At 42.3% G+C, this 51,524-nt stretch carries 46 protein-coding genes; 19 read left to right on the top strand and 27 right to left on the bottom strand.

The window, feature by feature from the left end; translation table 11 throughout:
• Positions 1-102: 102 nt before the first annotated feature.
• From DTW91_RS07280 to DTW91_RS07260, 5 genes are read right to left on the bottom strand one after another with little or no spacing between them, the layout of a single operon-like run.
• On the bottom strand, positions 103-504 hold the full coding sequence (locus tag DTW91_RS07280; RefSeq protein WP_125202726.1) for an FAD binding domain-containing protein: 402 nt from the start codon (positions 502-504) through the stop codon (positions 103-105).
• Positions 501-1,094: a (2Fe-2S)-binding protein gene (locus DTW91_RS07275; RefSeq protein ID WP_125202725.1), complete on the bottom strand. Its 594-nt coding sequence runs from the start codon at positions 1,092-1,094 to the stop codon at positions 501-503. Before DTW91_RS07275 ends, DTW91_RS07280 begins: the two co-directional genes overlap by 4 nt.
• A 46-nt stretch (positions 1,095-1,140) precedes the next feature.
• On the bottom strand, positions 1,141-3,393 hold the full coding sequence (locus tag DTW91_RS07270; RefSeq protein ID WP_317126009.1) for a xanthine dehydrogenase family protein molybdopterin-binding subunit: 2,253 nt from the start codon (positions 3,391-3,393) through the stop codon (positions 1,141-1,143).
• Positions 3,394-3,413: 20 nt separating this feature from the next.
• The gene (locus DTW91_RS07265; protein WP_125202724.1) at positions 3,414-4,079 is read right to left on the bottom strand and encodes a hypothetical protein; all 666 of its coding nucleotides are present in this window, start codon (positions 4,077-4,079) and stop codon (positions 3,414-3,416) included.
• 27 nt (positions 4,080-4,106) lie between these two features.
• Positions 4,107-4,574, bottom strand: a complete 468-nt coding sequence (locus tag DTW91_RS07260) for a (2Fe-2S)-binding protein (protein ID WP_125202723.1) — start codon at positions 4,572-4,574, stop codon at positions 4,107-4,109.
• A gap of 232 nt (positions 4,575-4,806) precedes the next feature.
• On the opposite strand from DTW91_RS07260, the gene DTW91_RS07255 reads away from it, so the two are divergent.
• From DTW91_RS07255 to moaCB, 10 genes are read left to right on the top strand one after another with little or no spacing between them, the layout of a single operon-like run.
• Positions 4,807-5,922: an XdhC family protein gene (locus tag DTW91_RS07255; protein ID WP_125202722.1), complete on the top strand. Its 1,116-nt coding sequence runs from the start codon at positions 4,807-4,809 to the stop codon at positions 5,920-5,922.
• 9 nt (positions 5,923-5,931) lie between these two features.
• On the top strand, positions 5,932-6,912 hold the full coding sequence (gene moaA, locus DTW91_RS07250; protein WP_125202721.1) for a GTP 3',8-cyclase MoaA: 981 nt from the start codon (positions 5,932-5,934) through the stop codon (positions 6,910-6,912).
• Positions 6,912-7,508: an NTP transferase domain-containing protein gene (locus DTW91_RS07245; protein WP_125202720.1), complete on the top strand. Its 597-nt coding sequence runs from the start codon at positions 6,912-6,914 to the stop codon at positions 7,506-7,508. The genes moaA and DTW91_RS07245 overlap by 1 nt, the downstream gene beginning before the upstream one ends.
• On the top strand, positions 7,505-8,683 hold the full coding sequence (gene glp, locus DTW91_RS07240) for a gephyrin-like molybdotransferase Glp (protein ID WP_125202719.1): 1,179 nt from the start codon (positions 7,505-7,507) through the stop codon (positions 8,681-8,683). Before DTW91_RS07245 ends, glp begins: the two co-directional genes overlap by 4 nt.
• Positions 8,684-8,693: 10 nt before the next feature.
• Positions 8,694-9,428 carry a sulfite exporter TauE/SafE family protein gene (locus tag DTW91_RS07235; RefSeq protein ID WP_125202718.1) on the top strand — a complete coding sequence of 245 codons (735 nt, stop codon included), beginning with the start codon at positions 8,694-8,696 and terminating at the stop codon, positions 9,426-9,428.
• A 10-nt stretch (positions 9,429-9,438) separates the two neighbouring features.
• Complete coding sequence (locus tag DTW91_RS07230) at positions 9,439-9,924, top strand: molybdopterin-binding protein (protein ID WP_125202717.1); 486 nt, start codon at positions 9,439-9,441, stop codon at positions 9,922-9,924.
• Between the two features lie 5 nt (positions 9,925-9,929).
• Complete coding sequence (locus tag DTW91_RS07225) at positions 9,930-10,154, top strand: MoaD/ThiS family protein (RefSeq protein WP_185144752.1); 225 nt, start codon at positions 9,930-9,932, stop codon at positions 10,152-10,154.
• 3 nt (positions 10,155-10,157) lie between these two features.
• Positions 10,158-11,267, top strand: a complete 1,110-nt coding sequence (locus DTW91_RS07220; protein ID WP_125202715.1) for a HesA/MoeB/ThiF family protein — start codon at positions 10,158-10,160, stop codon at positions 11,265-11,267.
• Positions 11,260-11,697, top strand: coding sequence for a molybdenum cofactor biosynthesis protein MoaE (locus DTW91_RS07215; protein WP_125202714.1), 438 nt, complete (start codon positions 11,260-11,262; stop codon positions 11,695-11,697). Before DTW91_RS07220 ends, DTW91_RS07215 begins: the two co-directional genes overlap by 8 nt.
• Before the next feature lie 3 nt (positions 11,698-11,700).
• The gene (gene moaCB / locus DTW91_RS07210; protein ID WP_125202713.1) at positions 11,701-12,609 is read left to right on the top strand and encodes a bifunctional molybdenum cofactor biosynthesis protein MoaC/MoaB; all 909 of its coding nucleotides are present in this window, start codon (positions 11,701-11,703) and stop codon (positions 12,607-12,609) included.
• 4 nt (positions 12,610-12,613) lie between these two features.
• On the opposite strand, the gene DTW91_RS07205 is transcribed toward moaCB, so the two are convergent.
• From DTW91_RS07205 to DTW91_RS07175, 7 genes are all read right to left on the bottom strand, one after another.
• Complete coding sequence (locus DTW91_RS07205; RefSeq protein WP_125202712.1) at positions 12,614-13,744, bottom strand: cysteine desulfurase family protein; 1,131 nt, start codon at positions 13,742-13,744, stop codon at positions 12,614-12,616.
• Between the two features lie 283 nt (positions 13,745-14,027).
• On the bottom strand, positions 14,028-14,582 hold the full coding sequence (locus tag DTW91_RS07200; RefSeq protein WP_125202711.1) for a ferritin-like domain-containing protein: 555 nt from the start codon (positions 14,580-14,582) through the stop codon (positions 14,028-14,030).
• Between the two features lie 103 nt (positions 14,583-14,685).
• On the bottom strand, positions 14,686-15,438 hold the full coding sequence (locus tag DTW91_RS07195; RefSeq protein WP_125202710.1) for an SDR family oxidoreductase: 753 nt from the start codon (positions 15,436-15,438) through the stop codon (positions 14,686-14,688).
• Between the two features lie 170 nt (positions 15,439-15,608).
• On the bottom strand, positions 15,609-16,121 hold the full coding sequence (locus tag DTW91_RS07190; RefSeq protein ID WP_125202709.1) for a CinA family protein: 513 nt from the start codon (positions 16,119-16,121) through the stop codon (positions 15,609-15,611).
• Positions 16,122-16,653: 532 nt separating this feature from the next.
• Positions 16,654-18,039: a tRNA uridine-5-carboxymethylaminomethyl(34) synthesis GTPase MnmE gene (gene mnmE, locus DTW91_RS07185; protein ID WP_125202708.1), complete on the bottom strand. Its 1,386-nt coding sequence runs from the start codon at positions 18,037-18,039 to the stop codon at positions 16,654-16,656.
• Between the two features lie 114 nt (positions 18,040-18,153).
• Positions 18,154-18,690 carry a hypothetical protein gene (locus DTW91_RS07180; RefSeq protein WP_125202707.1) on the bottom strand — a complete coding sequence of 179 codons (537 nt, stop codon included), beginning with the start codon at positions 18,688-18,690 and terminating at the stop codon, positions 18,154-18,156.
• A complete protein-coding gene (locus DTW91_RS07175; RefSeq protein ID WP_125202706.1) occupies positions 18,690-19,856 on the bottom strand; it encodes a hypothetical protein in 1,167 nt (388 codons plus the stop codon). Before DTW91_RS07175 ends, DTW91_RS07180 begins: the two co-directional genes overlap by 1 nt.
• Positions 19,857-20,068: 212 nt before the next feature.
• On the opposite strand from DTW91_RS07175, the gene tyrS reads away from it, so the two are divergent.
• Together tyrS and DTW91_RS07165 are read left to right on the top strand one after the other, a co-directional pair.
• The gene (gene tyrS, locus DTW91_RS07170) at positions 20,069-21,364 is read left to right on the top strand and encodes a tyrosine--tRNA ligase (protein WP_125202705.1); all 1,296 of its coding nucleotides are present in this window, start codon (positions 20,069-20,071) and stop codon (positions 21,362-21,364) included.
• 118 nt (positions 21,365-21,482) lie between these two features.
• Positions 21,483-22,121 carry an alpha/beta hydrolase gene (locus DTW91_RS07165; protein ID WP_125202704.1) on the top strand — a complete coding sequence of 213 codons (639 nt, stop codon included), beginning with the start codon at positions 21,483-21,485 and terminating at the stop codon, positions 22,119-22,121.
• A 108-nt stretch (positions 22,122-22,229) separates the two neighbouring features.
• On the opposite strand, the gene DTW91_RS07160 is transcribed toward DTW91_RS07165, so the two are convergent.
• A complete protein-coding gene (locus DTW91_RS07160) occupies positions 22,230-23,528 on the bottom strand; it encodes an aminopeptidase P family protein (protein WP_125202703.1) in 1,299 nt (432 codons plus the stop codon).
• 204 nt (positions 23,529-23,732) lie between these two features.
• Here DTW91_RS07160 and rbfA point away from each other — a divergent pair, with 204 nt between their 5' ends.
• The 4 genes from rbfA to DTW91_RS07140 all read left to right on the top strand — a co-directional run bounded on the left by rbfA (position 23,733) and on the right by DTW91_RS07140 (position 27,268).
• Positions 23,733-24,092 (top strand): 30S ribosome-binding factor RbfA, encoded by a 360-nt coding sequence (gene rbfA, locus DTW91_RS07155; protein ID WP_125202702.1) that lies wholly within the window; start codon positions 23,733-23,735, stop codon positions 24,090-24,092.
• Between the two features lie 13 nt (positions 24,093-24,105).
• A complete protein-coding gene (locus DTW91_RS07150; RefSeq protein WP_125202701.1) occupies positions 24,106-25,308 on the top strand; it encodes an ABC transporter permease in 1,203 nt (400 codons plus the stop codon).
• A gap of 130 nt (positions 25,309-25,438) precedes the next feature.
• Entirely contained in the window at positions 25,439-26,515 is a 1,077-nt protein-coding gene (locus DTW91_RS07145) for an endonuclease (RefSeq protein ID WP_125202700.1), read from the top strand.
• Between the two features lie 90 nt (positions 26,516-26,605).
• The gene (locus DTW91_RS07140; RefSeq protein ID WP_125202699.1) at positions 26,606-27,268 is read left to right on the top strand and encodes a GDSL-type esterase/lipase family protein; all 663 of its coding nucleotides are present in this window, start codon (positions 26,606-26,608) and stop codon (positions 27,266-27,268) included.
• 33 nt (positions 27,269-27,301) lie between these two features.
• On the opposite strand, the gene DTW91_RS07135 is transcribed toward DTW91_RS07140, so the two are convergent.
• The 6 genes from DTW91_RS07135 to glgB all read right to left on the bottom strand — a co-directional run bounded on the left by DTW91_RS07135 (position 27,302) and on the right by glgB (position 34,480).
• Positions 27,302-27,949 (bottom strand): J domain-containing protein, encoded by a 648-nt coding sequence (locus tag DTW91_RS07135; protein WP_125202698.1) that lies wholly within the window; start codon positions 27,947-27,949, stop codon positions 27,302-27,304.
• Positions 27,950-28,115: 166 nt separating this feature from the next.
• The gene (locus DTW91_RS07130) at positions 28,116-28,757 is read right to left on the bottom strand and encodes an HdeD family acid-resistance protein (protein ID WP_125202697.1); all 642 of its coding nucleotides are present in this window, start codon (positions 28,755-28,757) and stop codon (positions 28,116-28,118) included.
• 68 nt (positions 28,758-28,825) lie between these two features.
• Positions 28,826-29,593 carry a DUF3108 domain-containing protein gene (locus DTW91_RS07125; protein ID WP_125202696.1) on the bottom strand — a complete coding sequence of 256 codons (768 nt, stop codon included), beginning with the start codon at positions 29,591-29,593 and terminating at the stop codon, positions 28,826-28,828.
• A 93-nt stretch (positions 29,594-29,686) separates the two neighbouring features.
• Positions 29,687-30,955, bottom strand: a complete 1,269-nt coding sequence (locus DTW91_RS07120) for a glucose-1-phosphate adenylyltransferase (protein WP_125202695.1) — start codon at positions 30,953-30,955, stop codon at positions 29,687-29,689.
• Between the two features lie 78 nt (positions 30,956-31,033).
• Positions 31,034-32,440 carry a glycogen synthase gene (locus DTW91_RS07115; protein ID WP_125202694.1) on the bottom strand — a complete coding sequence of 469 codons (1,407 nt, stop codon included), beginning with the start codon at positions 32,438-32,440 and terminating at the stop codon, positions 31,034-31,036.
• 24 nt (positions 32,441-32,464) lie between these two features.
• The gene (glgB, locus tag DTW91_RS07110) at positions 32,465-34,480 is read right to left on the bottom strand and encodes a 1,4-alpha-glucan branching protein GlgB (RefSeq protein WP_125202693.1); all 2,016 of its coding nucleotides are present in this window, start codon (positions 34,478-34,480) and stop codon (positions 32,465-32,467) included.
• A 488-nt stretch (positions 34,481-34,968) separates the two neighbouring features.
• Here glgB and DTW91_RS07105 point away from each other — a divergent pair, with 488 nt between their 5' ends.
• From DTW91_RS07105 to DTW91_RS07095, 3 genes are all read left to right on the top strand, one after another.
• The gene (locus DTW91_RS07105; protein WP_125202692.1) at positions 34,969-35,616 is read left to right on the top strand and encodes a hypothetical protein; all 648 of its coding nucleotides are present in this window, start codon (positions 34,969-34,971) and stop codon (positions 35,614-35,616) included.
• 213 nt (positions 35,617-35,829) lie between these two features.
• Entirely contained in the window at positions 35,830-36,816 is a 987-nt protein-coding gene (locus DTW91_RS07100; protein ID WP_125202691.1) for a nucleoside hydrolase, read from the top strand.
• A 91-nt stretch (positions 36,817-36,907) separates the two neighbouring features.
• Positions 36,908-37,888, top strand: a complete 981-nt coding sequence (locus DTW91_RS07095) for an XAC2610-related protein (protein WP_125202690.1) — start codon at positions 36,908-36,910, stop codon at positions 37,886-37,888.
• Between the two features lie 79 nt (positions 37,889-37,967).
• On the opposite strand, the gene DTW91_RS07090 is transcribed toward DTW91_RS07095, so the two are convergent.
• From DTW91_RS07090 to DTW91_RS07055, 8 genes are all read right to left on the bottom strand, one after another.
• Positions 37,968-39,095, bottom strand: coding sequence for an alpha/beta hydrolase-fold protein (locus tag DTW91_RS07090; protein ID WP_125202689.1), 1,128 nt, complete (start codon positions 39,093-39,095; stop codon positions 37,968-37,970).
• A 109-nt stretch (positions 39,096-39,204) separates the two neighbouring features.
• Positions 39,205-40,377, bottom strand: coding sequence for a MalY/PatB family protein (locus tag DTW91_RS07085; protein ID WP_125202688.1), 1,173 nt, complete (start codon positions 40,375-40,377; stop codon positions 39,205-39,207).
• Positions 40,378-40,441: 64 nt separating this feature from the next.
• Positions 40,442-41,635: an ergothioneine biosynthesis protein EgtB gene (egtB, locus tag DTW91_RS07080; RefSeq protein ID WP_125202687.1), complete on the bottom strand. Its 1,194-nt coding sequence runs from the start codon at positions 41,633-41,635 to the stop codon at positions 40,442-40,444.
• Positions 41,636-41,650: 15 nt separating this feature from the next.
• A complete protein-coding gene (locus DTW91_RS07075; RefSeq protein ID WP_125202686.1) occupies positions 41,651-42,634 on the bottom strand; it encodes an L-histidine N(alpha)-methyltransferase in 984 nt (327 codons plus the stop codon).
• Between the two features lie 129 nt (positions 42,635-42,763).
• The gene (locus DTW91_RS07070) at positions 42,764-45,265 is read right to left on the bottom strand and encodes a cation-translocating P-type ATPase (protein WP_125202685.1); all 2,502 of its coding nucleotides are present in this window, start codon (positions 45,263-45,265) and stop codon (positions 42,764-42,766) included.
• 30 nt (positions 45,266-45,295) lie between these two features.
• A complete protein-coding gene (locus tag DTW91_RS07065) occupies positions 45,296-45,871 on the bottom strand; it encodes a cytochrome b/b6 domain-containing protein (RefSeq protein ID WP_125202684.1) in 576 nt (191 codons plus the stop codon).
• Positions 45,872-45,916: 45 nt separating this feature from the next.
• The gene (locus tag DTW91_RS07060; RefSeq protein ID WP_228412681.1) at positions 45,917-47,083 is read right to left on the bottom strand and encodes an efflux RND transporter periplasmic adaptor subunit; all 1,167 of its coding nucleotides are present in this window, start codon (positions 47,081-47,083) and stop codon (positions 45,917-45,919) included.
• A gap of 12 nt (positions 47,084-47,095) precedes the next feature.
• Positions 47,096-51,436, bottom strand: coding sequence for a CusA/CzcA family heavy metal efflux RND transporter (locus DTW91_RS07055; protein WP_125202683.1), 4,341 nt, complete (start codon positions 51,434-51,436; stop codon positions 47,096-47,098).
• Between the last annotated feature and the right edge of the window lie 88 nt (positions 51,437-51,524).

Here is a 51,524-nt window from a genome sequence, read left to right as displayed (position 1 = left end):
TAAAAACGACATCCCCATAAGAGGACCATCATACTGCTGAAAAGCCACCGGAGCTTCCGTTCAACGGGCTTTCATCTTCTGTCCTGCGGACAAGACGAAAGCTTAGTTATTAGGCGCTCTTTTGTTACAGGGCGTTGTAGTATCGTAAAAATACGGACACCTGGTGCGCTGCAAAAGATTTCCCGCGGAACTTGCCATATTCCGGATCTGCGGCGATGCTCCCGCCAATATAGCCTTGGAAATGAGAGGAAATTTTTCGATAACATCTTTGTCTAAAGCTACTTTGGCATTGCTCGTCAGCGCACCGATGCTCAAAACATTATTTTGATATTTAATACTATCAGATAATGCTGAATGAATATCAATTAGGGTTTCCGGTTGTACAATATTTTTTTTCATGAGGTCTACCAGATTGGTACCTCCCGCAATAAACTGTTTTCCCGCAGACTTCGACGCTGAAGCCTCAGCAGCAGAGTTCACTTTTTCAAAATTAAATGGTCTCATAGTGCTGCGACTTTTTGAATAGATTGAACAATCCCGTTATATGCGCCGCACCGACACAGATTGCCGCTCATATACTCTTTGATTTCTTCCACCGACCCTGTATGCCCTTCGTTTACACAAGCTACGGCCGACATTATCTGTCCGGGCGTACAATAACCGCACTGGAAGCCGTCACATTCTATAAAGGCCTTTTGCATAGGATGCAGCTCTTCGCCGTTTGCCAGACCTTCAATGGTTGTAATTTCTTTTCCCTGAGCCATCCCTGCAAGCGTTAGACAGCTCAGCACCCTTTGTCCGTCGATATGTATGGTGCAGGCACCGCATTGACCGTGATCACAGCCTTTCTTGGTACCTGTTAGATTTAGGTTTTCTCTCACCAGATCTAGCAATGTGGTGCGGGTGTCGGCGTAAAGTGTATAACTTTTTTTATTAATGGATAAGGTAAGTCTTGCTACATTTTTCTTGGGAATAAAATATTGCTTTAAATCCTGATAGAATGCTTTCACCGAGGACGGAATGGCTACGAAAGCAGCCAGCAATCCCGATACTTTGAGGAAACTCCTCCTGTTGTATTGTCCTATTTGTTCCATAAATCTTTTTTATGAATTTAATTTTTGCTTATTTGTTGCCTTACTCTTAGGCTTTTTTGAATTCTTGCAGGTCATTAATGAAAGGGGCGTTGTAAAATCTCTTTCCTGTCGCTTGGTACAGTGCATTGGCTACAGCTGCGAACGCCGGAGGAAACGGAGGTTCTCCCAGACCTGTTGGGTCATATTCATTTTGTACGAAATGAACTTCTATTTCTCTTGGAGCTTCATTATTCCTGATTAACCTGTATGTATTAAAATTATCCTTTTCTGGCCGGCCGTTCTTGAATTGTAATTCTCCAAACAAAGCATTTCCTATGCCGTCTATGATAGCTCCTTCCGCCATATTTTTAGCAGCATCTACATTGACTACTACTCCGCAATCGATGGCTGCGAAAACTTTTTGGACCTTAGGAATACCATTTTCAAAAGCCAAATCTACCACTTCTGCAACGTATGTATTGTGGCAGAAATAGGCAGAAACCCCTCGATAGACCTTAGGATCCTGAGTTTCCCATCCCGATTTTTCTTTTACGAGTTTCAAAACTCCTGCGTACCGGTCTGCGACATAATCATTCTTTTGGCCAACAGGATTTTTTGCAGCCCGATCCAACAGTTGCAGCCGAAAAGCGATCGGGTCTTTCCCTGCTTCATATGCAACCTCGTCTAAAAATGACTGTTCCGATGCACCCATAAAATTGGAGCGTGGCGCCCGGAAGGCTCCAATGGTAATATTGGAGTCGATCTTCCAACTTTCGGCTAAATAATGATCTACAGCACCTGCAGGAAATCTGTCGGGTGCAATTGGAGATTCCGGTATTCCGCCGGCTTTTACATGATACGCTATCATATTGTTGTCCTGATCCAAAGCGGCTCTGAATGTAGCGCTGTAAGTGGGACGGTAGATGCCTGCCGTCATCTCATCTTCTCTCGTATAAATAAGTCTCACAGGAGCTTTGAGATGTTTTGAAATGACGGCTGCCTCCACCATGTAATGGCCATACGCCCGTCGTCCGAAGCCGCCGCCCATTCTTGCCAGCCGTATGTGTATATTTTCTTTAGGTATTCCCAATCTTGTAGCAATGGTTCCGACGATTAATTCAGGGGTTTGAATGGGAGCCAGAATTTCCACTTTGTCATCTTTAAAATCGGCAAAACAGCTGATGGGCTCCATGGGATTATGCGCCAAAAACGGTGCAGTGTAAGAACGTTCGATCACTTTTGCCGCGGTTTTGAAAGCCTCTTCAGGATTGCCATCTTTTCGTAAAATTTCGCCCGGTTTTTTGACGAAATTTTCCATGTTGACCCGATGGTCAGCCGTGCTTTCCAGGCCGGCAGGAACATTTACATTCTTGCCACCGGCAACGATTGTGCGGGCGGGCGCTTTTTCCCAAACCACTTTTAAGGTTTTTTTTGCCTGCAGCACTTGCCAAGTGGAATCACCGGCTACGACGAGCAATTTATTAAAACTTATCACATCGAACATATTCCTATCTTGGGAGTCAGGAACAGACTCGATCTGAAAGACGGCTTTGATCCCGGGCATCGATTTTGCAGTAGTGGCATCAAAAGATTTTAGTTGTAGACCGAAAGCCGGCGGATGCACGATCATTGCATACAGCATTCCTTTTACTTTGAAATCACCGGTAAAAAGGGCTTTTCCTGTGATAATGTTATCAACTTCTACATTCGATTTTGAAGTTCCAATAATTTTAAAATCTTTATGTTTCTTCAATTTCACGTTTTGGGGAACGGGCATTGCCGCTGCTTGCGAGGCCATTTCACCGTATTTTGCGCTTCTACCGCTTTTTTTATGGTAGAGAATTCCTGAATCTGTTGTGATTTCGGTCGGGGGCACATTCCAAGTCTTCGCAGTTGCCAGAACAAGCATTTCTCTGGCTGTCGCGCCAGCCGTTCTCAGCGGTTTCCATGCCGATTGCATGGCGCGGCTTCCGCCGGTAAACTGTCTTTCGAAACGTTGTGGATAAAAGTCTGCCTGTTCTACGCTTATCATTTTCCAGTCTGCATCTAGCTCTTCTGCCAGCATCATGGGTAAAGAAGTTTTTACGTTTTGACCAAACTCCGGATTTGGATTGAAAAGTATAATCCGACCGTCGGAAAGGATTTTAACGTAACTATTGAGTTCAATATCTTTTGCTGTCGTACTTTTAGCTTGCTGTGCCAGCATTCCCAAGGGCCAAGAGAACTGAAGCATCAATCCGCCTCCGGCTAAAAATACTACTTTTAGGAATGAGCGTCTTCCGATATTCTTATTAAGTTCTGACATAGTGTTTTGTTTCATTAACGATTAATGCGGAGTCATCATTCTGCCGGCGCATAAGCGCCCGTTTTCAGCCAAGTAATCCAAGCTTCTTTAAATTCTTTATGACTGTACGGAGGCAGGGTTCGGCCTTCACCGGGCTTCCATCCCCAGAGTACCAAGTCATCATCGGCGTGGGCAATAAGCGCTTTTACATCTTTGTTTCCGTTTTGTGCAGGATCTTTCAGTTGTTTAGCCAACTCGTGTGGTTTTTTGCCTTCAAAAACCATTTTCATATTGGCGGGAGGCAAGTGCCACTTCGGGTTTCCCGGAGGGGTATGAATTCCGGGTGTGTTTTCCGGCTGATGACAATTGGTACATTTCATGGTAAGAACGCCCTTGCCGTCTTCTCCGCGACGAGGATGCATCGCATGAAGTTTCCTATCATCTCCTTGCAAGGGAATGTCTCCGGCCGGATGACAGTTGACACATCGGGGACTTTGCAAAACTTTATAAACTTTGGCAAAGGCTTCAACGGATCGGATGCTGTCTCCCACGAAAGTCGCAGCGCTGTATTCTGGTATATTGGTGTCCTTATGTACTTTATCAAATATTTTGGCATCTGAAAATGCATAGAGCACACAACCGAGAGATAAGGGGAATAGTATAGTCGCCGTAAAAGGGCGATATCGTTGTTTTTTTATTATATTTTTATGTGGAGTTTCCATCTGTGAAATAGTGTGTTTGAGCTTTCTTTACTTACCGCTCTGGATTTCGGCAGCCAGTTTTATTGCTTTTCTGATGCGGGTGTAAGTTCCACATCTACAGATATTTCCTGCCATAGCAACATCGATATCTTCATCCGTGGGATGCGGAATTTCTCTCAACAATACGGCTGCAGACATAATCTGACCGGAATGACAATAGCCACACTGGGGAACATCTACCTTTGTCCATGCCTGCTGCAAGGGGTGATTCCCATTCTCCGACAGACCTTCTATGGTAACAATGGCTTTTTCTCCCACGTTCTTTACCTTGGTAACACACGACCGAACAGCCTCGCCATCTAAATGCACTACACAGGCTCCGCAGGCGGCAACACCGCAGCCATATTTGGTTCCTACCAAGTCCAGATGATCCCTAAGAACCCACAATAGCGGTGTAGAAGGATCAACATCTACAGAATATTCTTTTTGGTTTATTTTTAATTTTATGTTAGCCATCGTACTTGTTTTTGCTCGACCTCTATCTAATCATCGTTTAACAAATATAAATAAATAAACCAAAATTCTTGTGATATCAATTATAGAATTAAACATAAATTATTATCGATATAACAATTTTTTACAAACCTATTATTTATGTACATTTGGAAGTTAACAATTGTGTTTCGCTCTGTATGATTAATACGGCGGACATATAGATCATCAATCATTTGATCAAAACTGTATCGCTATGAAAGAAATCGCGGACATAATAAAAGCATATAAAAAAGCCAAGCTTGATGGATTAAAAACAGCTCTTGCAACTGTAGTAAAAGTCCAAGGATCCTCGTACAGACAAGCCGGAGCAAGAATGCTGGTGACCGAAAGTGGGCAACTCACCGGGGCAATCAGTGGGGGTTGCCTGGAAGGAGATGCCTTGCGGCGGGCTCTGCTTGCCATTCATCAAAGAAATAAAAAGCTGATCACGTACGATACCAGCAATCCGGATGATGTAGAGTTTGGTGTACAATTGGGCTGCAACGGAATTGTTCATATTTTATTTGAATATATTGACGACGATTCTGCTCAAAATCCTATATGCATTTTAGAAAAAATAACAAATGAACGAAGTGAATCCATTGTCGCCACTATATTTTCCGTAGAAAACAGAAATGTACAAATCGGAACAGTAGCATCCATGACGGCGCTCAAAATAAATTATTTTTCTTCCGACGCCGTCACTGAAGCAGAGTTCCGCCGGCTTGCATCCTTCGCTTTGGAAAAGAAGCAAAATGTATTGACCAAGCTTTCTTCAAATGAAATTTTACTGCAATATATACCACCCCAAACCACGCTCGTCATTGCAGGAGCGGGCAATGATGTGAAACCGTTGACCGAAGCAGCTTTTATTTTGGGTTGGAAAACCATCATTGCTGATGGCAGAGCCACGCACGCCCAGAAAAAACGTTTTCCTCTTGCTGACCAAGTTTTACACGCCTCGCCGCAAGAACTTATTTCCAATATTACGATGGATTGCTCGACGGTGGTTATTTTGATGACACACAATTACAATTATGATTTGTCTGTTTTAAAACTTATTATCGACCGCCCATTAAAATATATAGGCCTTTTAGGTCCGAAGACTAAATTAAATAGGATGTTGGAAGATCTTAAAAATATGGGAATGAACATAGGCGATAGTGAACTTGATAAACTCTACGGACCTGTTGGCTTAGATATTGGTGCGGAAACTTCGGAAGAAATTGCCATCGCAGTCTTGGCAGAGATCAAAGCCGTGTTGAGTGGCAAAAAAGGCTTATCCCTGCGGGATAAACAAGAAAAAATTCATACCGATATCCTCAGTTAAAAAAGAAATATGCTAATAGATCAATTCGGAAGGAGTCATAATTATCTGCGGATATCGCTGACAGACAATTGCAATTTGCGTTGCTTTTATTGCATGCCGGAAGAAAATTATAATTTCACACCGCATTCCAAACTAATGCAAGCGGACGAGATCGGCGCGCTGGCTAAACTTTTCGTGCGGCAAGGAATCGATAAAATCCGCCTCACAGGCGGCGAACCTTTCGTAAGGAAAGATGCCGCCGATATCATCAGAAACTTGGGCAAGTTACCTGTGCAATTAACCTGCACAACCAATGGAATCCGTATTGATGATTTTCTTCCAGAGATTCTCCGTTCTAATTTTAACAGCATCAATATCAGTCTCGACACTTTGAAAAAGGATAGATTCCAAAAGATTACGCGAAGGGATTATTATGATCGCGTCGTACGGAATATTAGACTGCTGTTGGAAAACAACATCAAAACAAAAATAAATGTTGTCTTGATGCAAGGAATAAACGATGATGAGATCTGCGACTTCATCGCATTGACCAAGACAGAACCTTTGGAGGTTCGCTTTATTGAATATATGCCCTTTAGCGGAAATAGGTGGAGCAGCGATCAGGTGATGACACAGAAAAAAATTCTGGAAACTATTGCAACTAAATACACCTTTGAAGCAATACCAATGGGCATTCACGATACTGCAAAACTTTTTAGCATCAATGGACATCGCGGAAGTTTTGCCATCATCAGTACGATGAGCGAGCCTTTTTGCAGCGGATGCAACCGAATAAGACTCACTGCAGATGGCAAGCTGAAAAACTGTTTGTTTTCCAAAAAAGAGACCGATCTGCTGACACCCTTGCGACAAGGAAAGGATATTCTGCCCATCATCGAAAGTGCAATATGGTCAAAAGCAAAAAGACAAGGCGGCCAGTTAGATGAAAAGTTCGAAATGATCGATACTGCTGCTATCCAGAACAGAAGTATGATAAACATAGGAGGATAATGGAGAATACAGGACTAATACTGCTGGCTGCAGGAGATTCCTCCAGAATGGGATCTCCCAAACAATTATTACTTTATCAAGGGCAAACATTGTTGGACAGAATTGTCGACAGCTCAATAAAGGCATTTGATGTGGATAATATAGTCCTTGTTTTAGGAGCCGATCACGAAGCAATAGTCTCAAAAATCAAGAATACCGATATTCGGATATCGATCAATGAAGATTGGGAATCCGGGATGGCTTCATCTATAAAATTAGGATTGCAAACCTTGCGGAAAAACTGTCCTGCGATGGAACGATGCTTTATTTCGGTCTGCGATCAACCGTATCTTTCCGAGGAAGTATTTCTGAAGATGCTAAAAATGGCTAAGAATTCTTCCAAAGACATTATTGCTGCAGAATATGCCGGAACAATTGGCGTTCCCGCATTGTTTTCCAAAAAATATTTTGAAAAATTAATGAATCTGGCGGGCGACCAAGGCGCGAAGAAAATCATTATGGAAAATATGGAGGATGTTGGCACCTTTGCCTTTGAGGAAGGTGCGATTGATATCGACACGCCAATGGATTACGATACTTTAATTACAAAAAAATGATCAGTGTACAGGAAGCTTGGGATATTATCCAAAGAAATATTCCGCAACGAAAGCATGCAGTTCTCCCTTTGAAAGAAGCCTTCGGCTACACCACCGCTGAAGATATTTATTCCAAATTTAACATTCCCGGTTTTGAGCAATCTTCAATGGATGGTTATGCCATTCGTTTTCAAGATAGACATCAAAGGCTAAAAATTGCCGGTCAAATTCCTGCCGGCACTTCGGAGCATTGCCAATTGGAAAGAGGCACGGCTTATCGCATTTTTACAGGAGCACCCTTGCCCACCGGCGCCGATACGGTGGTAATGCAAGAGAAAGTCCGGATGGAGGACGACGGCTATATCGTGATCCAAGATCACGAACTGGAAGTCGGTTTACATGTAAGACCAGTAGGAACTGATGCGAAAAAGAACAGCATCGCCGTCAAGTCAGGTAGTCATCTTTCTGCAGCAGCCGTTGGATATTTGGCAGGAATTGGATGTACAGAAACCAAAGTGTATGCTCCGCCTCAGGTAGCCTTGATCGTGACCGGCAACGAATTGGTACCGCCGGGAGACAGCTTAGATTTTGGACAGGTTTTCGAGTCCAATTCTTATCAGCTGGAAAGTGTTTTGAGACAATGTGGGATAAAAAAAATCGAATGTTCTTGGGTAAAAGATGATCCCCTTGAAGTCGAAAGAACTTTGGAGTCCGCACTTTCTAAGAACGATATTATCATATTAGTTGGCGGCGTCAGCGTTGGCGATTACGATTTCGTCCTCGATGCTGCACAAAAATGTGGTATCGAACAGCAATTTCACAAAATCCGACAAAAACCCGGAAAACCGTTGTACTTCGGAGTAAAGGGAGAAACACTAGTGTTTGGTCTGCCGGGAAATCCGTCTTCAGCATTGACATGTTTTTATCTTTACATTGCTCCGTTGCTTTCAAAAATAATGAAAAAACCTTGCATCACCGATAATGCTTATGCTACCGCAACATCTGACTACAGGAAAAAACCAGGCCTTACTCATTTTCTAAAAGCAATTTATAAAGACGGAAAAGTGACGCCACTCCACGCACAAGAATCTTACCGCCTACAGTCTTTTGCCGAAGCAAATTGCTTGATGATTCTGCCCGAAAATTCCGAAGGTTGTGAAAAAGATGAAGTTATTGAGATCATAGTTTTAAAATAGAAACCAAAGAATGAGTGTAGAATATTTTTATCTGATTCTTTTTATTATAGCTGCATTGTACGCTGCGGTGGGACACGGCGGCGCAAGCGGTTATCTCGCCTTGATGGCTATATATGGCATAGCTCCGCGCGAAATGAAACCCACCGCGCTCGTGCTCAACCTTTTCGTATCGCTGATTTCCTTCACACAGTATTACCGCCAAGGATATTTCAAACTTCGGACTTTTGTTCCTATTGCCCTTGCATCGGTCCCGTTCGCATTTATCGGTGGAACGATTGACCTGGAAGATACTTTGTACAAGCGGATATTGGGCATTTTGTTGCTCTTCCCCGTTATTCGTTTTTTCTTTTTTAAAAGCCCGGACGACAGCGAATTAAAAAATCCTCAACTATATTTATCGTTGATTTTCGGAGGCATTATCGGTTTACTTTCGGGAATGATTGGCATCGGCGGCGGAATATTGCTTTCTCCTCTACTTATTTTATTGAAATGGACCAATCAAAAGGAGACGGCAGCCATCAGCGCAGCTTTTATTTTCGTCAATTCTGTGGCCGGACTGGCAGGGATGTCGACCGGCGACATCAAGTTCACCACCGATATGTGGATGTATATTGCCTGTGCATTTTCCGGTGGACTGTTGGGGGCATATCTGGCCTCGAAAAAACTTAACCAAAACGGACTGAAATATGTATTAGGAATTGTACTTTTGATGGCTTCCTACAAATTAATATCAAGCACCATTTAAATAATTTAAAATGAAAAAGCATCTTTTATTTTTTGCATTCCTCTTTGTAACGATAACTTTTGCGCAATCAAAAAACCTTGAAATCATCGCCCCCGATAATCAAAAAACCATAATTACAAATGTTGATTGGGAAAAATATCCTCAACATACGATAGACAGTATTCAGATTACTAATCATTTAAAGGAATACCGTTCGACCATTAAAAACGTTAAAGGTGTTTTGCTTAAAGACGTTCTTTCGAGAATTTCATTTAAGGAAAAATCGCCAAAAGTTTTGAGTGAATATTACATTGTCTGCATTGCAGAAGACGGCTATAAAGCTGTATTCTCTTGGAATGAGATTTTCAATTCCGCGGTTGGCGACCATGTTTTGATAATTCCGGAAACGGAAGGCCGATCAAAAAAAGGCATTTCAATCCTATCACCGACTGATTTTGCGACCGGAAGACGGTATGTAAAAATGCTTACAACGATAGCGCTAAAAAAAACAAATTAATGGCAATGATCAAATTAATAAGCTTCGGCAAACTGAAGGAAATTTTGGGTTCAGACATTGATACTAAAGCCGAAAATACCGACAAACTGATGATTCAAATCAATGAAAAATTCCCCGAATTAAAACATTTTACATTGAGAATCGCAGTCAATCAAAAGATTGTTTCAGAAAATACAAAGCTTAAAGATAACGATGTGGTAGCCTTGATGCCACCCTATTCCGGAGGATAAATTATGGTAAATTTGGAACGATACGACCGGCAGATCAGACTGCAAAACTTCGGTCTCGAAGCACAAAGCAAACTTGCTTCGGCAAAGGTTCTAGTGGCCGGTGCCGGCGGTTTGGGTTGCCCTGCGCTTCAGTACCTGACCGCGATGGGCGTTGGAACTATCGGCTTAGCCGATGACGATGAAGTAGCTTTGAGCAACTTGCAAAGACAAATTCTCTACACCTCGCAGGACATTGGAAAACGAAAGACTGATGCCGCATTGGAGCGGCTGAGTGCCATGAATCCGGCTGTGAATTTCAATATATTTTCTGAAAGAATCACCACCAAAAATGCTGTTGAAATGATGGCAGATTATGATTTGGTACTGGATTGCACAGACAACTTCCCAACGCGCTATCTCTTGGATGATGCGTGCAGATTGATGAAAAAGCCCTTGATCTTTGGCGCAATTTATCAATATGAAGGTCAGGTTGCGATCTTTAATGTTGCAGATCAACAAGGCTGCACAAGTTCTTACAGAAATATTTTTCCGGATCCGCCAGCTGCCGGAGAAGTTCCCGACTGCAACGAAGCAGGAGTTTTAGGCGTTCTACCCGGAATCATTGGCTTGATACAGGCTACAGAAGCCGTTAAGGTGATAACTGGAATTGGAGATGCTTTGATTAACAAATTAATGACCTTTAACGTGTTGAATTATCAAACCACAATTTTTGAAATACCGACGGAAAATTTAGCAATGCGTAATTTTCCTTCCAGCTTAGCCGAATTTAAAAGCATGGATTATGAACTTCACTGCGGTAGTGAGGCGAATGATATTACGGCCATTTCGCCATCTCTATTCAAAGAGCTGGCGGCGCATCCCGACACTCTCGTTGTGGATGTCCGCGAAGCAGACGAATTACCCAAGTTAGATTTGCCCCATCTTTCAATACCGCTATCCCAGCTGACCAAAAATACCCAACAAATACAGCAGCGAAATATTATAATAGTTTGCCAGTCCGGAAAAAGAAGTTTAGCGGGCGCCCGGATGCTATCTGAAAAGATGGGAAATGACTATAAAATCAGCCATTTGGAAGGGGGTATCAATAATTTGAACAAAGAATGCAATGAATAAGACTAAAAATATATTTGAAAAAGGTGCTATATCGCCATCTTTGATTGCAAAAAGTATCGCAGCACATTCCGAAAAGACAGAAATCGGAGCGCATCATATTTTTTTGGGTCAAATCCGAGCAGACAAAACAGATGGTAAAACGGTAAAAGCGATAGAATATACGGCTTACGAAGATTTGGCTTTAACACAGATGGCATTAATTCGGGAAGAAATTTTTGAAAAATACAAGATTTCTTGTATGCATATTCACCACAGTCTGGGTATCGTAAACACGGGGGAAATTTGTCTGTTTGTGATGATTTCTTCCCAACATAGAACTGAGGCAACCAATGCTTGCATAGAAGTAGTCGAACGCATAAAAAAGGAACTTCCCATCTGGGGAAAAGAGATTTTCGAAGACGAAACCCACCAATGGAAAACTAACCGATAAGCTATGGTAGATATTACTTTTAAAACTTTCACACTCCGAAAAGCGACAGCCTCTGCTACCATCAAGGTATCACACCTTTCTACAATAGAAGCAGTAAAAAAAGGAAGCGTTCCCAAAGGCAATGTTTTGGAATTTGCAAGAGCTGCAGCTTTGCTGGCAATTAAGAAAACCTCCGATGTCGTCCCCGACTGCCATCCTTTGCCTGTGGAATATTCGGCAATTAGCTACGAATTGGGAGATTTGTATATAACGATAACTGTTGTGGTTCACACCATCTACAAAACCGGCGTGGAAGTGGAAGCCATGCACGGTGCCTCTGTTGCCGCTTTGGTCATTTACGATATGTTGAAACCCATTGATAAAAACATTGAAATAGCCACCATCAAACTTCTGGAAAAGCAAGGGGGCAAAAGCAGCGAAAAAATAACTGCGGCCGATGATCTGACCGCCGCCGTCGTGGTCTGCAGTGACTCTGTATTTCAAGGTCTTAAAAACGATATCTCGGGAAAATTGTTGGTAGAGATTCTTCAAAGACATGGCATACCGTCTATTGACTATGTGGTGGTTCCCGATGATATCTCTGCCATTCGTCAGCAAATTGAATTTTTTAAAAATAAAGGCTGTGATCTTCTTTTATTTACCGGCGGCACAGGACTTTCCGATCGCGATGTCACCCCCGAAGCGGTTCGGCCATTCATTACCAGAGAAATTCCGGGAATGATGGAAACAGCAAGAAGCTACGGCCAAGATAGAGTGAAAACGGCTATGCTGTCCCGAGGTGTTGCCGGCTTTTCGGATGATACGTTGATCCTGACCCTACCTGGATCTCCCGGTGCTGTTGCGGAATATATGCAGGCGCTTTTCCCACAAACCTTGCATGTATTTTCCATAAAAAACGGCCGCGGACATTGATTGATCAGTTCTCGCGCAATCGAGTAACCGTCTGTTTTATTTTTTTTACGGCCAGTTCAATTTCTTCTGGCGTCGTAAATTTCCCTAAGCTGAATCGTATTGAAGAAAGCGCGTCCAGATCATCCATGCCCATTGCTTTCAACACGTGAGAGGGTCTTGATGTAGTGGCATTACAAGCCGAGCCGCTCGATACGCAGATTTCTCCGAGGGACAGAATCATCTGTTCGGCGTTGACCCCTGCAAAGCAGATATTGGAAGTGTTGAAAATCCTGTGCTGTATATTTCCGTTGATTTTGGTGTCGGCGATATCCAATAGTTCATTCTCTAATTGGTTTCGCAATTCCAGAATTTGTTTATTTAGATTCTTTTCCGCCAAGGCAATTTCTGAGGCTTTTGCCATACCGATAATTCCGGGAACGTTTAGCGTGCCACTTCTTAAATTAAATTGCTGACCTCCGCCGTGGATTTGCGCATGCATTTTATGTTTGATATCAGAAGAGATGTATAAGCCTCCGATGCCCTTTGGTCCGTAAAATTTGTGGGCAGAAAAAGCCATTAAGTCAATTCCTAAACTTTTCACATTTACCGGTATTTTACCGACAGCCTGAGTTGCATCACAGAAAACAAGACATCCCTTTTGATGGGCAATTTTTGCAATCTCTTGGACGGGCTGGATGACGCCCGTTTCGTTATTAACCAGCATTATGCACACGAGGAAGGTTTCATCGTTAATCGTATTTCTAAGTTCATCAGCATCGATGAGCCCGTCTTTTCGCACATTCAGGTAGGTGATATTTTCGTGGCGCTCGGCGTGCAAACAAGCATCCAAGACGGCTTTGTGCTCCGTTTTTACAGTGATGATATGGCTTTTATCCTCGCTCGTTGTAACTCCTTTTATCGCTAAGTTGACGGCTTCTGTAGCCCCGGAAGTATAAATAATTTCATCGGATTTAGCGGAAATATAGTCTGCCATTATTGCTGTGGCTTGCTCCAGTGACTCTTTTACGGCAAGTCCAAAGAGATGCGCACTGCCCGGATTGGCGTAGAACTTTTGAAAATAAGGAAGCATCGCTTGTACTACTCTTTCATCTACGGGTGTCGTGGCGTTGTAATCTAAATAGACGAATTCATTCATAATACCTATAAATATTTGGAATTGAGCGGGTTGTACATTACTAAAGATCCAATACAGCCAATAAAAGATAAATGCAGATTAGTGCTACAATTTATAAATAAATTTAGACATTTTTTAAAATATAGTGCTTCGCATTTCGTTACATTTAATATTTATATTTTACATAAAAAAGAGAAATTCCTTTGTATGGAATTCCTCTTTTTGAATCTGTGCTTATATTTTTTAAATGGATAAACTCTTTTTGAAAGACGATTTTAATAAATCCTCAAATCATTTTATTCTATCACTTTGCTTGCGAATTAAGATTAGTATCTGCAAGCTTGGTCAATAGCTCGTCGCATTTCTTTTCTTCTTCAAGAGTTGCCAAGAAATTTTTAAGCGATGTTTCTTCTTCGAGAATTTTCGCGAAAGCGGCCAGAGTTCCGTATGTGGCGATTTCATAGTGCTCTACTTTTTGAGAAGCTGCGATAATGCCCGCATCTCTCACGGTTCCGGGCTCGGTTTCTTTGATGATGCTTTCCGCTTCCTCGATGAGTCCCTGCATCGCATCGCATTTTTTTGCTTGTGCTTTTTTGCCGAGAGATTCGAAGCATTCCTCCAATCGGCTGACGTGTTCTTCTGTTTCGATCAAATGCTGCGCGATGGCCTCTTTCAGTTTATCGTCGCTTGCATTTTTTTCCATTTTGGATAGCGCTTTTACGAGTGCCTTTTCAGCCCAGTAGATATCCTTTAGGCTATCTTCGAGTAGGTCTTTCAAATCTTTCGCTGCATTTCTTTTTGCAGGGGTCTTCGTGGTCGTCTTGCTGTTTGTGGAAGCAGATTTTGTGGTAGTTGCCATAATGTTTTATTTTTTAATTAATGATTTGTTTTAAACAATCAGCATACCAAAAAAGTCCATTATTCTATTTTTTTTAAAAGATTTCTAAAAAAAATGTCGATAATCAGCCGTTTACAATCTGTCCACCATTTGGGTGCAATACTTGCCCTGTCATCTGCGCGGAAGCTTCCGTTGCCAGAAAAAGAAAACTCGGAGCAATTTCTTCTGCCGTAGCATTGCGTTCCAAAGGTGGCTTATTTAGATCTTCCTCTTCTTGGCCGAACGTCCGTTTGGTAAGCGGCGTAGCCACCGGGCCGGGCGCCACACCGTTGACACGCACGCCTCGTTCCTTTGCTTGCAAAGCCAAAGAGCGGGTAAATGAGACAATGGCACCTTTGGTCGCAGAATAATCCAACAATTCAGGATTACCTTGGTATGCAACGGCAGAGGTGGTATTGATAATGCTGCTACCGGCTTTCAAATGCGGAAAAACGGCTTTGGTAAGCAAAATCATTCCAATGATATTGGCATCAAAAGTTTTGCGGATATTTTCTTCCTTTAGATTTTCAATTTTATCACAAGGAAACTGCACACCTGCATTATTGATTAAAATATCAATCTTTCCGAATTCTGCCATTGTTTTTTGAACCGTCTCTTCGCAAAATTCCCAGTTATTGACGTCCCCACCGAAAATAATGGCCCTCCTACCAAGCTGCCGGATGGCCTGCTGAGTTTCTTCGGCATCGTCGGTATTTTCGTGATAAATAATGGCAATGTCGGCGCCTTCTTCTGCTAAGAGTAAGGCCGCTGCCTTTCCGATGCCGCTGTCTGCGCCTGAGATGAGGACTGTTTTGTCTTTCAATTGCAAGTCTTTCATAATCAAGTTATTCTATTTACCAATTTTTGTATTTGCACTTTTTTATTATTCGAGAAAATAGGTTGGCTTTACGGATGATAGCTGAACAGAACCAAACATTTTGTCTCCCAGACATCCGCTCTGTGAATATTTATTGGTTTAGAAACAATTCTTATCGGTTCGTCCGTCAATTAATAATTGGTTTTTAATGACTGCACATCCTTGGTTAAGCAGCGATCTAAGCTGTTCAATACACATTCCATAAAATATTTTTGTGCGTCTAACGGTTTGGTCATAGGATGCAGATCTGTACGCTCCGATAAAACGATCCGGTTTTTATAAGCTATGGCATAATACGAAAAAATTTCGCCTTGTGATTCCGGTACCGCCGTCGCATATCCGGTGGTGGCGACCGACCAGTCGGCATCAAATAGATTAGCGACATTGAGAGCCATAGATTCGGTAATGTTGGTGGAGACGCAGTCGGTCTCTTTGGCTTCGGTGCTGTCCACCTTTAGATGCTTAACTTTTTGCTCAAGGGTGTAAGCGGTGATACCGCCATTGTAAATCTGTTGTGCATTTAGCATTTGCGAGAAAGCCAGTTGCAAAAATCCCGACGTCACGCTTTCGGCAGCAGCAATGGTTTGGTTTCTTTCGCGCAGATTTTTGCTTATCTGATCTAGTATAACTTTTGAAAATTTCATAGCCGAATTTTTTAATAGATAAACATAGTAATGTCACCATTTCAATACAATTTATTTGCCACACTTGGGTCAGAAGATGTGAATTAGTGCTGCAAAACGTATGGAAAATCCCATCACTAAAAAATGGCGAATGGATACGAAAAGCATCTCGCTTAGTAAAGAAAAAAAATGTGGAAGCGCGTGGAGGAATGATATTATATCGGGGAAAGGGTATGTTTTAAAAGCTTTTGTACAAAATTTTATGCGTAAATTTCAAAAATCGTGAAATCTGAATAGAAAAAATAAACAAATCCTCTTTCGCAACATTCTATTTTCCGGCGATTAAAAACACCAAAAAAAGGCTTTTCTTGCAGAAGTGTTCGAGAAGTGTTCGAGTCTTGTTCGGAAAAAGGGTGCTTTTTTCGAAGCGCTTTCGAAGAAACCTGCAACAAGTGTCGAACAAAAAGCAAAACCGAAAGAGAAAAAAGTGATTTAAATAACTAAAAACGAAACAACTGCAAAAGAAGACAATTCAACTGAAAATAAACACGATTTATTTTCCAATACAAAATTTACTGAAAATATTACCCAATACCTCGTCGTTGCTGAAGTGTCCAGAAATTTCCCCCAGGTATTCCAAGGCATTTCTGAGCTCGTAAGCCAATAGCTCGGTCGTAAGCCGGGATTGCACCGCCTCTCCCACTTTTTGAACAGATTCCAAAGATTTTTTAAGCGCCTCGAAGTGGCGCTGGTTGGTGATGACGACGTTATTCTCCTCAGATTTCAGATGTTCGACAAAGGAAGACAATTCATTTTTCAAATCCTGAATATTCTGATTTTCTAACGCCGAAATTTTAAGAAAGTCAAAATCAAACGACATTGCTTGGCGAAATGCCGTTTCCACCAAATTATATTTTGTAGGCAAAACTTCGTCGATCTTGGTGGCGCAGATGATGACTTTCAAATCATCTCGAACCAAGGATTTTAGGATTTCGAAATCTTCGGAAAAATCTTCTGTGGCGGCATCGGCAAGATAAATCAAAATATCCGCGGATGCTACTTTTTCTCTGGCTTTCTGCACGCCGATGGCTTCTATCTCGTCCGCCGTTTCCCGCAGTCCTGCCGTATCAATCAACCGGAAAGCGTTGCCTTTGATGTGCAGCACTTCTTCTATCGTGTCCCTCGTGGTGCCTGCAATTTGCGAAACAATAGCCCGTTCTTCTTTTAGCAAAACATTCAAAAGCGTCGATTTTCCCGCATTCGGCTTACCGATGATGGCGACCGATGTTCCGTTCTTGATGGCATTTCCGTACTGGAAACTGTCGATTAATGAAGTTAACTTCACCTCGATTTTATTTAATAATTGCTGCAGAGCGCTTCTATCCGCAAATTCTACATCTTCCTCCGCAAAATCCAATTCCAATTCTATGAGCGAAGTGAAATTCAAGAGATCGCTTCTCAGAACAGAAATTTCCTGAGAAATGCCGCCTTTCAGCTGATTGAGAGCCACTTTTCGGGCGGCTTCATTGTCCGAAGCGATGAGGTCTGCGATAGATTCGGCTTGCGAAAGATCGATTCTGCCGTTCATAAAAGCGCGCATCGTAAACTCGCCGGCTTTTGCCATTCTTGCGCCGTTTTTGGTTAGCACTTCCAAAATCCGCCTCGCAATGTAAGGCGAACCGTGAAAAGAAATCTCCACAGAATCCTCTGCCGTAAAAGTTTTTGGCGCTCGGAAAACAGAAACCATCACCTCATCGATCGTTTCATTTTCTTCCTTTATAAAGCCATAATGGACGGTGTGCGAGGTTTCATTTTCGAGATTTTTACCTTCAAAAATTTTATTTACAATCGCAAAAGACTGCGACCCCGAAACTCTGATAATCCCGAGGGCGCCTACTCCGTTGGCAGTGGCTAACGCGCAAATGGTGTCCTGATTCATCTTGCAAAGCTACGCGTTTTCGGACTAAACTGTAAAGCGTTTTTTGTAACAATGCCAGTCGATTTTCACACATCTTTAAAATCCGCATATCCGTCTTCTTCGTACTTTTAGGACTCAATAGGACCAGAAGCTCCACTGCTGACCGTTGTAAACGGCCAAGGTTTTAAAACCACCGTTATTCGTAAGCACCATAGTTCCTGGAGCCGGATTTATGATATTTTGGTAAGACGGCGTTATGGGCAAAACCATTGCCTTATTCGCGGACTCCAAAACCAAAATACCATCCGCCGACGAGTTGGCGGCTCCGATAACTACTTTTGCATTGGCATTTTCCTTTGCAGCAGGCTGGATGCCTAAGTAAGATGTCACATTACTGGGTTCCACACTCAGATCTGCCCAGGCAGTACCCGTATAATACTTTACTTTTGCCGATGCAGGAGTGCTGGCATCTAAAATAATGCTTCCGGGCGAGGTAATCGCCGATTTATCGGTAACGTACGGAAGGATGAGACCTCTGTCTCCGCTATTGGCAAACTCCATTAGGACAGAAGTCTTATCGGTGGCAGTTCCTACAGCATCACCAAAAATCACTTGTCCGTACATGCTTGATTTAAAAGCAAGCAAGATAAAAACTGAAAATATTTTTTTCATTATGGGCAGGTTTTTTTATTGAAACACTTCCAGCCAATTGCTGAATTAACGTATATTTTAAGACAATTTTCGCTGGTATCGAATACCATCATACCCTCCACGGGGTTCGTAATATTGGCAAGATTTGCCGTAGTAGTTCTGGTGATGACCAAGGGCTTTTTATTGGACTCCAATGCCAGAAATCCGCCTTTGCGAACCATTGGCCAGTTATCATTGCTGGCAGAAGAGCCCGCACGGTTCAAAGAGGTTATCCCTGCTTTGGTATCCAAAGCCGTTCCTGTTGTGACCGCATTTTCAAGGCAATATAAAGACATGGAATTAGTGCTATAAGCAGTGAAAGCAACATCGCTTTCACCCGACAGCACCTGAACAAATTTGATGGCAGATGTATAATTTGCCGCTGTAATACCAAAATCGCTCAGCTTAAAAGCCAAGATACGGGTATCACGATTGGTACCGGACAACCCGCTGTTATAGTCGTGCGGACAGTTTGCTGCAAAATAGAAATTCCACTTTGCTTGTCCGGACGGTGTCACAGTCGAAAACTTGATTTGTTGCTCAGTACCAACGGTTGCACCAGTCGCATCGATAAATTTAAAAATATCATAACTACCGCTGGGCTGTCCAACCTGTGTTACGATAATATCGGGAATATTATCACTGATACAGCTGGGATTAATGTCTGCTAATACATTTACATTGAAAGTCAGATTTTGTTTCGGTATATTAAAAACAGCCGTACTCAAATCCAAACCATGAATACCATCCCGTAGATAATAGCCTAACGCGTTAGCACAACTTAAAGAAGGTGCATTTAATTGTGTTTGTTCGACGCCACTTACATATCTGGGAACACCAACTAAGGAGGCGCCGATGGTTGCCAAAGATGAAGGAAACGCCTGATAATTTTCCTGTATGATATTCGGGACGCTGTGATCCACAAGAGACTGGTTGTTGACGCCCGTAGCATACGTGATTCCACCTATGGTGAATCCCGTCAAATTGTTTGTCTCCTGAGTGATGACGTAAGCTGCCGAATTATCTTTGGAAATCCAGTAGCCGTTGTAATCGCCATAGATAGTTTCCGGTCTGATTTGTGAATAAAAAAAACAGCCTACGAAAATCAAAACCAAGACAAAAAGATTAGCATTTAAATTTATTTTCATTTATTAAAAATTTAACAATTTTTACAAAACTATGAAAAATATTTAAAGATTGTTTATTATTTGAAAAATTAAAATAAATACGATTTTTATGAATATTTAATAAAGTGTCTTGATAGTCCAAAAATAATCTTCCAAAAAATAATCCAGAAACCCGGAGACAGCAAATGAGTACAACTTCTAATTCTTATCTTTGCACGAAATTTTTGAAGAGAATGAATGCATTTATTGAAGAACTGAAATGGCGCGGTCTTTTTTCGGATATGACGCCGGGAACGGAGGAACAGCTGAACAAAGAAATGACGAAAGCCTACATCGGATTTGACCCGACAGCAGATTCTTTGCATATCGGAAGCCTCATTCAGATCAAAATTCTGGCGCATTTTCAGCAGCACGGTCACCAGCCGATTGCCTTGATTGGCGGCGCCACAGGAATGATTGGCGATCCTTCGGGAAAATCCGCAGAACGTAATCTTTTGAGTGAAGAAACACTACTCCATTACGTCGATTGTCTTAAAAATCAGCTGTCAAGATTCTTGGAATTTGATGGCGACGGCGACAACAAAGCGATTCTGGTCAATAATTATGATTGGATGAAGGATTTTACCTTCCTCGATTTTGCCAAAAATATCGGGAAGCACATCACCGTGAATTATATGATGGCAAAGGATTCTGTGAAAAACAGATTGTCCGGCAAAGAAGGCGTTGACGGAATGAGCTTTACCGAATTCACTTATCAACTTTTGCAAGGTTACGATTATCTGCATCTTTACGAAAACCAAGGCGTGAAACTTCAAATGGGTGGATCGGACCAATGGGGAAATATCACGACCGGAACGGAATTGATCCGAAGAAAAGCACGCGGAGAAGCGTTTGCCCTCACCGTTCCATTGATTACAAAAGCGGACGGATCCAAATTCGGGAAGTCGGAAAGTGGCGAGAATTACTGGTTGGATGCCAAGAAAACCTCGCCGTACAAATTCTACCAATTCTGGCTGAATGCCACGGATGCCGACGCCGAGAGATTCATCAAATTCTATACTTTCCTTCCGAAAGAAGCGATCGAAACTTTGGTAGAAGAACACAAAAAGGCTGCTCACGAACGTCAACTGCAGAAAAAATTGGCTGAAGAAGTCACGATTTGGGTTCACGGAAAAGATGAATACGAAAAAGCCGTAAAAGCATCGAACATCCTTTTCGGGCAGTCCACTGCAGAAGATTTGGTAAGTCTGGATCAAGAACTATTTCTTCAGATTTTCGAAGGCGTTCCTCAAAAAGAATTATCGAAGTCCGATGTGATTGGAAGCAATATTATTGATTTGATCTCAGAAAAAACGGGTTTCCTTAAATCTAAAGGAGAAGCGAAAAGAGAATTGGCCGGCAATGCAATTTCAATTAACAAAACCAAAGTTGGTGAAGATTTTTCAGTTTCGGAAAGTGATTTGATTGATGGGAAATTTTTGTTGATGCAAAAAGGGAAAAAGAATTATTTCATCGTTTCAGTATTTTAAAATAATTAATAAAATACGTTGTACTTTTTACAATTATACTTTAGATAAAAATACATAGTACTTTTTTACTTTTTACTTTTTACAATTTACAATTTACATTTACAATTATCCTCAGAATATGGACTTAAAATATCTCGTACGAGAACCACAAAATATCACACCGGAGACACCCATTTTGTTTCTTCTGCACGGTTTTGCCAGCAATGAGCAGGATCTTTTCAGTTTTGCACCCACTTTGCCGCAGGATTGGCTAATTGTGAGTTTCCGGGCTCCGAGGGATACCGAAAATGGCGGCTATGCTTGGTTTGACCTCGATTTTATGAACGAAGAAAATTTTGTTGACGAAACCCAAGCTCTGGAATCCGTGAAAATAGTGTTGGAAAATATCCTTAAAATCTCCAACTATTATGGATTGACCAATAACCAAACACATCTCTGCGGTTTCAGCCAAGGCGGAATGATTGTTTATGCATTGGCTTTGCAATATCCGGAGTTGTTCTCGAAAATAGCTTGCCTCAGTACTTATCCGGAAGAAAAAATGCTGAAAAACATCGTAAAAGACAAGAAAAAGCTGCAACATCTCAGATTCTTCATCTCCCACGGCACCGATGATGTGGTAATCCCATTGGAATGGGCCAAAAAAGGCGCCGAACTGCTTTATGATTTAGGCGCCTATTTCTCGTTCCGGGAGTATATGTCAGGCCACGGCGTGAACCAGAAAAACTATATGGATCTGATGGAATTTTTCAAGAAATAACGGACTTTATAAAACAAAAATCCCGACCATTTTTAGGTATGATCAGGATTTTTTATGTCAAATTTTTTGATGCTGAATTACTCCCATATCTAAAGTTTGATTGCTTTCTTAAGCATTCATCAAATCTTCGATTTCTTCAACTGTGATGGGAATATTGGCCATCAAATTAAACGGTTTTCCGGAAGCCTGGATGACATAATCGTCCTCGATCCTGATGCCAAAACCTTCCGCCGGAATATAAAATCCGGGTTCGTTGGTAAAAACCATATTCTCTACAAAATCATCGGTCAGGATGCCGTAGTCGTGTGTATCCAAGCCCATGTGATGCGAGGTTCCGTGCATCATAAACTTTTTGTAGGCCGGCCATTTCGGATCTTCGTTTTGGACATCCGCTTTGTCGATTAATCCCAATTGAAGCAACTCTTTGGTGTAAACTTCGCCCATTTCCTTATGAAATCTGTCCCAGTTATTCCCGGCAACCAAGCGCTCTTCTGCTTCTGCTTTGCATCGCAAAAGCGAGTTATAAACCTCTTTCTGTCTGTCGGAATATCTGCCGCTCACAGGAATCGTGCGGCTCAGATCGCTGGAATAGTTGGCATATTCTGCGCCTACATCCAGCAGGATCAGCTCGCCATCTTTGCACTGCTTGTTGTTGGCAATGTAATGCAAAACATTGGCATTGTTCCCGGTTGCAACGATCGGCGAATAGGCAAAACCTCGGCTTCGGTTTTTTATAAATTCGTGGATCAATTCTGCTTCGATTTCATATTCCCAAACATCTGGTTTGATGAAACCTAACAATCTTCTGATTCCTTTTTCCGTGATATTGCAGGCGGTTTGGATCAATGCCAATTCTTCCGGTTCTTTCACGCTTCTCAGCCGCTGAAGAATCGGATTGCTTCGCAAGTAATGGTGCATTGGGTAGTCTTTTTTTAGCTTTTTGATGAAGCGGTCTTCGCGGGTTTCTGTTTCCACAGCACTTCTGTAATGTTCATTTTTATTGAGATAAACATTTTCTGCTTCGTACATCAGGCTTTTGAAAATTCTGTCGAAATCGCTGAGCCAATACACGGTTTTGATTCCGGAAACGGCCGTCGCTTGTTCTTTGTTCAGTTTTTCGCCTTCCCAAATGGCAATATGCTCGTTGGTTTCTCTTAAAAACAAGATTTCCCGATTTTCTTCGAGATAGGCATCCGGAAAAATAACCAAAATGCTCTCCTCCTGATCGACGCCGCTGAGATAAAAGATGTCTCGGTGCTGCTGAAATGGCATTGTGGAGTCTGCACTTATCGGATAAATATCGTTGGAATTAAAAACGGCTAAGGATTTTGGTAATAGTTTTTCCGCAAATTTCTTTCTGTTTTTCACGAAAAGAGAACTTGGCAATTGTTCGTATTTTGTTGTCATTATTAAGAGATATTTTAATTAAAAATTCGCTGCATTTCTCAAAAGAATTGGGTTAAAATCTATTTCCAAATGTACAAAACCTCCAAGGATTAACTTTAAAAATATGCCTTAAAGTTTTAATAAAATCCAACCCGATAGGTTCTGAGTCTTTAACTCAAACTGCTGCACAAAATTCAAAACAAAAACACTAAATTTGCATCATTTATGGAAAGCAACAGACAAAGAAAAGTAGCACAAATCATTCAGGAAGATATGGCGGAAATCTTCCGCAAGCAGGCTGCGGAAAGCAAACAGAGCTTCTTGGTCTCGGTTTCTGATGTGAAAGTGACTGCAGATCTCAGCATCGCCAAAATATATCTCAGCATTTTTCCGCCCGAACTGCGAGAACCCATTATGAAGGAAATCAACAGCAACCACTCCTTCTACCGCAACTATATCGGGCAAAAGATGTCTAAACAGGTGCGCATTATTCCGCAACTTGTTTTTTATATCGACACCAGTCTCGACGATGTAGAGCGCATCGAAAGGGAACTAAAGGGCGAAGGCGACAACCCGATTCTATAAATCCTCCGCGATATTGAAAAATGCTTTTTACATAGCATCCCGATACCTCATCTCCCGCAAAGGAAGCACGGCCGTCACGTTCATCACGTGGCTCGCCGCGTTTGCAATGGTGGCAGCCGTGGCAGCGATGTTTATCATCATTTCTGTTTTTTCGGGATTGGAGGAGCTGAATAAAGATATGATCGCCAATCTACACGCCGACCTCACCATCCGTAGCAAAACGGGAAAAGTGCTTCCCGAAATTGACAAAATCATTGAAACGCTGAAAAAAAATAAGGAAGTTGTCAGTTTTTCCAAAGTAATAGAGGAAAAGGTGTATCTGGGCTACAAAGACAATGGCGAAATTGCTTATCTGCGAGGGGTAGATTCATCTTATATTCAGGTCAATCCTATCAACGAAACTATTTTTTACGGGAAATATCCGGATTTCAAATACAGCAATGAGGTCATCTTGGAAAATGGACTTGACAACCGACTTTCTCTTCCGGTGAACTCCAGTCAGGATTTTGCAACGGTCTTGATGCCAAAACCGGGAAAAGGCATCATCCAGCAGGAGAGCGACATCTTCAGCAAAAAAGACATCTATGTCAGCGGGATTTTTCCGGGAAATGATCAACTGGATAATTACATCATCGGGCCGATAGAGCTGGCGCAAGAACTGCTAGGACTTCCGAAATCGGCTTGTTATCAGGTGGTGATCAAGCTTAGAGAATCCAAGAATTCGGAAATGGTAAAAGCAGATTTGACCAAAAAATTGGGCAATCAATTAATCATTACTACCAAATCTGAAGAGAACGCCGCTTTTTGGAAAATGATTAATACCGAAAAGTTGATGATCTATTTGATTTTTGGCTTGGTAATCTTCATTACGACTTTCAACTTGGCCGGTGCGATTACGATTCTCCAGCTGGACAAGAAAGAGCAAGCTAAGGCACTGATTGCGCTGGGCTTCGACAAGATAGATCTTCGGCTGACTTACTTCTTCACAGGCGTGCTGATCGTTTTCTTTGGGTTGATCTGCGGACTCGTGCTTGGCTCGGCCATTTCGTATTTGCAGATTCGGACAGGCTTTTTCAAAGCGAGTGAAAATCTGGCATTTCCCGTGAAAATTGAAGGGTTCAACTATTTTATTGTTTCGGCCATTGCTCTATTTTTTGGCCTTGCCATTTCTTTTCTTTTTTCTAAGGTCAACAAAAGATATCTTGTGGAAAAATAATCTGACCAAAATTTTCATTTTTCCAATTCAGCAGATCAACATTATATTATCGTTAAAACACACTTTAAAAAATATTAAAACATAAATTCAATACCAATTTAATCTTAACTTTACGCCCTAATTTTTTAAAATGAAGAAATCAATTTTACTCTTATCTTTTATGATCTTTGGTTTTGCGAATGCACAGGAGCCGGCAGGCTACTACAGCACGGCAAACGGACTCACCGGATTTGCCCTGAAGACAAAACTTGGGGAGATCATCAGCGCGGGCTACATCACCAAGAGCTATGATAGTCTTTATAATGGCTTTCCCACTACCGATTCCGATAACTTTTATGAGAAAGATGGCACGGTGCTCGATATTTATTCCGAAAATCCTGCCGGAGCCGATCCTTACAATTATACGCACGGCGTGAAGAAATGCGGTAATTATTCTGTAGAAGGCGACTGCTACAACAGGGAACATTCGATTCCCCAAAGTCTTTTTAACCAAGACAGCCCGATGGTTTCGGACATCCAACATATTTTGCCAACAGACGGCAAGGTGAACGGGATGAGAAGCAATTATCCGTACGGGAAAGTGGGCAGCGCGACGTGGACTTCCAAAAACGGTTCCAAACTGGGCGCCAACAGTTCTCCGGGATACTCCGGAACTGTGTTTGAACCCATTAATGAATTCAAAGGAGATGTAGCCAGAGTATTACTCTATTTCGTGACGAGATACGAAACAAAATTATCCGGTTTCGAGAGTGGCAACATCCTTAATCCAGGAAATATCCACAAGGGTCTGGCGGATTGGGAACTGAACTTGATGTTGCAATGGAACCAGCAGGATCCTGTCTCGGAGAGAGAAATCGTCCGTAATAATGCCGCCTATAATTACCAGAAAAACAGAAATCCCTTCATCGATCATCCGGAATGGGTCACCACAATTTGGGGAGCTGCGCCGCTGGCAGTGGATGATGCTTCCTTCTCTAAAAACCTTACGATTGCGCCAAATCCTGTGAAGGGCAATTTAATTTCGGTAAGCGGAGATCAAGATCTGAAGAAATTCAAAAAAGCGATGATCTACAATATGACGGGGCAAAATGTACAAACCGTGGACAATCCTTTCCAAAATGGGAACACCATCAGGCTCAACCAGTTGCCCAAAGGAGTTTATATCCTGAAAACAGGGGAATTGAACACGAAATTTATCGTAGAGTAATTTTTCATAAATAAATTTTTAAAATCCTCAAAACAGTTGCTTTTCGGCAGCTGTTTTTTTGTACCTTGGAACTTCAAAAAATTAAAAAATATGAAACAGCATCGATTGTTCAGACTTTTCTTTTTAAGCATCATTTTAAACTCTGTATTATTTTTTGGTCAGGAAAAGCCTTTTTGGAAGGAGATTCAGGAATTCAAAAAAATCGATCAGCAAAATGGAATCCCGAAAAAGCCGATCCTCTTCCTCGGAAGTTCTTCCTTTACCAAATGGACAGATGTCAATGATTATTTCCCCGGAAAAACCATTGTGAACCGTGGATTTGGCGGATCGAGACTGGTGGATCTCATTTATTATGCAGATGAGCTCCTCGACCCTTACCACCCAAGGCAGATCGTCATCTACTGTGGGGACAACGATATTGCGATGGATCACCCGACGGCCACGGAAGTTTTCGAACGCTTCAAAACCTTCTACGGAAAGATTCGGGAAAAATATCCGAAAGTTCCCGTCGCGTATGTTTCTATCAAATATTCGCCAAGCCGTGCGCAGTTTTGGCCCGTGGTGACAGAAGTCAATCGGATGATCGCCTCGTACCTCAAAACACAAAAGCGGGCAGATTACATTGATATCACGAAGGTGATGGCCGATGCCAACGGGCAAGTACGAACCGATCTTTTTCTGGACGATATGCTCCACATGAAGCCGGAAGGCTATCGGCTTTGGGCTCAAGTGATGGCGCCGTACTTAAAATAGTTTACCCGGAAAACTACCAAACTCTGTTGATTCTCAGTTGAGCATTGTCCAAATCAGCACCACGAGGATTGCTACCAAAATAAGAACAGAGACCAGCCTTCTGGAGCTGGTTTCTTTTTTTTGCGGCGGTTTGCGAAAGTTTTCGTGGAAGTTCTGCCCGGGATTTTCTTTTCCCGATGTGGCTTCGGATTCAAAAACTTCCGTGATGGTAATTCCTTGGACAATGGTTTTATGCAGGACGGTGTTGGTGGCGTGTAGCAGAATCTGAAATTTTCCTTGCGAATCGAATTCCTTGATGCGAATGGTGCGTTCGCCCTCCGGTTTTTCCAGTCCAAAGGGAACTATTTTTACAAAATCGGCATCATAGGTGTTCCAATAGATGGTGATTTCCTCATCTTTTCGGGCTCTGATTTTGTTCGCAGAGAAATTTTTTATCTTCGGAGGAAACATACTTTTGATATTCTGCTGTTGGCTGCCGAGATTTTGATCGTATATTCTTTTGGTCTGAGGATTGGTAAGCGTTTCGTAGGCTTCTTTCACCTCTTTGAATCGGTCCGAAAAAAAAGCATCATTATCATTCTTGTCGGGATGATATTTGAGAGACAACTTCCGATAGGCTTTTTTGATATCTTCGGGAGAAGCATTTTTGGGAATGCCGAGAAAGTAGTAATAGTCCTTCACTGCACAAATTTACTAATTTCCTTTGTTTATAAACAAAAAAATGGAAAGCAGAACTTCCCATTTTTACGTTTTTTAATTTAGTACTTTATGAACAACTTCAAATATATTCTGGATTTCACAGTATCTTTTGATAGCATTTGTTCCTTTAGTAATGGCGATTTGACGTTTAGTCTTTTTTATTAATGCTTTTATAGTATTCTTCTTTCAAATCTTCGATTTTGTCTTTAAGTTCTTGGTTTACTTTTCGGGGAAGTGTTTTCAGTCTTCTCAGTTGAAAAGATAGTACAATAGCGTAAATTCCTGCGAAAATAAAAGAAAGAGCAGTTATCAGCACCAAAGATATGCCTGTAAAAATGGGATCGGCAATTAAAATGAAAGACAAGACGATACCTATTACGCTTAAAATAGCAAGATTGCCCCACCTAAGGATACCGTAATTTTTTAGTTCAAATGCAAAACCCAGACCCTGAATAGAACGGAACAGCAAGCTAAAACCCACGAAAAATGGTAACGTCGTGGCTGCTATATCGGGTCTTGCGAGAAGCAGAATACCAATCAGCAATGCAAAAATACCACCGGCAAGGTACCAGCCCCAGCCTTCCAACTCTTTTCTGTTTTCAATAGAAAAGACAATCTCCAAAATCCCCGAGAAAAGGAATGATAACGTAAAAAGCAAAACCAGAGAAAAGTAGGTTGCTCCCGGGACGGACAACAAATAGCCCCCTAAAATAATAAATAACAGACCGACAATTGCTGGGATATACCAGTATTTGACGGTGTTTCGTACAGTTTTTAAAAATGATGCCATAATATTTAATTTTTTAAAGTTTATAAAATTTGTTTTCAAATAATTCCAATAAAGCACGGAATATCCTTTTATTTTTCAAATTTGATGGGATATTTGACATTGCTGTACCGGTCGATACTTGCCTTAAGAGATCCGACCGCCAACTCCGCTTTTACCAATACCGGCACCCGGTTCAGATCATTTGTAACCCACATCGTGACACTTTCTCTCGCTTTGAAAACCCGGCCACTGATCACGGAAGGAACAATTTTTAAACAATTGACTTTACCAAATTTGGTGGATATTTTTTCCGTTCCTGCCACTCTCACCTGAAAAGGAAACAGTTCATCGTCAATCCAGATGTTTATTTTTACGACACTACCAACTTTCAATTGATCGGCCGGCAAATCTCTTAAATAATAAAAGCAGGAAAGCATATCTTGCACCCCATTGGGTACTTTGATGGTTTTCGTAGGTCTGTCCCGATGTTTCTTATCTACAAGTACCACAGTATCATTACTTGCGTTAAAGGTACTTTCAAGATGTTGTGTATAGCTTCCTTCGGAGACATTTCTCACGTAGAAAAGCGGTTCTTTGTTGTCGTTGATATAGCTTTCGTAAATATCTTCTACTTTGAAGAAAGTCTTTGCGGCACCGCTTGTCTTGCCGACGCCCCGTACATAAAATGCGGGCTGTCCTTTGTAAGATGTTTTGGTTGTAGATAGGGTAGCGTTGCCGGCGGTTATAAATCCGTAGTGAACTCTGTAACTGAGTACCTCCCCCGCGTTGATATGGCTGAACTGTGCCTGCAGTATAGAAGAAAAGACCAGACCAACCAATAAAAATATTTGCTTCATTAACTTTTAAACTTTACATCTTCTAAGACAAATAATCTGCCAAAGTAAAATTAAAACCCTTCGTAACAAAGGGTTTTATGATTTATTATTGATTTATAAAATATTAGTACCGTCCGGGATTTTGGCATTTTTCTTTACCACCACGATGCCGTCTCTGATAGAATAGGTATCATAATCGCCATCAGGATGATGTTTTCCACCGATGATCCTTACATTATTACCAATGAAGCAGTTTTTGTCGAGGATGGCTCTGTCGATATAGCAGTATCTTCCGATTCCCATATTGGTAATTCCGGCGGCTTCATTATCGGATACTTGCTTGGCAGTTTGGTAATAGTCGGCACCCATCACATAGGAATTGACGATGGTAGATCCTCTGTCGATTCTGGTTCTGTTACCAATGATGCTGTGTTCTATTTTATCAGCCAAGATGATACAGCCATCACCAATAATGGTTTTGCTTACATATGATCCATTGATCTTTGACGGAGGAAGCATCCTTGCTCTGGTATAAATGGGATTGGAACTGAAGAGATTGAACTGTGGCAAATCCAGAGTGAGATCTAGATTGGCTTCGTAGAAGGATTCAATCGTTCCGATGTCGGTCCAATAACCATCGTATTGGTAACTTAGAACATTATAGTGACCAATAGCTGCAGGGATGAAATCTTTACCAAAATCGTCGCCTTCGTGTTCATCGAACAGTTTTTTCAAAACATCTTTTGAGAAGACGTAGATTCCCATAGATGCAAGGAATTCTTTACCTTTCGATTTATTTTCATCGCTCACTTCCGATTTCCACTCGTTTAGGATATCCAAACCCGGCTTCTCTATGAAAGAGGTAATATTGCCTTTTTTATCGGCTTTCATAATCCCAAAACCCGTGGCATCTTTTGCATTGACGGGGATGGTCGCGATGGTGATGTCGCCGCCTTGCTTTTTGTGAAAGTTGATCATTTCCTGAAAATTCATCTGGTACAGCTGATCTCCGGATAGGATCAGGACATATTCGTATTCATATTTATCCAGATGCTTCATGGTTTGGCGAACGGCATCGGCTGTGCCTTGATACCAGTTCTCGTTTTCCACATTCTGCTCTGCTGCCAAAATGTCTACAAATCCTTTACTGAAAATGTCAAAGTGGTAGGAGTTTTTGATGTGGGAATTTAATGAAGCCGAATTAAACTGAGTTAAGACCAATATCCTATTAAGTCCCGAGTTGAGACAGTTGGAAATCGGAATATCTACCAATCGGTATTTTCCCGCGATGGGAACGGCCGGTTTGGATCTCGTATAGGTCAAAGGGAACAAGCGAGTTCCTCTTCCGCCTCCGAGGACAATGGAGATTACGCTTTCTTTCATTATAATATCTTTTGAGTTTGTGTTATGCTAAAGCTAATAAATATGTACCAATATTAAGCCAATGTGAATAGAATTTTTTTAATAATTATAAAGACTGGCGTAGTTTTTTGCGGCAGCTTCCCAAGAGAAATCGAAAGACATATTGCTGTAGATTAATCCTTTCATCAAATCTTTTTGGCTGTAAATGTGAAGCGCCCTTTTGATGGCATGAACGGCGTCCTCGGCGCCGGGATTCGTAAAGTTTAGTCCGCTACCGCCCGTCGAAATATCCTGCACTGTATCGCGCAGACCACCTGTGTATCGCACGATTGGAACGGTGCCGTACCGCATCGCATACATCTGATTCAGGCCGCAAGGTTCTACCCTGCTCGGCATCAAGAGAAAATCTGCTGACGCGTAAATCTGATGGGAAAGAGATTCTTTATACCCCAGATCGATGGCAAAATTGATGTTGAACTCATATTGCAATCCCTTCAATCTGTTTTCTATTTCCTGATTTCCCGATCCCAATACTATCAAATTCAATGAACCGTTGGTCTCCTGAATGCTTTTTTGAATTATTTCCGGCAGCAGATCGGCTCCTTTTTCGCGGGCAAAGCGGCCAATAAAACCAAAAAGCGGAAGATGAGGATTCAGACCGTATTCTGCACAGATTACTTTTTTATTTTCCCATTTCCCTTCTTCTGCATAGTCCTTGTTATAATTGAATTTCAGCATCTCATCCGTTTCCGGATCCCACACCTCGGTATCGATGCCGTTGAGAATCCCGAAAGCTTTCTGCCGCTCCTGATGCATCAGCGGTTCCAAACCTTGGAAGTTGTAAAATAATTCTTCCAGATATCCTTTAGAGACGGCATTAAAGGCATTACAGCATTTGATCATCGCAGCCATCGGATTGATCCTGCCGTTCCAATCGAGAAGTCCCGATCGCCAGCCGTCAAAATGGGGAAGGAAACTAGACATCATCCAGTCCATACTGCCCTGATATTCGCCATTATGAATCGTTCCCACAGTTTTTACACCTTTCAGAAACTGAAATTCATAGCAATTATCAATCATAAAAGGAACCAAGCCCGTGTGATAATCGTGGCAATGGAAAATATCCGGACGGATCTCCATCGCGCTGAGCCAATGCAAAACCCCGTGTTGAAACGCTATAAACTGCTGACTCTCATCCCAATACCCATAGACGCTTTCGCGATCCAGGAGTCCGGGAATTTTCACTAAGTAAAGGTCAAAACCAAGCGCAGCACTCTTCTCCTTAAAAACCTGAACCTGGTACATATGAAACGACTGATGGATAAAGCCGTCGAAAACGACTTCGAACTCGTGGTTGTAGAAAAAAGGATTGTTGTACCATGGCATAATGACGCTGGCATCCAAGCCCATCTTATTCTGATATTTTGGCAGGGCGCCCACCACGTCTGCCAGTCCGCCGACCTTAGCAACCGGATAGCACTCCATAGAAAGGTGAAATATTTTCATAGAAATTCTATTGTTTTTCTGAATTTAAGAATCGTGTCGTTTCGTTGTTTTGACAGTCTGTTTGTCAGTCGACTTGATTTTTTTACCTGTCGCTTTCTTCTTTTTTTTAATTCTTTTTTTGATTTCTGCGCTTGGCTTGTGCGTTATTTGATTCAGAACCACGCCCGACAAGGGTGGTAATCTCATAATGATAGAATTTTCTCGGCCGTCCCATCCTTCGTCCAATTGTTGCGAGATGACTGCCTCAACGCCGCTTCCGCTGTACTTCCCTTCGTCAGAATTGAGAATGGTTTCCCATTTTGTATCTTTTTCTACGCCGATTCGGTAATCAAAAGTGTTGGGCGTGAGGTTCAGAACAATCATCAGAACCTGCTTGTTCTTTTTGCTTTTTCGGAGGTAGATGAAGATAGAATTGTCGGTATCATCCGCATTAACCCATTCGAAGCCGTTGGGCGAAAATTGCTGCTCGTACAGCGCCGGATTGGATTTATAAAGCAGGTTGAGATCCTTTACAAATTCCTGAAGATTTTTATGAATAGGATACTGGAGCAAATGCCAATCCAGAGAGGTTGTAAAATTCCATTCGCGGGTCTGGGCAAATTCGTCGCCCATAAAAAGCAACTTCGCTCCCGGATTGGTAAACATATAAACATACAAGGCGCGCAGATTGGCAAACTTCTGCCATTCGTCGCCCGGCATCTTGTAGATCAGGCTGCTTTTCCCGTGAACCACCTCATCGTGCGAGAGCGGCATCATATAATTCTCATTGAACATATAGACGCTGGTGAAGGTGATTTTGTTGTGATGGTATTTCCGGGCGAGGGGATCTTCCTTGAAATAGTCCAAGGTGTCGTGCATCCAGCCCATCATCCATTTCATGCCGAAGCCGATACCGCCTTCGTGGACTGGGGACGTAAGCCGTGGGAAATCCGAACTTTCTTCGGCAATCGTCTGTACATCAGGAAATTCCCGATAGGCTGCGATGTTGAAATCCTGAAGAAATTGCTTGGCTTCCAGATTCACATTGGTGCCGTAGATGTTTGGTTCCCACTCGCCTTCGTTTCGCGAATAATCCAAATAGAGCATCGAGGTGACGGCATCTACGCGCAGTCCATCGGCATGATATCTGTCGAGCCAAAAAATGGCATTGGAAATTAAAAAAGATTTGACCTCCGGCCTTCCGTAATTGAAGATGTAGGATTTCCAATCGGGATGGAAACCTTTTCTGGGATCTTCGTGTTCGTATAAAAACGAACCGTCGAAAAAGTGCAAACCATTGGCATCGCCCGGAAAGTGGGAAGGCACCCAGTCTAGAAAAACGCCAATATTATTCTTATGAAGTTCCGAAATAAGATACATCAACTCCTGAGGCGAGCCGAATCTGGATGTAGCAGCATAGAATCCTGTGATTTGATAGCCCCAACTCGGGTCGAACGGATACTCCATCACGGGCATAAACTCTACGTGGGTAAAATTCATAGCTTTGAGATACGGCACCAGTTTGTCTGCCACTTCGCCATAGCTAAGGAATCGCTCGGGATTGCCGGGATCCCGCATCCACGAGCCCAGATGCATTTCGTAAACGGAGATTGGCGACTCCAGACTGTTGTGCTTGGCGCGGTTTTTCATCCAATCCTCATCTTGCCATTCGTACCAAGTGGTGCAAACGATAGAGCCGGCCTGAACCGCATTTTCAAAACAAAGTGCGTAGGGATCGGCTTTTTCCAGCAGCAAACCTTTGTTGGTGCGGATGCCGTATTTATAAACTTCTCCCAAGTCCAGACCGGGGATAAAACCTTCCCAAATGCCCGACTGATCCCAGCGCCCAGCGAGCTGGTGCGAAAACGAGTTCCACTGGTTGAAGTTCCCCATCACGGAGACTTCTGCCGCCGTGGGCGCCCAAACCGAGAAATAAACGCCGGAAACACCGTCCACTGTCACTTTGTGAGAACCAAACTTTTCGTATAGCCGGGTGTGGTTTCCGGAACGGAAAAGGTAGATGTCGAAGTCGGAAAATAAGGAGTACGGCTGGACCTGCATAAGGTGATATTTGGTAGATGACGTGATGGATTATGGGCAAAAAATTTAAAATTTTACAACATCACCAAGATAGAGAAATTAATTCATACTCAAAAAAAAATTTTGTTAAATCATATTAATTTTTCTGATTTTAGGAACGCTCTACTTTTTTGTAAAAATGTCCGCGGCAGCCCGAATCTTTACCCGTAAGAGATTATCCGAGGGATTTTTATTTGTATTTTTTTATTTATTAAAAATGTTTAAAAAAACAATCTGTAAAACCTTTTGTAATGCCTTATTATATTGGTGTAAATTTATTAAATCGCTGAAGAGATTTATTGCTTGATCGGCCGACTAACAGACTTAGATAAGAATAACTACTTATTTGCTAAATTTTAATTTGTGTAGCATTTTTATAATGTTTTTTAGGCAAAAGTACAGCGACGCAACTTCGCGAAGCGCAAATCATCAGAGGCATAATTTTTGACCCAAAAATAAAAATGACCATTATGAAAAAAGCGATTTTACTTTTCTCACTGACAATGGGTTTTTGGACACTACTCAATGCACAGTTAACGAACAAAGAAATAGAAGCTAAAGGCGTATTCGGTGAGATTGCGGTTGAAAAACAAAACCAAACAATAAAAATTCTACAAGGCCAAGACCCACAACAGAAAAAACAGACTATTGAGACTGTAATTAATAATCCCAACGACTATAATCCGCCTGTTCTTTATGCCCTTTCTCGCGAACTTTTTTCGCAAGGCGACAAGGATGAAGCGGCTTTTTGGTTTTATGTGGCTCAACTCAGAGCAAGATATGACGCCAACTTGTGTATGGACAATTCTGCAAAACAAGCAGTATCGGTGTTAAATAACGAATACGGTCCCGACATCAATAAGTATGCGTTCCAAGACATTGACAAACTTGAAAAGACTGTAAACAAAGTGGTTAACTTTGTAAGAACAAACAACGAGAACTACGACCACCGTTGGATCAATCTGCACGGAATGTGGGTCATCCAAGCCGGACAAGGCGAAGGACCAAATGCAAGAGAATTGACCAAACCGAAAGACGAATGGGCCGCGATAAAGAAAAAAACAATTGACAACTATTACAACGGATTTCTTGAGTCTGTCAAAAGTCAACAGAAATAGAAATATGAGGTATGACCGCTTTTGCGTCGGGCAGATTGAACTGCAAACTTAGGACCTCTACTGCTGTTCGCCCACAGCGGTTTTGCAAGAATTAGCAATTGGACTTGTAAAAAAGTTTTCACTAAATTTGTACACCACTTTGCAAGTAAAAGAGCGCTGAAAATCCCGCCCTCTCCAGCTACGAGCGACCACGGATAATTAAACAGAAATTACATGAACACACTTAGAACTTTATTTTTATTTGTACTCTTTTTTTTTAGCACAAATTCGCATGCACAACCCAACTTAATATTTGATACTGATTTTGGTGCAGATGCCGATGACTTAGGTGCATTAGCAATGCTGAATCATTTTAAAAACAGGAAAGAATGTAATTTGCTAGCAGTAATGGTCTGGTCTACCGAGAAGTATGCTGTCCCCGCTATTGATGCGGTTAATACTTTTTATGGTAATCCAAACATTCCCATTGGTGTAAGAAAAGATGAAACTCATTTCCAAGAATGGAACTATTCCAAGCCAATAGCTGACGCTTTCGAGCACGACGAAACATACGATACAGCAGTAGAAGCCACATTGCTATATCGCAAAATATTATCCGAAAGCAAAGACAAGAGTATTGTCATTGTCACTGTCGGCCCCTTAAAGAATATCCAAAACCTTATTAATTCTCCAGCAGACAGCCTCTCTCCTTTGTCCGGAAAGGAATTAATTGATTTGAAAGTAAAGGAATTTGTAATTATGGGCGGACAATTTCCTGAAGGCGAAAAGGAATGGAATTTTGATGGGAATATGATAGGGGTAACAAAATTTGTGATTAGTAATATAAATGTGCCTATTACTTTCTCGGGATACGAGTTGGGTGTCGCTATAAAAACCGGAGAAATATTTAATACGTTAGACCCACATACACCGCTGTATATAGGCTTTATGCATTTTAGCCGGCATGCGCCTTGGGTAAAAGAAAACTTCAAAGGAAAAATTCTTAATAATTCCACCTATGACCAAACGGCGGTGTTATATGCAGTCAGAAACGGGGTTGGAACGATTTGGGATAAAGTAGGTGGATTGTGTGTTCCTGATGATAAAGGTGGAAATAAATGGATTAATTCTGATAATTACAAGCATAGCTATCTGAAACTAAAAATACCTATTCAGGATATTGAAAAAATGTTAGAGTCATTCATGTTAAATAAATTTTAAGCTAATAATAGAGAAAAAGATATAGATTTTCTTTACAGTTAATCATTAAAAAAGGACGAGTTGCATTTAACTTGAATCCACCTTCCAAAAAATGAAACAAACATTATTTATACTGTTTTTTTTGACTTCAAAGTCTGCGTTCGCCCAGGTCACATTTGTAATCGACAATTTCTCAAACGATTATGTAGGGAAATTATTTATCGCAGACACCACGAAAGTATTCAGCAAAGGCTGGGTTGCAATTTTTGATAAAACATCCAATCGACAACTCATCAAAATAAATTCAGACGAGCTGACCTTTGAACTCCATAAAGGTAAAGTTCTGGCCAACATAAGAGAGCTTCCCTACGGCGAACAAAGCCAAATTCTGCACGAGGACTACAATTTCGACGGTAAAAAAGATTTTGCAATTATGGAGGGACAAAAGAGTTGCTATCACGGACCGTCTTTCCAAATCTACTTAGCCACAGATAATGGCTTTAAACAAAGCCCCGAATTCTCAAGGCTTTCCCAAGACTATTGCGGCATGTTCCGCACTGATCCCAAAACAAAAACCATTCACACCATGACAAAAAGCGGATGTTGCTGGCATCAGTTTTCTGAATTCAAAGTGAAAAACAACAAACCTTATCCGGTAAAAATCGTGGAAGAAGGATTAAGTACCTCGGGAATTACGTGGGATTACAAAGAACAGAATTTAGTCAATGGGAAAATGTCCGAAACCACCTATCAAAAGCTTGACCTTGAGGAAGGAAAGTACGACCCAATACTTTCCTTTGAAATTAAAAATAAGAAGAAAATGCAAATTTTTAAAACCGGATCCACCCTATATTACGTTCTTACCGATGCCGACGGCAAAATCGAATTGCTGTACAACGGCACATTCAAATACTCAGGTCGCGACAATAATTTGTCGTTTACAAATCATAATACCAATTATGTCATCAACGATGACAAAATTATAATAAAAACGCCAAACAATAATACCTACCAACTGCAAGCTCTCGATAACACAAGAGCCGGGACATTAGCAAAAGTGAAAAGCTTAAAAGCAGAAAACATAATCCCGTAAAATGATTCCGAGCCAGCAAAATTTGCCGACTTGTTGCTTATTATTGGCTTGAAACTGTTTCCAATAGCTTGGCGATGCCTCAAAAAATCTGTTGCACGAATTGATAAAGGCACCGCCGCCAGGTCAGCCATTCGTGGTAAGTCTGCGGGGAGATATACGGTGAATACGGATAACTATTTTGTTTTAAATAATTAGTTATCAGAGCATTAAATTCAAAAAATCTGGCATCTTCTTTTTCACCGATTCCGATAAAGAAAAAAGGTTTTTTAGAGGCTTTTAGAAGATTGCTGATGGGCAATTCTCGGAAAGGCTCGGCGCCGGTTCCCTCATAAATCACCGGACTGAAAGCTCCGATTGCAGAAAATAAGTCGGGATGATTCGTCCCAATAAGCATCGCCTGATAGCTCCCACGCGAGAGCCCGGCCACCGCTCTTTGGGCATTGGTCTTATATTTCTTTTCGATGTAAGGCATCAGTTCTTGAGTGACGATTTTATCTAAATTTTTGGAGGAAACAACGGTTCTCGGAAAATCATCGGGTCTTTTTTGTTCTTCAGGAGCGAGTGCAACGCCATAATCCATCACCACGATCATCTCTTTCGCTTTTTTTTCTGCAAAGAGATTGTCGAGAATGTTGGCAATGCAGCCTTGCTTTTCCCAGCCCGTGATATCCTCGCCGGTACCGTGGTACAGGTACAGAACCGGCATTTTTTTGCGACCGTAATGTGGCGGGAGATACACCTTAAAATCTCTTTTTCCTTTGGTGACTGCGGAGAACAAACTGTCGTCCACAATCTTTCCGTGTTTTACATTTTTCTTGAAGAAAAAATCTTCTCCCGACGGTATTTCTATGGCGCTCGTGGGTCGGCTGTAGCCAAAATAGAGTTCTGTATTGGGATCATTCATCCGCTTCCCATCCACGTTGAACCAATAGTAATGAAAGCCGATTTCCATAGGCGAAGTATGGATATTCCAGTAGCCCTCTTGGTCTTTGGCAGAAGTTGCTTCCAAATTTCTGAGACCATCTCCCCCATCGAGAACCACAGAAGCGGCATTCGGAAAATATACTTTGAACTGAACCTTAGCCTCGGCGTCAATTTTCGGAAATTCTTTGCCTGGCTTTGCCGTTTTAGAAATTGTGTAGGACTGGGCCAATACCATAGACGAAGATAAAAGCAGAAACGAAGCTATTATTTTTAAATGCAACATGGGATTTTAATTTTTAAGTGAAATGCGTGATGGTGTATCAATATTAAGAAAATAATTTTTATCCACAGCCGGCAGTGCTAAAAAACGAAAGCACCGTGTCGCAAATAATCTATGTAAATTTTCGTAATCCCGAGGCCAAACGGCGGAGACCTTCCGACAGAACTTCACGCGGACATGCCATATTGATGCGTATAAAACCACTGCCCGCTGCGCCGTACATCGTGCCGGCGTTTACCCACAATTTTTCTTCCTCCAAGAGCGTTCTGCATAATTCTTCAGATGTCCTGTTGAGCGCCTGGCAATCCAACCAAACAAGGTAGGTCGCCTCCGGCGGAATAACTTTGATTTTCGGCAAATGTTCCGCGATAAAATGTAAAAGATACCGGTAGTTTTCGTAAAGATAAATCTTGAGTTCTGCCATCCATTCTTTTCCGTTTTTGTACGCAGCTATCAGGGCTTCGGCGGCGATGGGATTGGGATAGCTCGTTTCTTGAATTTCAAATGTCTTTAAAAGCTCGTTTAAAGCTTCTCGATTTTCGGAAATAATATAGGAAATTGGCAGACCGGAAAGATTAAAAGTTTTGCAAGGCGAGCCGCAGGTGAAGGCGGTCAACTCTTCATCTTTTGCAATAGAAGCGAACGGCAAGTGCGTGTGACCGGGGAAAACCAAATCTGCGTGAATCTCATCTGAAACCACGATGACCCGATGCTTTGAACAAATCTTCGCAATGGTCTCGAGATCATTCCGTTGCCATACCCTTCCGACAGGATTGTGCGGATTGCAAAGCAACAAAAGTTTAGTTTTAGGGTCGGACGCCATTTGCTCCAGATCCTCGAAGTTGATATTATAAATGCCATTTTCGTAGATGAGGTTATTTTCAGCAATCTCCAATTCGCATTTCTCCAAAAGATCGTAGAAATGATTATAAACAGGCGGCTGAATAATAACACGCTCTCCTCTTTTCACAAAAGTTCGCAGAATGGCAGACAGTGTGGGGATCATTCCAGGACCAGGCAAAATCCACTCTTCTTTGATATCAAAATAAAAATTCTCTTTGTACCAATCGATAATAACCGAGTGGAACTCGGAAGGAATAAGGCTGTAACCAAAAATACCCTGAGATACTTTGTCTAAGAGCGCGCCGATAATTTCCGGTGCCGTCTTAAAATCCATATCAGCCACCCACATCGGCAAAACATGCGGATCTTTCGCCAGATCCCATTTTACAGAATTGGTACCGCGCCGCAGGATGATTTCATCAAAATTGTGGTTCTTTTTCATTTATCTTCTTTTGGATCCGCTAAGAATTGAGGGTTAAAATACTTGAAAGACCGCAATCATTTTTTTACCGGGCGAGGCGGATTCCTGTATATTGCCATCTCAGCCCGGCGTGGAAAAAATTGCGATAGGTTTTTCTGCTATGTCCCGCGGGTGTAGCCTCCGAAGCGCCGCGCAGCACCATTTGGTTGACCATAAATTTGCCGTTGTATTCGCCTATCGCCCCAATTTCCTTCTTGAAACCGGGATATGGTAAATAAGCAGAATTTGTCCATTCCCAACGAGTTCCCCAATTGAAATTGTCCGATGCTGCTTCCCACTCCGCTTCCGTAGGCAGGCGCATTCCTTTCCAAGAGGCGAAGGCTGAGGCTTCATAAAAATTAATATGGCAGACGGGCGCATCAAGATCTATTTCCATCAGCCCGTTCAAAGTATAATTCATCCATTTTCCATCAATCAGATGCCAGTAAAGAGGTGCGGTTGCCGCATTTTGCTTTACCCAGTCCCACCCTTCGGCATGCCAATGGCTAAAATCTTCATAACCTCCGGCCAGCATAAACTCGAGATACTCACCATTGGTGACCAAGCGGTTCGCAATTTCGAAATTATTGAGGTAAGTTTTGTGCCTTCCTAATTCGTTATCAAAACAAAAACCTTTTCCCTCGAAACCAATTTCATAAATGCCTTCGGCGAAGTGCAGCATCTCGAGCCTTGCCAAAGATTGCTTTTTGGAGTTCTTTTCTTTTTCGTACGCCGGGAAGAGCGGATTGTGACCTAAAATATACTTGATGTCCGTCAGTAATAATTCTTGGTGCTGTTGCTCGTGATTAAGACCAAGTTCCAACAGATTTTGCACTTCCGTGGTCATCGGCGAGCTTTCGAGGAATCTCGTCATCTGTTCGTCCACATATTGCCGGTATTTGTAGATATCGGAAACCGATGGTCTGCTGAGGTTGCCCCGATCGGTACGCACCACTCGGGCGCCAATGGTCTCGTAATAGCTGTTAAAAACAAAATTGTATTGCGCATCGAACACTTGATAGTCGCGAAAATAGGGTATCAAAATAAATGTTTCAAAAAACCACGTGGTATGGCCGAGATGCCATTTGGGCGGGCTCACATCTACAATCGGTTGTACCACATAATCCTCGATTTCCAAAGGTCTGCAGATCTCAACCGAATGATTTCGGACTTGGGCATACCTTCTGCCTAGGTCGGCGACCGGCTTTTCTAAATTATTAACATTTGAAGCGGTTTTCATAATTGTTTTATTAAATTAAATCACTTGCCAGACGGAATCTATGAACCAGTTTTTGGAGTCTTTAATTTCGTTGATAATATAAAAGCCCGACTTTGCTGCAAGGCTCTGAATGTCGGTTTCGGAAAATTTTTGCGAAATTTCCATAGCGATCACTTCATTTTCCTCAAATTTAACTCTATTATTTGAAATAGTAACCTGCTGTTCCTCAAGGCTGATCAAAAAACTGCGGCACGCGCCGGAAATGGGATCATAAGTCTGATAATGCTGAAATTTCTTCAAATCAAAATCTGCATTCAACTGGCGATTGATTCTATCGAGAAGATTCAGATTGAAGCGGGCTGTAATGCCAGCGGCGTCATTGTATGCATTTAAAATAACGTGTGGATTCTTTTTCAGATCAAATCCTATAATCAAAGAATCCCCCGAATGAAGCTTTCTGCGCAGCTCTCTGCAAAAGTGGACGGATTCGTCTAATTCCATATTGCCGATATTTCCTCCCAAAAAAAGAACGACTTTTCGCTTTTCAGAAATCGAGGTTGCTTTCTCCAGCATATCAAAGTAATCACCTTGCAAAGTGACAACTTCCAAAGTGGGAAGCTCTGCTTTGAATTTATGCTGAAGAACTGACAATATATTTCCTGAGATATCAATAGGCATATAGGTAAAGTCTGCTCCGCGCCCAACGAGATATTTCAGGAGATAGGATGACTTCGTGGCATCGCCCGCGCCCAGTTCTATCAGGTCGAAAGGCTCATCATTGGCTATAATACTTTCGGCAAGTTCTTGGGTTTTATTTTTAAAGATATCGAGTTCGCAGCCGGTAAGATAATATTCCGGCATATTCATAATTTGCTGAAAGAGCTTATCGCCTTTTTCATCATAAAAATATTTCGAAAATAATTTTTTCGGAAAGTGGCGCAAACCATTCAGCACGTCTGACTGAAAATTTTCCGGAGAATCCTGGTCTTTTTGCATCGTGGTTTCAGTCTGTGCCTTCATTTTTCTAATTGTTTAAGGTAGTCAATACAACAATCTTGCCGCCTTAAAAATTACATTTGGACAAAAAAATTCAATTTCTTGCTAAGCATTTAACGGCTAAATATAGTTCTTTTGCGGCTTTGCAATTGTTCATTTTTTTCTTCGATAGAGTTTATAAATCTCAAACCACAAGACCGAAACCGCCGCAATTGATATGGCAATTCCAAACTCCCGCACACTCAGCCCGCTGACGTGAAAGAATCTGGCAACCGGCGGCACATACAATATGGCAAATAGCAAGACCAGCGTCACAAGAATCATTATCGGGAAGAGGCGGTTGCTGCTTTTGAAACTATCGAGCATGCTGTAATAAAAGGAACGGTTCACGAGACTTAAAAAAATATTGGCCAAAATCAAAGTGGTAAAAACCATCGCTCTCGTTTTTTCTTCGCTTCCGCCATTTTGAACCGTCCATTGGTACGCCCATAAAACCCCCGCGGTGATAACTAATCCCTGAATAATACTGATGGCTAACTCGCGAAGGTTCAGAAAGGTATCGGTCATTCGTCGGGGTGGCTGCTGCATTGTATTTTTCTCCATCGGTTCGTTTTCGTAAACGATAGAACAAGTGGGACCCATCACCAATTCGAGAAAGATCACATGCACCGGCGTGAAAATCTGGGGAAATACCCAACCTAAAAACAAAGGCAAAGACACGGTGAGGATAATCGGAATATGGATAGAGATGATGTACTGCACGGCTTTTTTGATATTGGCATAGATTCTTCTTCCGGCAGCGATACCGATCACTAATTTTTCCAAATCATCGTTGGTAATAACCAAAGATGCAGCCGCTTTGGCAATCTCTGTACCCTTGTTGCCCATCGCCACGCCTATGTGCGCTGCTTTGAGAGCCGGGCCATCATTCACGCCATCGCCCAACATCGCTACCACTTCGCCGTTCTTTTTCAGCGCATTCACGACACGCAGTTTGGCCTCAGGGAACATTCTGGTAAACAAAACCGTACGCTCCGCAACGGGCATCAATGCCTCTTCTTCGTAGCCAGCCACGTCATTTCCGTTTAAGATTTCCGCTGTATTTACGATACCTGCCTGGGCAGCGATGCTGCTGGTGGTATCGGCATTGTCTCCCGTGATAATTTTTACCTTGATTCCTGCCTCGTAAATTTGATGGATGACTGTCCGGATTTTTTTCTTTGGCGGATCGTAGAAAACCACCAACCCGAGAAATTCAAATTCAAGATCCTGCTGTCTTTTCGGAAAATCGGCGCCGCGAAAATCGGATTTGGCGACCCCCAGCATTCGATAGCCCTGCTGGCCAAAGCTCTTAAGGACGTTTCTTATCTTATCGATCTCTGTATCGGAAAGTTTGGCAACCGCAAGGATGGCTTCGGGAGCTCCTTTGGCAGCAACGATTCTTTCTTTTTTACCATTTTCCAATATGTGGGTCATCATCGGCGGATTACCTTCCAGCGGATATTCGTGGATCATTTGATAATCTTTTCTTGCATCGCTTTTTTGGGTCTCTTCATAGACCTTGTGAAGCATTTTCTCCATCGGGTCGAACGGAAGCGGTTCGCTGCTCCACATGGCATATTCTATCAAAGTCGTCACAGCCGGATTGGTAAATTCTTGTTGATCATAAATCTTGTCGGAACGGTAATCATACAACTCTTTCAGCTCCATAGAATTTTCTGTAATGGTGCCTGTTTTGTCGGTGCAGATTACCGTGGTGCTGCCTAAGGTTTCTACGATACTGCTTCTTTTGATAATGATGCCCTCGCGCATCAGTTTCCAAGCACCCAGCGCCATAAAGGTGGTAAATGCCACGGGAATCTCTTCCGGGAGAACAGACATCGCCAGCGTAAGCCCATTCAGCAGGCTATTGATCAGATTTCCGGTCTTTATAAAACTGAAGATGCACACCATCAAAAAAATGAAGACGCCCGCAACGGCCATCCATTTTACAAATTTCGTAATCTGAATCTGCAAGGGCGACACTTCTTCTTTTATAGACGAGATCGATTCTCCGATTTTACCGATTTGCGTTTGTTTTCCAATTTGTTCTACCTCAAAAACTGCCAGGCCGGAGACGGCTACCGTGCCGCTGAAAACTTTATTATTGCCAGGCTCGGGGCTTTTAAAAACCGAAAAACTCTCGCCCGTCAAGGAGGCTTCATTCACGGAAAAATCGTTGCTGTGAACAATTGTCCCATCGGCATTGATGATTCTTCCTTCTTCGATAATGCACAGATCACCCACGACGATATCGTGCGTCGGAATTTGGATGGCTTCAGAATTTCTTATTACCGTACTCAGCGGTTCATTTAGTTTTTCTAATTCCTCCAGCGCTTTTCTACTTCGATTGTCTTGATAAAACGAGATAGCAGAAACGGCAATGATGGAAAGAAACATAAACGCAGCTTCGCCATAATCGCCGACAATAACGTAAATGATCGAGATGGCGAAGAGCAAGATGAGCATCGGCTCTTTCAAGATGCTGAGTACCATATCCAGCAGAGAGCTTTTGCCGACCGGCTCCATCCGGTTGTTGCCGTTCCGCTCTCTGGACGCCTTCACTTCGTTGTCCGTCAAACCTTTTAGATGCTCAGGAAGATTATATGTGGTCATTTTTTAAAACTGTTTTTTAAGGATTGGTGATTAACGTCCTCCTATCATTTTGGACACAATGCCTTTTTTGTCGGTCAGTTCTGCTATTATGATGCCGCCAAAATGCAATAGAATGAAAATTGGGAACCAATAGATCGCCCATTTGTGAATGGTTTCCATCGGCTCCTTCCATTCGCCATCGATCCATTTCAGATAAAATCCCGTCACAATGGAAACGGCTATGAAAAAGTATAAAATTACATAAATTAGTCCTTGCATTTTCTCTTTTACGGCTTGGTTTTTTACAAATGGATTTGGAAATTTAATTCCTTTTGCCAACATATAAATAACTCGGATCAGAAAGGCAGCCAACACCAGATAGGCAGCATATTCGTGCCATTCCCACATCGGTTTCTGAATGCTTTTGACGATGGGCAGTATCTGTTCTTTTCCAAGGTTGATATTTTGGCTTTGCAGTTGAGTTTCCACCGCATTTATAATGGTGTTCTTGCTCATCCAATACATCCTTAAAAATCCGGTGATAAATAAAACGACCATTAATATTGCCAAAGACCAATGTAGAACTCTGTGAACCGTCGTGAATTTATTTTTGTTTTCTGTTTCCATAATTTTTAATAAATTAAAGTTAATAATCCCGATTGCGCCGGCTTTTTACTCTTCATCTTCGGTGTTTTTGAGTTTCATCAGAAGCGTATAGGCATTTTTGGATACGATATGTTTGCCTGCAAAATCAGTGTCATTGACCACTTGAACAAATCCCTTCTCTTTCGCTCCCACAGTTACGGGCAACATTTTATAGCTTAGTTTTCCGGTTTGCACAAACACGTAATCCTTGCCCTCAAAATTGACGATGCTTTCCTCCGGCACGGCATTGGCAAAGGAAATTTTCGTGGCTATTTCGGCATTCATATACATTCCCGGCAACAGATTTTTGTCAGCAGTTTCAAAATGGCAATGCACTTCCGAAATGCCATCGCTGCTGATGTCTCTGCTGATGAGGATGATTTCGCCTTGGTATTTTTTATCGGGTTCTGCATTGGTATAGGCGGTCAGTTTTTGTCCGATTTGCAGTTTATCGATATCATTTTCATAGACTTTTAAATTCAGGCGCAGATTGTTGGGATTAATCAATTCAAACAGGACATCCGAAGGATTGACATATTTCCCGATGTTGACATTCACCTTGCTGACAAAACCATTGATAGAACTGTACACCGGAATGCTTTTGGTGATGGTGCCGGCATTCAGCCGCTCGGGATTGATGTTGATCAGGCGCAACTGCTGCGCCAGTGCATTCATCATAATCTGCTGATTGTTCGCTTCCGCTTGTGCTGCCTGCATCACTTTATCGCTGCTGGCTTGACTTTGGTTCAGCGCTTTCTGCCGTTGGTAATCCAATAGTGCAAAATGGTATTTTGATTTGGCTTGCAAATAATCCTGTTGCAGCGTGATATATTGCGGATCCTCCATCACGGCAATCGTTTCTCCTTTGCGGACATACATCCCTGGCAGCAGGCGCGTACTTTTCAGAAAACCGCCCAAAGGCACACTCACAGAAATGAGATTTTGCGGTGGAACGTCTATTTTTCCGTTTAATTTCAAAACAGTCGCGATATTTTTTTCGGTAAGGCGTACCGTTTCCAAAGCCGCATTTTTTAACTGCGCATCGGTCAATACGACGGTGTTGCTTTCGTTGGCAACTTTGGTTTGGGCTTGATCCTGAGGTTTTTCCCGGCATTGAGCCAACAATAGTAGTCCCAAAACAGAGAGCATTTTTAGCTTGCCATGGTTTTTATTTTTTATATCGAATGAATACATTGTGATTAGAATTTAATTAAGATAATTGATTTGAATAATGGTATCGTTCAGCGATTTTACCGCATCGGCATAATTACTTTGAATGCTGATGGCTTGATTGACGAGCATCACAAAATCCAGATAATTGATTTCGCCGTTGAGGAATTGCTTTTGCGCCGTTTCGGTCACGATGGTTGCGTTTTTCAGCCCTTCCATTTCGTAGTCGTTCACGATTTCCATCTGGCGCTGATAGCTTTCCGATAGTTGTTTGTACCGATTTTGCAAATACATATTGGTAGCTTTCAATTGGTTGTCTGCGATGCTTTCCGAGATTTGCGAAGCTGCTACTCTCGCCTTTTGCGACTGCGAGAATATAGGAATAGAAACGCCCACTTGCACGGAATGGAATTGCGGCGAGGCATTGTACAACTTATTATCGGCGCCTGTTCCCTTGAAACTGTTGAGATTGTAAGCCAACATCAATCCGGGCAGCAGTTTGGATTTTTCTAATAGGGTTTGGCTCGCCGCCATATTTTTCTGCTGTTCCAAGAGTTGCAATACAGGATTTTTGCCGGGATCGGCTGTTAGCAGCGGCATTATTTTTTCGTTAGATTCTGCCAGATACATTACATCCGAATTTAGCAACCATTGCCATTGCAACTTTGCGCTTTCCAATTCCTGCTGCACCTGTTTCAGTTGGATGGTGATTGCTGCTTTTTGGTTCTGGGCTGTAGTTTTTTCCAAAATATTGCTTTCTCCTTTTTGCAGGCGCAGCAAAGCTTTGGCGTAAAAATCAGTGTATAAGGAATCTGCCGTCCGCAATAGTTTTTCTTTTTCCTGCCAATACAAAATGGCGTAAAACGTTTGGGCAACGGCTTTTTTTAATTCATATTCCTTCATCGAGACATTCAATAGACTGTATTTCCATTCTTGTGTGAAACGTTCCTTCTGCCTTTTATAAACCGTCGGGAAAGCGATATTCTGCGAAATCCCGAACTTGGTATCGTTGTAAGCACTGTTGATCTGTCCGTAATCTGCTGTGATGCCGGTTTGCGGAATATCTGCCGAAGTTCTGATGATGGCTTTGGCATAATCGGCTTTCAGTTTTTCCGTTTTCAGATTTTGATTATTCTGAATAGCCATCTCAATCGCCCGGTCTAAGGTGAGGGTTTGTTGGGCTTTCAAAGAACCCGTTCCCATTAATGAAATTCCTAAAACAACTAATAATGGGATGTGTTTTTTCTTAAATAAATTCATTTTTAAACCTTTTTCAAATGCAATAAATAATATTGGAAGAACGAACAAAGTGAGAAATGTAGCACCCAGAAGTCCACCAATGACCACCGTTGCCAGCGGACGTTGCACTTCGGCACCCGCTCCAGTGCTCACCGCCATCGGAATGAAACCCAAAGAAGCTACAGACGCGGTCATCAGCACGGGGCGCAAGCGGGATTCCGTCCCATCTACCACGATGCGGACAATGTTCTTGATGCCCGATTTTTTCAAACGATTAAATTCGGCGACCAAAACAATTCCGTTCAAAACGGCTACGCCGAAAAGCGCTATGAAACCTATGGCTGCACTGATGCTGAAAGGCATACCGCGAAGCGCTAAAAAGAAAACACCACCTATTGCCGACAGAGGAATAGCGGAGTAAATCAAGAGGCTTTCTCTTACCGAGTTGAAAGCGAAAAACAACAGAATATATATCAACGCCAGCGAGATGGGAACTGCCACCATCAGACGGCTTTTGGCTTGGTTCAGATTTTCAAAAGAACCACCGTAGGTGACAATGTATCCCGCCGGGAGCTTGATTTGCTTATCCACTTTGGCTTGCAATTCTTGCACAATACTTTGCACATCCCGACCCTTGATATTGAAGCCGACAATGATCCTGCGTTGGGTGTTCTCCCGCTGAATTTGATTGGGACCGTTTTTTATCTGCACTTCTGCCAATTGCGATAATGGAATCTGTTGTCCGGCAGGTGTCGGAATCAGCAAATTACGAACATCCTCTAAATTTTTTCGGGCGTCTTCGTCCAGCTTCACCACCATATCAAAACGCTTTTCACCTTCGAAAACCAATCCTGTGCTTTGTCCGGCAAACGCCGTATTGACCACCTTATTGATGCCGGCTACCGATAAATGATATTGGGCAAGGATGGGGCGTTTATAACTGATGATTACTTGAGGCATTCCGGTGATGGGTTCTATATAAAGATTTTGGACACCGTCCACCGTATTGATTATTTTACCCAATTTGGCGGCGGTAGCAGCCAGTACATCGAGATCGTCTCCGAAAACTTTCAGCACCACGTCCTGCCGCGCACCGGTCATCAACTCGTTGAAGCGCATATTGACCGGATACTGAAAACCGGCGGTAATGCCCGGCACATCTTCCAGAGCTTTGCTCATTTTCTCCGATAGTTCCGGAAAAGTCTTGGCAGAAGTCCACTCGCTTTTGTCTTTCAAAATCACCATCATATCGCTGGCATCCATCGGCATTGGGTCGGTAGGTACCTCGCCACTGCCTATTTTGGTAACCACTTTTATCACTTCTGGAAAGCGCGTTTTCAGGATATGGGCGGCTTTCTGCGTACTTTCAATGGTCGTATTCAGGTTACTTCCGGTTAATACACGGGTGTCAACGGCAAAATCCCCTTCCTCTAATGAGGGAATAAACTCGCCTCCCAATCTCGACATTACGAAAGCCGCTACAAAAAATAAAATGGAAACCAATACGATAATGAGTTTCGGTATGCGGATGGCTTTCAACAGATATTTTTGGTAGAAGGCTTCCACGCGCCGCATCACTCTATCTGAAAGATTGTGCGCAGCGCTAATTTCCCTGCTCAGTACCAGCGAAGTCATCATTGGAATATAGGTGAGCGACAACAAGAAGGCGCCCAGCAATGCAAAGGCAACCGTCTGAGCCATCGGTCGGAACATTTTGCCTTCTATACCTTGCAGACTCAGAATAGGCAGGTAAACGATCAGAATGATGATTTGCCCAAATACTGCGCTGTTCATCATTTTGCCCGCAGAACTGATGACCGTCTGATCCATTTGTTTTTTGGATAGACTGGTCAATTGCTGGAAGCGGGCGTTGTGCGAGAGCTGGTGCATCACCGATTCTACGATGATGACAGCGCCATCGATAATGAGTCCGAAATCGAGAGCGCCAAGGCTCATCAGGTTGCCACTCACGCCAAAGAGATTCATCATACAAACGGCAAAAAGCATCGCCAGCGGAATAACCGAAGCCACGAGCAATCCTGCCCTGAAATTCCCAAGGAACAAAACCAGAACGAGAACTACGATCAGTGCGCCTTCCATCAGGTTTCTTTCCACTGTACTTATGGCATTATTGACCATTTTCGTGCGATCTAGGAAAGGCTCCACGACGACGCCCTCCGGCAGGGTTTTTTGGATTTGTGCCACTTTTTCTTTTACGTTCTTGACGACTTCGCTGCTGTTGGCGCCTTTCAGCATCATCACGACGGCGCCCGAAACTTCGCCCTGATCATTATAGGTCATTGCTCCGTATCGGGTGGCATAGCCTATTTTTACGGTTGCGATATCGCGGATGAACAAAGGGGTTGCGTTGTTTTTATTTGCGATGGCAATGTTGCCGATGTCTTCTATGGTACCGATAAGTCCTTCGCTGCGCACATAGAGAACTGTGGGACCTTTCTCGATGTAGGCGCCACCGGTATTCTGATTGTTCTCTTCCAAAGCCGAAAAAACATCATTGATGGTGATTCCGTAGGCATTGAGTTTGTCCGGATTTACTGCGATTTCGTACTGCTTTAGTTTGCCGCCAAAACTGCTCACTTCGGCAACGCCTTTTACGGTGAGTAATTGCCGGCGCACGATCCAGTCCTGAATGGTGCGCAGTTCTGTGACATCATATTTATGTTCGTAACCTTTTTTGGGGCGGACTACGTATTGATATATTTCGCCAAGACCGGTAGAAATAGGTCCTAAAGTCGGTGTGCCAATGCCGGTCGGAATTTGACCCTGAACCTGCAGAAGGCGTTCGGCAACCTGCTGCCGTGCCCAATAGACATCCACATTGTCTTCAAAAACAATGGTAACGAGTGAGAGTCCGAAACGGGAAAAGCTTCGTATTTCCTTTGTGCCGGAAATGTTGCCCGTTGCTTGTTCTATGGGAAAGGTAACGAGCCGTTCAATATCCGTAGCGCCAAAAGCCGGAGCGATAGTGATTACTTGCACCTGATTGTTGGAGATATCGGGAACGGCATCGATAGGCAATTTCGTGGTTTGGTAGGCGCCAAATCCGATGAGCGCTATCACCAAAAGCCCGATAATGAGTTTGTTCCTTACGGAAAATGCGATGATTCTGGTAAGCATATATTTTACTTGTTAATCAAAAATTATTATTTAAGAACATTACATAAAAGTACAGCAGTACTTATTGTAAATGAAATAACAGGATTAA

Origin of the sequence: Chryseobacterium sp. SC28, assembly GCF_003932955.1 — a bacterium.
GTDB lineage: Bacteria > Bacteroidota > Bacteroidia > Flavobacteriales > Weeksellaceae > Epilithonimonas.
This window is presented reverse-complemented; position numbering and strand designations above follow the sequence as displayed.

Coding starts and splice junctions, on each gene's coding strand:
- DTW91_RS07280 (WP_125202726.1), bottom strand. CDS start 504: ATGAGACCATTTAATTTTGAAAAAGTGAACTCTGCTGCTGAGGCTTCA.
- DTW91_RS07275 (WP_125202725.1), bottom strand. CDS start 1,094: ATGGAACAAATAGGACAATACAACAGGAGGAGTTTCCTCAAAGTATCG.
- DTW91_RS07270 (WP_317126009.1), bottom strand. CDS start 3,393: ATGAAACAAAACACTATGTCAGAACTTAATAAGAATATCGGAAGACGC.
- DTW91_RS07265 (WP_125202724.1), bottom strand. CDS start 4,079: ATGGAAACTCCACATAAAAATATAATAAAAAAACAACGATATCGCCCT.
- DTW91_RS07260 (WP_125202723.1), bottom strand. CDS start 4,574: ATGGCTAACATAAAATTAAAAATAAACCAAAAAGAATATTCTGTAGAT.
- DTW91_RS07255 (WP_125202722.1), top strand. CDS start 4,807: ATGAAAGAAATCGCGGACATAATAAAAGCATATAAAAAAGCCAAGCTT.
- moaA (WP_125202721.1), top strand. CDS start 5,932: ATGCTAATAGATCAATTCGGAAGGAGTCATAATTATCTGCGGATATCG.
- DTW91_RS07245 (WP_125202720.1), top strand. CDS start 6,912: ATGGAGAATACAGGACTAATACTGCTGGCTGCAGGAGATTCCTCCAGA.
- glp (WP_125202719.1), top strand. CDS start 7,505: ATGATCAGTGTACAGGAAGCTTGGGATATTATCCAAAGAAATATTCCG.
- DTW91_RS07235 (WP_125202718.1), top strand. CDS start 8,694: ATGAGTGTAGAATATTTTTATCTGATTCTTTTTATTATAGCTGCATTG.
- DTW91_RS07230 (WP_125202717.1), top strand. CDS start 9,439: ATGAAAAAGCATCTTTTATTTTTTGCATTCCTCTTTGTAACGATAACT.
- DTW91_RS07225 (WP_185144752.1), top strand. CDS start 9,930: ATGATCAAATTAATAAGCTTCGGCAAACTGAAGGAAATTTTGGGTTCA.
- DTW91_RS07220 (WP_125202715.1), top strand. CDS start 10,158: ATGGTAAATTTGGAACGATACGACCGGCAGATCAGACTGCAAAACTTC.
- DTW91_RS07215 (WP_125202714.1), top strand. CDS start 11,260: ATGAATAAGACTAAAAATATATTTGAAAAAGGTGCTATATCGCCATCT.
- moaCB (WP_125202713.1), top strand. CDS start 11,701: ATGGTAGATATTACTTTTAAAACTTTCACACTCCGAAAAGCGACAGCC.
- DTW91_RS07205 (WP_125202712.1), bottom strand. CDS start 13,744: ATGAATGAATTCGTCTATTTAGATTACAACGCCACGACACCCGTAGAT.
- DTW91_RS07200 (WP_125202711.1), bottom strand. CDS start 14,582: ATGGCAACTACCACAAAATCTGCTTCCACAAACAGCAAGACGACCACG.
- DTW91_RS07195 (WP_125202710.1), bottom strand. CDS start 15,438: ATGAAAGACTTGCAATTGAAAGACAAAACAGTCCTCATCTCAGGCGCA.
- DTW91_RS07190 (WP_125202709.1), bottom strand. CDS start 16,121: ATGAAATTTTCAAAAGTTATACTAGATCAGATAAGCAAAAATCTGCGC.
- mnmE (WP_125202708.1), bottom strand. CDS start 18,039: ATGAATCAGGACACCATTTGCGCGTTAGCCACTGCCAACGGAGTAGGC.
- DTW91_RS07180 (WP_125202707.1), bottom strand. CDS start 18,690: ATGAAAAAAATATTTTCAGTTTTTATCTTGCTTGCTTTTAAATCAAGC.
- DTW91_RS07175 (WP_125202706.1), bottom strand. CDS start 19,856: ATGAAAATAAATTTAAATGCTAATCTTTTTGTCTTGGTTTTGATTTTC.
- tyrS (WP_125202705.1), top strand. CDS start 20,069: ATGAATGCATTTATTGAAGAACTGAAATGGCGCGGTCTTTTTTCGGAT.
- DTW91_RS07165 (WP_125202704.1), top strand. CDS start 21,483: ATGGACTTAAAATATCTCGTACGAGAACCACAAAATATCACACCGGAG.
- DTW91_RS07160 (WP_125202703.1), bottom strand. CDS start 23,528: ATGACAACAAAATACGAACAATTGCCAAGTTCTCTTTTCGTGAAAAAC.
- rbfA (WP_125202702.1), top strand. CDS start 23,733: ATGGAAAGCAACAGACAAAGAAAAGTAGCACAAATCATTCAGGAAGAT.
- DTW91_RS07145 (WP_125202700.1), top strand. CDS start 25,439: ATGAAGAAATCAATTTTACTCTTATCTTTTATGATCTTTGGTTTTGCG.
- DTW91_RS07140 (WP_125202699.1), top strand. CDS start 26,606: ATGAAACAGCATCGATTGTTCAGACTTTTCTTTTTAAGCATCATTTTA.
- DTW91_RS07130 (WP_125202697.1), bottom strand. CDS start 28,757: ATGGCATCATTTTTAAAAACTGTACGAAACACCGTCAAATACTGGTAT.
- DTW91_RS07125 (WP_125202696.1), bottom strand. CDS start 29,593: ATGAAGCAAATATTTTTATTGGTTGGTCTGGTCTTTTCTTCTATACTG.
- DTW91_RS07120 (WP_125202695.1), bottom strand. CDS start 30,955: ATGAAAGAAAGCGTAATCTCCATTGTCCTCGGAGGCGGAAGAGGAACT.
- DTW91_RS07115 (WP_125202694.1), bottom strand. CDS start 32,440: ATGAAAATATTTCACCTTTCTATGGAGTGCTATCCGGTTGCTAAGGTC.
- glgB (WP_125202693.1), bottom strand. CDS start 34,480: ATGCAGGTCCAGCCGTACTCCTTATTTTCCGACTTCGACATCTACCTT.
- DTW91_RS07105 (WP_125202692.1), top strand. CDS start 34,969: ATGAAAAAAGCGATTTTACTTTTCTCACTGACAATGGGTTTTTGGACA.
- DTW91_RS07100 (WP_125202691.1), top strand. CDS start 35,830: ATGAACACACTTAGAACTTTATTTTTATTTGTACTCTTTTTTTTTAGC.
- DTW91_RS07095 (WP_125202690.1), top strand. CDS start 36,908: ATGAAACAAACATTATTTATACTGTTTTTTTTGACTTCAAAGTCTGCG.
- DTW91_RS07090 (WP_125202689.1), bottom strand. CDS start 39,095: ATGTTGCATTTAAAAATAATAGCTTCGTTTCTGCTTTTATCTTCGTCT.
- DTW91_RS07085 (WP_125202688.1), bottom strand. CDS start 40,377: ATGAAAAAGAACCACAATTTTGATGAAATCATCCTGCGGCGCGGTACC.
- egtB (WP_125202687.1), bottom strand. CDS start 41,635: ATGAAAACCGCTTCAAATGTTAATAATTTAGAAAAGCCGGTCGCCGAC.
- DTW91_RS07075 (WP_125202686.1), bottom strand. CDS start 42,634: ATGAAGGCACAGACTGAAACCACGATGCAAAAAGACCAGGATTCTCCG.
- DTW91_RS07070 (WP_125202685.1), bottom strand. CDS start 45,265: ATGACCACATATAATCTTCCTGAGCATCTAAAAGGTTTGACGGACAAC.
- DTW91_RS07065 (WP_125202684.1), bottom strand. CDS start 45,871: ATGGAAACAGAAAACAAAAATAAATTCACGACGGTTCACAGAGTTCTA.
- DTW91_RS07060 (WP_228412681.1), bottom strand. CDS start 47,083: ATGTATTCATTCGATATAAAAAATAAAAACCATGGCAAGCTAAAAATG.
- DTW91_RS07055 (WP_125202683.1), bottom strand. CDS start 51,436: ATGCTTACCAGAATCATCGCATTTTCCGTAAGGAACAAACTCATTATC.